This window comes from Streptomyces sp. NPDC111606, assembly GCF_055656945.1.
This window is the reverse complement of the sequence record NZ_JBVKBY010000001.1, coordinates 280,845-338,308: the sequence shown is the minus strand read 5'-3', so window position 1 is coordinate 338,308 and position 57,464 is coordinate 280,845. Positions and strand designations below refer to the sequence as shown.

General features: G+C 70.5%; 50 protein-coding genes and 1 tRNA gene (1 of these 51 only partly in view). 28 read left to right on the top strand and 23 right to left on the bottom strand.

The window, feature by feature from the left end:
* The first annotated feature begins 197 nt into the window (after window positions 1-197).
* Window positions 198-923 (top strand): vWA domain-containing protein, encoded by a 726-nt coding sequence (locus tag ACZ7M7_RS01575; protein ID WP_363034674.1) that lies wholly within the window; start codon window positions 198-200, stop codon window positions 921-923.
* Between the two features lie 84 nt (window positions 924-1,007).
* The gene (qcrB, locus tag ACZ7M7_RS01570) at window positions 1,008-2,654 is read left to right on the top strand and encodes a cytochrome bc1 complex cytochrome b subunit (RefSeq protein ID WP_472111737.1); all 1,647 of its coding nucleotides are present in this window, start codon (window positions 1,008-1,010) and stop codon (window positions 2,652-2,654) included.
* Here the strand turns inward: qcrB and ACZ7M7_RS01565 are convergent.
* Window positions 2,632-3,597, bottom strand: coding sequence for an acyl-CoA dehydrogenase family protein (locus tag ACZ7M7_RS01565; protein WP_472111734.1), 966 nt, complete (start codon window positions 3,595-3,597; stop codon window positions 2,632-2,634). The genes qcrB and ACZ7M7_RS01565 overlap by 23 nt on opposite strands.
* 338 nt (window positions 3,598-3,935) lie before the next feature.
* Window positions 3,936-5,075: an acyl-CoA dehydrogenase family protein gene (locus ACZ7M7_RS01560; protein WP_472111731.1), complete on the bottom strand. Its 1,140-nt coding sequence runs from the start codon at window positions 5,073-5,075 to the stop codon at window positions 3,936-3,938.
* Window positions 5,076-5,143: 68 nt separating this feature from the next.
* Between ACZ7M7_RS01560 and ACZ7M7_RS01555 the strand changes: the two genes are divergently transcribed.
* From ACZ7M7_RS01555 to ACZ7M7_RS01545, 3 genes are read left to right on the top strand one after another with little or no spacing between them, the layout of a single operon-like run.
* A complete protein-coding gene (locus ACZ7M7_RS01555; protein ID WP_383623789.1) occupies window positions 5,144-5,926 on the top strand; it encodes an SDR family oxidoreductase in 783 nt (260 codons plus the stop codon).
* A 15-nt stretch (window positions 5,927-5,941) separates the two neighbouring features.
* Entirely contained in the window at window positions 5,942-6,577 is a 636-nt protein-coding gene (locus ACZ7M7_RS01550) for a TetR/AcrR family transcriptional regulator (protein ID WP_383596781.1), read from the top strand.
* Between the two features lie 26 nt (window positions 6,578-6,603).
* On the top strand, window positions 6,604-7,761 hold the full coding sequence (locus ACZ7M7_RS01545; RefSeq protein WP_427841529.1) for an acetyl-CoA C-acetyltransferase: 1,158 nt from the start codon (window positions 6,604-6,606) through the stop codon (window positions 7,759-7,761).
* Between the two features lie 2 nt (window positions 7,762-7,763).
* On the opposite strand, the gene ACZ7M7_RS01540 is transcribed toward ACZ7M7_RS01545, so the two are convergent.
* The 5 genes from ACZ7M7_RS01540 to ACZ7M7_RS01520 are packed head-to-tail and all read right to left on the bottom strand — an operon-like array spanning window position 7,764 to window position 11,807.
* Window positions 7,764-8,405 (bottom strand): SIMPL domain-containing protein, encoded by a 642-nt coding sequence (locus tag ACZ7M7_RS01540; RefSeq protein WP_383596786.1) that lies wholly within the window; start codon window positions 8,403-8,405, stop codon window positions 7,764-7,766.
* Complete coding sequence (locus ACZ7M7_RS01535; RefSeq protein ID WP_383623784.1) at window positions 8,402-9,466, bottom strand: NAD(P)H-dependent flavin oxidoreductase; 1,065 nt, start codon at window positions 9,464-9,466, stop codon at window positions 8,402-8,404. Before ACZ7M7_RS01535 ends, ACZ7M7_RS01540 begins: the two co-directional genes overlap by 4 nt.
* Window positions 9,466-10,215 carry a CoA-transferase subunit beta gene (locus ACZ7M7_RS01530; protein WP_472111726.1) on the bottom strand — a complete coding sequence of 250 codons (750 nt, stop codon included), beginning with the start codon at window positions 10,213-10,215 and terminating at the stop codon, window positions 9,466-9,468. The genes ACZ7M7_RS01535 and ACZ7M7_RS01530 overlap by 1 nt, the downstream gene beginning before the upstream one ends.
* A complete protein-coding gene (locus ACZ7M7_RS01525; protein WP_472111723.1) occupies window positions 10,212-11,048 on the bottom strand; it encodes a CoA transferase subunit A in 837 nt (278 codons plus the stop codon). The genes ACZ7M7_RS01530 and ACZ7M7_RS01525 overlap by 4 nt, the downstream gene beginning before the upstream one ends.
* On the bottom strand, window positions 11,049-11,807 hold the full coding sequence (locus ACZ7M7_RS01520; protein WP_472111720.1) for an enoyl-CoA hydratase family protein: 759 nt from the start codon (window positions 11,805-11,807) through the stop codon (window positions 11,049-11,051).
* Between the two features lie 54 nt (window positions 11,808-11,861).
* On the opposite strand from ACZ7M7_RS01520, the gene ACZ7M7_RS01515 reads away from it, so the two are divergent.
* Both ACZ7M7_RS01515 and ACZ7M7_RS01510 read left to right on the top strand, forming a co-directional pair.
* The gene (locus ACZ7M7_RS01515) at window positions 11,862-12,602 is read left to right on the top strand and encodes an SDR family oxidoreductase (RefSeq protein ID WP_472111717.1); all 741 of its coding nucleotides are present in this window, start codon (window positions 11,862-11,864) and stop codon (window positions 12,600-12,602) included.
* Window position 12,603: 1 nt separating this feature from the next.
* Entirely contained in the window at window positions 12,604-13,509 is a 906-nt protein-coding gene (locus tag ACZ7M7_RS01510; protein ID WP_472111715.1) for an SDR family oxidoreductase, read from the top strand.
* Window positions 13,510-13,540: 31 nt separating this feature from the next.
* Here the strand turns inward: ACZ7M7_RS01510 and ACZ7M7_RS01505 are convergent, their stop codons facing one another.
* A complete protein-coding gene (locus tag ACZ7M7_RS01505; protein ID WP_472111712.1) occupies window positions 13,541-14,437 on the bottom strand; it encodes a hypothetical protein in 897 nt (298 codons plus the stop codon).
* 160 nt (window positions 14,438-14,597) lie between these two features.
* Here ACZ7M7_RS01505 and ACZ7M7_RS01500 point away from each other — a divergent pair, with 160 nt between their 5' ends.
* Window positions 14,598-15,395: a S1 family peptidase gene (locus ACZ7M7_RS01500; protein WP_383596805.1), complete on the top strand. Its 798-nt coding sequence runs from the start codon at window positions 14,598-14,600 to the stop codon at window positions 15,393-15,395.
* 22 nt (window positions 15,396-15,417) lie between these two features.
* On the opposite strand, the gene ACZ7M7_RS01495 is transcribed toward ACZ7M7_RS01500, so the two are convergent.
* A complete protein-coding gene (locus ACZ7M7_RS01495) occupies window positions 15,418-17,187 on the bottom strand; it encodes a glycoside hydrolase family 35 protein (RefSeq protein ID WP_472111709.1) in 1,770 nt (589 codons plus the stop codon).
* 88 nt (window positions 17,188-17,275) lie between these two features.
* Between ACZ7M7_RS01495 and ACZ7M7_RS01490 the strand changes: the two genes are divergently transcribed.
* The 7 genes from ACZ7M7_RS01490 (at window position 17,276) to ACZ7M7_RS01460 (ending at window position 25,240) form a co-directional block, all read left to right on the top strand.
* Entirely contained in the window at window positions 17,276-18,163 is an 888-nt protein-coding gene (locus tag ACZ7M7_RS01490) for a helix-turn-helix domain-containing protein (protein ID WP_472111707.1), read from the top strand.
* A gap of 24 nt (window positions 18,164-18,187) precedes the next feature.
* A complete protein-coding gene (locus ACZ7M7_RS01485; RefSeq protein ID WP_383623764.1) occupies window positions 18,188-18,541 on the top strand; it encodes a chorismate mutase in 354 nt (117 codons plus the stop codon).
* 373 nt (window positions 18,542-18,914) lie between these two features.
* Entirely contained in the window at window positions 18,915-19,448 is a 534-nt protein-coding gene (locus ACZ7M7_RS01480; protein ID WP_472111704.1) for a response regulator, read from the top strand.
* 56 nt (window positions 19,449-19,504) lie between these two features.
* On the top strand, window positions 19,505-22,009 hold the full coding sequence (gene pepN / locus ACZ7M7_RS01475) for an aminopeptidase N (protein ID WP_472111701.1): 2,505 nt from the start codon (window positions 19,505-19,507) through the stop codon (window positions 22,007-22,009).
* Between the two features lie 47 nt (window positions 22,010-22,056).
* Entirely contained in the window at window positions 22,057-22,257 is a 201-nt protein-coding gene (locus ACZ7M7_RS01470; protein WP_472111698.1) for a hypothetical protein, read from the top strand.
* 158 nt (window positions 22,258-22,415) lie between these two features.
* Window positions 22,416-23,789 carry a pyridoxal phosphate-dependent decarboxylase family protein gene (locus ACZ7M7_RS01465; protein WP_472111695.1) on the top strand — a complete coding sequence of 458 codons (1,374 nt, stop codon included), beginning with the start codon at window positions 22,416-22,418 and terminating at the stop codon, window positions 23,787-23,789.
* A complete protein-coding gene (locus tag ACZ7M7_RS01460; protein WP_383596828.1) occupies window positions 23,786-25,240 on the top strand; it encodes a lysine N(6)-hydroxylase/L-ornithine N(5)-oxygenase family protein in 1,455 nt (484 codons plus the stop codon). Before ACZ7M7_RS01465 ends, ACZ7M7_RS01460 begins: the two co-directional genes overlap by 4 nt.
* Before the next feature lie 26 nt (window positions 25,241-25,266).
* Here ACZ7M7_RS01460 and ACZ7M7_RS01455 read toward each other — a convergent pair whose 3' ends face one another.
* On the bottom strand, window positions 25,267-27,072 hold the full coding sequence (locus ACZ7M7_RS01455) for a bifunctional metallophosphatase/5'-nucleotidase (protein WP_472111692.1): 1,806 nt from the start codon (window positions 27,070-27,072) through the stop codon (window positions 25,267-25,269).
* Window positions 27,073-27,222: 150 nt separating this feature from the next.
* Between ACZ7M7_RS01455 and ACZ7M7_RS01450 the strand changes: the two genes are divergently transcribed.
* On the top strand, window positions 27,223-27,939 hold the full coding sequence (locus ACZ7M7_RS01450) for an SIMPL domain-containing protein (RefSeq protein WP_383596833.1): 717 nt from the start codon (window positions 27,223-27,225) through the stop codon (window positions 27,937-27,939).
* Between the two features lie 143 nt (window positions 27,940-28,082).
* Entirely contained in the window at window positions 28,083-29,519 is a 1,437-nt protein-coding gene (gene pyk / locus ACZ7M7_RS01445; RefSeq protein WP_472111689.1) for a pyruvate kinase, read from the top strand.
* Between the two features lie 98 nt (window positions 29,520-29,617).
* Here pyk and ACZ7M7_RS01440 read toward each other — a convergent pair.
* Window positions 29,618-29,692, bottom strand: a tRNA-Leu gene (locus ACZ7M7_RS01440).
* A gap of 102 nt (window positions 29,693-29,794) precedes the next feature.
* Between ACZ7M7_RS01440 and ACZ7M7_RS01435 the strand changes: the two genes are divergently transcribed.
* On the top strand, window positions 29,795-30,451 hold the full coding sequence (locus ACZ7M7_RS01435; protein ID WP_269644518.1) for an ANTAR domain-containing response regulator: 657 nt from the start codon (window positions 29,795-29,797) through the stop codon (window positions 30,449-30,451).
* 76 nt (window positions 30,452-30,527) lie between these two features.
* Here ACZ7M7_RS01435 and ACZ7M7_RS01430 read toward each other — a convergent pair whose 3' ends face one another.
* From ACZ7M7_RS01430 to ACZ7M7_RS01400, 7 genes are all read right to left on the bottom strand, one after another.
* On the bottom strand, window positions 30,528-31,244 hold the full coding sequence (locus ACZ7M7_RS01430) for an ABC transporter ATP-binding protein (protein WP_453823265.1): 717 nt from the start codon (window positions 31,242-31,244) through the stop codon (window positions 30,528-30,530).
* Window positions 31,241-32,113 (bottom strand): ABC transporter ATP-binding protein, encoded by an 873-nt coding sequence (locus ACZ7M7_RS01425; RefSeq protein ID WP_383596843.1) that lies wholly within the window; start codon window positions 32,111-32,113, stop codon window positions 31,241-31,243. The genes ACZ7M7_RS01430 and ACZ7M7_RS01425 overlap by 4 nt, the downstream gene beginning before the upstream one ends.
* A 5-nt stretch (window positions 32,114-32,118) precedes the next feature.
* Entirely contained in the window at window positions 32,119-33,930 is a 1,812-nt protein-coding gene (locus ACZ7M7_RS01420; protein ID WP_383597668.1) for a branched-chain amino acid ABC transporter permease, read from the bottom strand.
* Window positions 33,931-33,953: 23 nt separating this feature from the next.
* Window positions 33,954-34,883 (bottom strand): branched-chain amino acid ABC transporter permease, encoded by a 930-nt coding sequence (locus ACZ7M7_RS01415; RefSeq protein ID WP_383596845.1) that lies wholly within the window; start codon window positions 34,881-34,883, stop codon window positions 33,954-33,956.
* 114 nt (window positions 34,884-34,997) lie between these two features.
* On the bottom strand, window positions 34,998-36,227 hold the full coding sequence (locus ACZ7M7_RS01410) for a branched-chain amino acid ABC transporter substrate-binding protein (RefSeq protein ID WP_383623744.1): 1,230 nt from the start codon (window positions 36,225-36,227) through the stop codon (window positions 34,998-35,000).
* A gap of 723 nt (window positions 36,228-36,950) precedes the next feature.
* Window positions 36,951-37,439: a PaaI family thioesterase gene (locus ACZ7M7_RS01405; RefSeq protein WP_383596851.1), complete on the bottom strand. Its 489-nt coding sequence runs from the start codon at window positions 37,437-37,439 to the stop codon at window positions 36,951-36,953.
* Window positions 37,440-37,485: 46 nt separating this feature from the next.
* The gene (locus ACZ7M7_RS01400; RefSeq protein ID WP_472111682.1) at window positions 37,486-39,765 is read right to left on the bottom strand and encodes an FdhF/YdeP family oxidoreductase; all 2,280 of its coding nucleotides are present in this window, start codon (window positions 39,763-39,765) and stop codon (window positions 37,486-37,488) included.
* Window positions 39,766-39,946: 181 nt separating this feature from the next.
* Here ACZ7M7_RS01400 and polA point away from each other — a divergent pair, with 181 nt between their 5' ends.
* Window positions 39,947-42,673 carry a DNA polymerase I gene (gene polA, locus ACZ7M7_RS01395; RefSeq protein WP_383596857.1) on the top strand — a complete coding sequence of 909 codons (2,727 nt, stop codon included), beginning with the start codon at window positions 39,947-39,949 and terminating at the stop codon, window positions 42,671-42,673.
* A gap of 552 nt (window positions 42,674-43,225) precedes the next feature.
* Here the strand turns inward: polA and ACZ7M7_RS01390 are convergent.
* A complete protein-coding gene (locus ACZ7M7_RS01390; RefSeq protein WP_472111679.1) occupies window positions 43,226-44,092 on the bottom strand; it encodes a DUF4184 family protein in 867 nt (288 codons plus the stop codon).
* Window positions 44,093-44,430: 338 nt separating this feature from the next.
* Here ACZ7M7_RS01390 and ACZ7M7_RS01385 point away from each other — a divergent pair, with 338 nt between their 5' ends.
* The 3 genes from ACZ7M7_RS01385 (at window position 44,431) to pgfA (ending at window position 47,498) form a co-directional block, all read left to right on the top strand.
* Window positions 44,431-46,173: a lytic transglycosylase domain-containing protein gene (locus ACZ7M7_RS01385; protein WP_472111676.1), complete on the top strand. Its 1,743-nt coding sequence runs from the start codon at window positions 44,431-44,433 to the stop codon at window positions 46,171-46,173.
* Between the two features lie 172 nt (window positions 46,174-46,345).
* On the top strand, window positions 46,346-46,480 hold the full coding sequence (locus ACZ7M7_RS01380) for an SPW_0924 family protein (protein WP_328428444.1): 135 nt from the start codon (window positions 46,346-46,348) through the stop codon (window positions 46,478-46,480).
* A gap of 25 nt (window positions 46,481-46,505) precedes the next feature.
* Entirely contained in the window at window positions 46,506-47,498 is a 993-nt protein-coding gene (gene pgfA, locus ACZ7M7_RS01375; RefSeq protein ID WP_472111674.1) for a cell envelope lipid trafficking protein PgfA, read from the top strand.
* On the opposite strand, the gene hrpB is transcribed toward pgfA, so the two are convergent.
* Both hrpB and ACZ7M7_RS01365 read right to left on the bottom strand, forming a co-directional pair.
* A complete protein-coding gene (gene hrpB, locus ACZ7M7_RS01370; RefSeq protein ID WP_472111672.1) occupies window positions 47,488-49,965 on the bottom strand; it encodes an ATP-dependent helicase HrpB in 2,478 nt (825 codons plus the stop codon). The genes pgfA and hrpB overlap by 11 nt on opposite strands.
* Before the next feature lie 4 nt (window positions 49,966-49,969).
* On the bottom strand, window positions 49,970-50,812 hold the full coding sequence (locus ACZ7M7_RS01365; RefSeq protein ID WP_383597671.1) for a class I SAM-dependent methyltransferase: 843 nt from the start codon (window positions 50,810-50,812) through the stop codon (window positions 49,970-49,972).
* A 379-nt stretch (window positions 50,813-51,191) separates the two neighbouring features.
* Here ACZ7M7_RS01365 and rpsA point away from each other — a divergent pair, with 379 nt between their 5' ends.
* The 4 genes from rpsA to ACZ7M7_RS01345 all read left to right on the top strand — a co-directional run bounded on the left by rpsA (window position 51,192) and on the right by ACZ7M7_RS01345 (window position 55,037).
* Window positions 51,192-52,691 carry a 30S ribosomal protein S1 gene (gene rpsA, locus ACZ7M7_RS01360; protein WP_383596875.1) on the top strand — a complete coding sequence of 500 codons (1,500 nt, stop codon included), beginning with the start codon at window positions 51,192-51,194 and terminating at the stop codon, window positions 52,689-52,691.
* A 261-nt stretch (window positions 52,692-52,952) separates the two neighbouring features.
* Window positions 52,953-53,891: a PAC2 family protein gene (locus ACZ7M7_RS01355; RefSeq protein WP_472111670.1), complete on the top strand. Its 939-nt coding sequence runs from the start codon at window positions 52,953-52,955 to the stop codon at window positions 53,889-53,891.
* A 79-nt stretch (window positions 53,892-53,970) separates the two neighbouring features.
* Window positions 53,971-54,606, top strand: a complete 636-nt coding sequence (gene coaE, locus ACZ7M7_RS01350; RefSeq protein ID WP_472111668.1) for a dephospho-CoA kinase — start codon at window positions 53,971-53,973, stop codon at window positions 54,604-54,606.
* A 50-nt stretch (window positions 54,607-54,656) separates the two neighbouring features.
* Entirely contained in the window at window positions 54,657-55,037 is a 381-nt protein-coding gene (locus ACZ7M7_RS01345) for a tetratricopeptide repeat protein (RefSeq protein ID WP_383596882.1), read from the top strand.
* A 7-nt stretch (window positions 55,038-55,044) separates the two neighbouring features.
* Here ACZ7M7_RS01345 and ACZ7M7_RS01340 read toward each other — a convergent pair whose 3' ends face one another.
* On the bottom strand, window positions 55,045-55,320 hold the full coding sequence (locus ACZ7M7_RS01340; protein ID WP_383596885.1) for a DUF6343 family protein: 276 nt from the start codon (window positions 55,318-55,320) through the stop codon (window positions 55,045-55,047).
* 46 nt (window positions 55,321-55,366) lie between these two features.
* Here ACZ7M7_RS01340 and ACZ7M7_RS01335 point away from each other — a divergent pair, with 46 nt between their 5' ends.
* Together ACZ7M7_RS01335 and ACZ7M7_RS01330 are read left to right on the top strand one after the other, a co-directional pair.
* A complete protein-coding gene (locus ACZ7M7_RS01335) occupies window positions 55,367-56,278 on the top strand; it encodes an acyltransferase domain-containing protein (protein ID WP_472111666.1) in 912 nt (303 codons plus the stop codon).
* Between the two features lie 110 nt (window positions 56,279-56,388).
* Window positions 56,389-56,862 (top strand): DoxX family protein, encoded by a 474-nt coding sequence (locus ACZ7M7_RS01330; protein ID WP_427841555.1) that lies wholly within the window; start codon window positions 56,389-56,391, stop codon window positions 56,860-56,862.
* A gap of 84 nt (window positions 56,863-56,946) precedes the next feature.
* On the opposite strand, the gene ACZ7M7_RS01325 is transcribed toward ACZ7M7_RS01330, so the two are convergent.
* On the bottom strand, window positions 56,947-57,464 hold the 3' portion of the coding sequence (locus ACZ7M7_RS01325; protein WP_383596893.1) for an RNA-binding S4 domain-containing protein. It continues 13 nt past the right edge of the window; only the last 518 of its 531 coding nucleotides appear in the window; its start codon lies beyond the right edge, outside the window; it ends in the stop codon at window positions 56,947-56,949.

Below are 57,464 nucleotides of genomic sequence, written 5' to 3'. Positions count from 1 at the left end.
ACTTGGTGGCGTCGGGCCTGACGGCCTCGGACTCTGCGGACTCGGGCTCCACAGCCGGCTCCTCGGAGGATTGGACGGACGATGAGCCGGTGGGGACGGCGGCGATCAAAATAGCGAACACCTGTGGACGGAGGGACAGGTGGGGCCGGTGGTGCCGTAATCTCGGCAGCCGTACGGACGCACTTGGGGGAGAACGTATGGCGGCGATCAGTCTCAGCAAGGTCGAGGAGACCGCGCCCGCGCTGGTCAGCCTGTACAAGAGCGCCGGTGTGTCGCTGCGCAAGCACGGGCTGGACGGGGTGCGGGCCGCGGTCTATCTGGTGGTCGACTACTCCGGTTCGATGAAGCCGTACTACAAGGACGGCAGCGTGCAGGCGCTCGCCGACCGGGTGCTCGGGCTGTCGGCGCACTTCGACGACGACGGAACCGTGCCGGTGGTCTTCTTCTCGACCGACGTCGACGCCGAGACCGAGATCGCGCTCGCCGACCACCAGGGGCGGATCGAGCGGATCGTGGCCGGGCTCGGGCACATGGGCAAGACCAGCTACCACCTGGCGATGGACGCCGTCATCGATCACTACCTGGACAGCGGGTCGCGGGAACCGGCCCTGGTCGTGTTCCAGACCGACGGCGGGCCCATCAACAAGCTCGCCGCGGAACGGTACCTGTGCAAGGCGGCCCCGCTTCCCCTGTTCTGGCAGTTCATCGGCTTCGGGGACCCGGCGAGCCGGCAGTTCGACTTCCTGCGCAAGCTCGACGAGCTGGCGGTGCCGGGCAAAAGAGTGATCGACAACGCCGGGTTCTTCCACGCCGGTTCGGATCCGCGGCAGGTGTCCGACGCCGAGCTGTACGACCGCCTGGTCGCGGAGTTCCCGAAGTGGCTCGTGGCGGCCCGGGCGCAGGGGATCGTACGGCCCGCCTGACCCGTCGGCGGCCTGTTCGCACCGTTGGCGCGGCCCGTGAGGCCATGTCACCCTGTGGGTGATCCGACGGGGAGGCGACGACCTATGCACGGCGCACGATCGGGGAACGAGTCAACGGCGGCGCGGCGTCCCGCACCGCCCGGCAAGGGCGAGAAGGTCGCCGACTGGGCGGACGGGCGGCTCGGGCTGTACGCGCTGGCCAAGGCCAACATGCGCAAGGTCTTCCCGGACCACTGGTCCTTCATGCTGGGCGAGGTCTGCCTCTACAGCTTCCTCATCCTGATCCTCACGGGCGTCTACCTCACCCTGTTCTTCGACCCGAGCACCACCGAGGTCGTCTACAACGGCTCCTACGAGCCCCTCAACGGGGTCCTGATGACCCGGGCGTACGAGTCCACGCTCGACATCAGCTTCGACGTGCGCGGCGGGCTGCTGATCCGGCAGATCCACCACTGGGCGGCGCTGGTCTTCGTCACCGGCATGCTGGTGCACATGATGCGGGTGTTCTTCACGGGCGCCTTCCGCAAGCCGCGCGAGCTGAACTGGGTGTTCGGCTGGACCCTGCTGATGCTCGGCATCATCACCGGCCTGACCGGCTACTCCCTCCCCGACGACCTGCTGTCCGGCACCGGCCTGCGGTTCGCGCACGGCGCGATCCTGTCGATCCCGATCGTGGGCACCTACGTGGCGTTCTTCCTCTTCGGCGGGGAGTTCCCCGGCGAGGACTTCATCGCGCGCCTCTATCCGGTCCACATCCTGCTGCTGCCCGGCATCATGCTCGGCCTGGTGGTCGCCCATCTGATCCTGGTCTTCTACCACAAGCACACGCAGTACCCCGGCCCCGGCCGCGGCCAGAAGTCGGTCGTCGGCATGCCCTTCCTGCCCGTGTACATGGCCAAGGCGGGAGGCTTCTTCTTCCTCGTCTTCGGCGTACTGACGATCATGGGCGGCATCGCCAGCATCAACCCGGTGTGGGCCTTCGGGCCCTACCGCCCCGACCTGGTGACCACGGGCGCCCAACCCGACTGGTATCTCGGCTTCTCCGAGGGCCTGATCCGGGTGATGCCGGGATGGGAGCTCAACGCCTGGGGCCACACCCTGGAACTGGGCGTCTTCATCCCCTTCTCGCTCTTCCCGCTGATCCTGATCGCGCTCGGCCTGTATCCCTTCATCGAGGCGTGGATCACCGGCGACAAACGCGAGCACCACATCCTCGACCGGCCGCGCAACATGCCCGTGCGCACCGGCCTCGGCGCGGCCTGGCTGAGCCTGTACGCGGTGCTGCTGATCGGCGGTGGGAACGACATCGTGGCCACCCATCTGCATCTGTCGATCAACGCCATCACGTGGTTCGTGCGGATCTCCTTCTTCGTCGTGCCGGTCCTCACCTTCTACGTGACCAAGCGGATCTGTCTCGGGCTGCAGCGCCGGGACCGGGCCAACGTGCTGCACGGCAGGGAGACGGGCACCATCAAGCGGCTCCCGCACGGTGCGTACGTCGAGGTCCACGAGCCCCTGTCGCAGGGGCAGCTGTTCACCCTCACCCAGCACGAGCAGGAGCCGCCGTACGAGATCGGCCCGCTCGTCGACGCGAACGGCGTCCGGCGCCGGGTCAGCCCGGTCCAGCGGGTACGGGCCCGGCTGGCGCGGGCGATGTTCGGGCCGACGACGCGGATCACCAAGCCGACGGCGGAGGAGTACCGCGAGGTCACCAGCGGCGATCACCACTGAGCACCTCGGCCCTGCACAGGTCCGGGCTGCCCCAGGCGGTGCGCAGCGCGCGGGCCTTGGTCAGCCACAGCGACAGGTCGTACTCCGCCGTGTAGCCGATCGCGCCGTGCAACTGCAGCGCGGTACGGGCGGCGGCGTACGCGGCCTCGCAGGCGGTGACCTTCGCGGCGGCGATGTCGGCGGGCGCCATGGTGAGCGCGGCCCCGAAAAGCAGCGGCCGGGCGAACTCCAGGCCGATCTTCGCGTCGGCCAACCGGTGCTTCACCGCCTGGAACGAGCCTATGGGGGCACCGAACTGGGTGCGCTGCTTGACGTAGCCGACGGTTCTGTCGAGTAACGCGAGACCGACGCCGAGGGCTTGGGCGGCGGTGGCGAGACGGGCGTGGGCGAGCGCCTGTGCGGTGGGCGGATCCGGACTGAGGAGTTCGCCGCCGGGTTCGAGGGGGGTGAGGCGGCGGGCCGGGTCCAGGGAGGGGCGTACGGGGCCATGGCCGGGGGAGAGGTACAGGCCGTCGGGGGTGAGAGCGAGGCGTGTCGTGGCCATGTCGCCGTCGAGGGCATACGGCGCCGGCCACGCCAGCGTCGCCATGGCCTCGCCCGCGGCCAGCGCCGGCAGGAGCCGCTTGGCGGGGCCGGGGTCGGGCAGCCCGGCGAGCAGCGCCGCCGCCGTGACCGTCTCCACCAGCGGCCCGGGGACGGCATGCCGACCCAACTCCACGAAGGCGAGGGCGAGTTCGACGGGCCGCGGCCCCAGCCCGTCGTATGCCTCGGGAACCGCCAGCGCGAACACTCCCGCCTCCGCGATCCGGGCCCACAGCGCCCGGCCGCCGGCCTGCTCGCCACGACTCCAGTCCCGCACGACCGACGGCGTGTCGGCGGCCGCGAGCATCGAGTCCAGCGAGCGGGCGAAGGCTCGCTGCTCGGGGTCGAGGAGAAACCTCATCAGCGGGGTCCCTTCGGGGATGGCGGTGGCGGTGACGATGCCGGTGCCCCTGCCGGCGTCACACGGCCCTCCCGATGCCGGTGGCGTTCGCATCGGCGTCGGCGGAGCTCTGTCGCATCAGCGCCGTCCCTTCGTCGGGATGGCGTTCCTGCTGGGGAAATGCGGCGCCCCCGGGCGTCTGCGGCGTGCGGTACCACCGTGCCGGCAGCGGTGTCCTTGGTGTCGGCAGGTCTCCCGCATCAGCGTCGTCCTGTTGTCGCGGTGGTGTCCCGCTCGGCGGGATTGCTGCGCACCCCGGCTGCCCGCGGCGCCCCCGTGGCATCGGCGGAGCCCCCGCATCAGCGCCGCCCCTTGGGCAAGCCCAGCAACCGCTCGGCGATGATGTCGCGCTGGATCTCGTTCGTGCCGGCGTAGATGGGGCCGGCCAGGGAGAAGACGTAGCGCTCGGACCAGTCGGTGTCGGTGAGTTCGCCGTCGGGGCCCAGGAGGTCGAGGGCCGTTTCGTGCAGGGCGATGTCGTACTCCGACCAGAAGACCTTGTTCAGGCTGGACTCCGGGCCGATGGACTCGCCGTCGAGGAAGCGGGAGGCCGCGGCGAGGGTGAAGAGCTGGTAGGCGCGGGCGCCGATCAGGGCGTCGGCCACGTCCTTCCTCGCGCTCTCGGGGCTGCCCCGGGTCTGCCAGAGGGCGTGGAGGCGGTCGGCGCTCGCCAGGAAACGGCCGGGGGAGCGCAGCATCAGCCCGCGTTCGTTGCCCGCCGTCGACATCGCGATGCGCCAGCCCTGGCCCGGCTCGCCGATCACGTCCTCGTCCGGCACGAACACCTCGTCCAGGAACAGTTCCGCGAAGGCGGGCTTGCTGTCGAGGCGGGCGATGGGGCGGACCGTGACCCCGGGGGCGCGCAGGTCGAACATCAGGTAGGTCAGGCCCTGGTGGGGCTTCGGCGCGTCCGGATCGGTGCGGAACAGGCCGAACGCACGGTCGGCGAAGGCCGCGCGCGAGGACCACGTCTTCTGGCCGGTCAGCAGCCAGCCGCCCGCCGCGCGCGTGGCCCTCGACTTCAGGGACGCCAGGTCCGAACCCGCCTCCGGCTCCGACCAGGCCTGCGCCCAGATCACCTCACCGGTGGCCATGGGAGGCAGGACGCGGGCGCGTTGCTCCTCGGTGCCGTGGTCGAAGAGGGTCGGGGCGAGGAGGCTGACGCCGTTCTGGTTGACGCGGCCCGGCGCGCCCGCCGCGTAGTACTCCTCCTCGAACAGCAGCCACCGCCCGAGTGAGGCGTCCCGGCCGCCGTACGCCGCCGGCCAGTTCACCACCGACCAGCGGTCCGCGGCGAGTTCGGCCTCCCACGCCCGGTGTGCCGCGAAGCCCTCCTCGGTCTCCAAAGAGGGGAGCGGATCGGGCGGCACCTGCGCGCGCAGCCAGGCGCGGGCCTCGGCACGGAACGCCTCGTCCGCGCTCGAGTGGGTCAGATCCACCGTCGCCCTCCCTCCCCGGAGCCTTGCAGCTCTTCCCTAACAAGTGTTTGGTAGGTTAGCGTGCTGCCATGACAAACGTCGAGGCGCCGACGTACGTTCCCGGGCACAAACTGCTCCGCGGGCGCACGGCCGTCGTCACCGCGGCTGCCGGCGCCGGCATCGGCGGGGCGACCGCGCGCCGCTTCCTCGAAGAGGGCGCCCGCGTGCTGATCAGCGACGCGCACGCACGGCGCCTGAAGGAATACGAGGCGGAGCTGGCACGCGAGTTCGAGGGTGCGGTGACGTCGGCGATGTGCGATGTCACCGACGAGACGCAGGTGCAGGCGCTGTTCGACACCGCCGTGGCCGAGCACGGCCGCCTCGACGTGGTCGTCAACAACGCGGGCCTCGGCGGGACTTCGCCGCTCGTCGACATGACCGACGAGCAGTGGTCGAAAGTCCTCGACGTGACCCTGAACGGCACCTTCAGATGCACCCGGGCCGCCCTCCGCCGGATGCGGGACACCGGCGGCGTGATCGTCAACAACGCCTCCGTCGTCGGCTGGCGCGCCCAGGCCGGACAGGCGCACTACGCGGCCGCGAAGGCGGGCGTGATGGCCCTGACCCGGTGCGCCGCGATCGAGGCGGCCGAATGCGGGGTGCGGGTCAACGCGGTGGCGCCGAGCCTCGCCATGCACCCGCACCTGGCGAAGGTGACCACGCCCGAGCTGCTGGAGGAACTGACCGCGCGCGAGGCCTTCGGCCGGTACGCCGAGCCCTGGGAGGTGGCCAACGTGATCGTCTTCCTGGCCTCGGAGTACTCCTCGTACATGACGGGCGAGATCGTCTCCGTCAGCAGCCAGCACGCGTAGGACGACAATGGACCCGTGCCGACCAAGAAGAAGCCCCAGGTGACCGCCACCGGAAAGCCCGCGGCCGCCGCCGCTCAGGCGCGCCGCCGCGAACTCCTCGACACCGCCGCCGAGGTCTTCGCCGAGCAGGGCTACAACGCCACCACCGTACGCAAGATCGCCGACCACGCGGGCATGCTCGCGGGCAGCCTCTACTACCACTTCGACTCCAAGGAGTCGATGCTCGAAGAGATCCTGCGCTCCTTCCTCGACGAGCTGTGGAGCGGCTACGACGCCGTCCTGGAGGCCGAGCCGGCCCCGCGCGAGACGCTGGAGGCGCTGGTCACCGAGTCCTTCCGGGAGATCGACCGGCACCGCGCCGCCGTCGCGATCTACCAGAAGGAGAACAGACAACTGGTGGCGCAGGAGCGGTTCGCGTTCCTCGCCGATTCGCAGCGCAAGTTCGAGAAGGCGTGGCTGTCCACGCTGGAGCGCGGGGTCGCGGACGGGGTGTTCCGGTCCGACCTCGACGTCCGGCTCACCTACCGGTTCGTGCGGGACACGGTGTGGGTCGCCGCGTCCTGGTACCGGCCCGGCGGACAGCACACCCCGGAGGAGATCGCCCGGCAGTACCTGTCGATGGTGCTGGACGGGATCGCCGTACGCACATAACCCACTGTTCCCATTGGGGAGTTGCCATGGCCGAGGCCTACATAGTCGAAGCGGTCCGTACGCCCGTGGGGCGGCGCAAAGGAGGGCTCAGCGCGGTCCACCCGGCCGACCTGGGCGCGCATGTGCTGAAGGAACTGGTGGCGCGCGCGGGCATGGACCCGGTGGCCGTCGAGGACGTCGTCTTCGGCTGCCTGGACGCCGTCGGGCCACAGGCCGGGGACATCGCGCGGACCTGCTGGCTGGCCGCGGGGCTGCCCGAGGAGGTGCCGGGGGTGACCGTGGACCGGCAGTGCGGGTCCTCGCAGCAGGCCGTGCACTTCGCGGCGCAGGGCGTGCTGTCCGGTACCCAGGACCTGGTGGTCGCGGGCGGCGTGCAGAACATGTCGATGATCCCCATCGCCTTCGCCACCCGGCAGGCCGCCGAGCCGCTCGGTCTCACGGCGGGTCCCTTCGCGGGCAGCGAGGGCTGGCGGGCGCGGTACGGGGAGAAGCCGGTCAACCAGTTCGCCGGCGCCGAGATGATCGCCGCCAAGTGGGGGATCAGCAGGCAGGACCAAGAGGAGTTCGCGCTGCGCTCGCACCGGCGGGCGCTGCGGGCGATCGACGAGGGGCGCTTCGAGCGGGAGGTCGTGCCCTACCGGGACGTCGCCGTCGACGAGGGGCCGCGCCGGGACACCTCCCTGGAGAAGATGGCCGGGCTGAAGCCGGTGATCGACGGCGGCACGGTCACGGCAGCCTGTTCCTCGCAGGTCTCCGACGGCGCGGCGGCGATGCTGCTTGCCTCGGAGCGGGCGGTGCGCGAGCACGGGCTCACGCCCCGGGCCCGGGTGCACCATCTCTCGGTGCGCGGCGAGGACCCGATCCGCATGCTCACCGCACCCATCCCCGCCACCGCCCACGCCCTGAAGAAGACCGGCCTGTCGATCGACGACATCGACCTCGTGGAGATCAACGAGGCCTTCGCGCCGGTCGTCCTGGCCTGGCTGAAGGAGACCGGCGCCGACCCCGACAAGGTCAACGTCAACGGCGGCGCGATCGCCCTCGGCCACCCCCTGGGCGCGACCGGCGTGAAGCTGATGACGACCCTGCTGCACGAACTGGAGCGCACGGGCGGCCGGTTCGGGCTTCAGACGATGTGCGAGGGCGGCGGCCAGGCCAACGTGACGATCATCGAACGGCTGTGACGTCAGCGGCCGAGTGAGAAGCCCAGCACCACGCCCGCGGACACCTCCACCATCCCCGGAGCGAGGTCGCCGGCGGAGCTGCCGCCACCGCCGCCGTGCCCGCGGTACTGGCGGAACTCGTACGACTCGGAGTCCACGTCCTGGATGTGCACCACCGTGCCGAGGGGCACGCCGGCGGCCTCCGTGTAGACCTCGGCCTTGCGCCGGGCGGCCGCCACCGCCCGGCGGCGCGCCTCGTCCCGCAGCGCGGGCTTGTCGTGCACGTCGAACTCGACGCCGTCGATGCTGCGGGCGCCGGCATCCACCGCGTCCACGATGAGCTGCTGCAGGTCGTCCAGCGCCTCGGTCCCGACGACGTACTGAGCCTGGCAGAGGTAGCCGAGGAACTTCCGCGTGCCGTTGGCATGGCCGTACTCCGAACTGAGCCTGAGCCGGGAGCCGGAGACCGAGGAATCCGGTATCCCGTGCCGGCGCACCACCTCGCGCAGCCTTGTCACAGCCGTGCCGGCCTCGTGGAACGCCCGGTCGGGGGCGGGCTCCAGCACCTCCACCCCCAGCTTCACCCGCACCAGCTGCGGCTCCGCCCGCACACTGCCCGCACCAAAAACACTGAGCCCCCAGGGCTCCTTGATCGTCTCCGTCATGCGGGCATTGAAGCACCGCCCACGGACAGTCCGCTCATGGTTTGCGCGGCCTGGGCCATGATCCGCTCCACCAGTTCCGCACACGACGGCAGGTCGTCGATGACTCCGGCGACCTGCCCGGACGCCATCACTCCCAGATCCGTACGGCCGTCCACCATGGCCGACTTGAGCAGCATGGGGGTGTTGGCGGCGAGCAGGACCTGGCTCCATGTGAGGTCCTTGCCGTGCCGCAGGGAGAGGCCGTCGCGGACCAGTTGCCGCCAGGTCAGTCCGGACAGCCGCCGGAAGCCCGCCGCCCGCCGCAGGGCATGGACCAGCGCCCTCGTCCGTCCGGCGTTCTCCAACTCGGCCACCAGCTCCGTACGCAGCATCCGGTGGGGCAGGCCGTCGACCGCCCGTGTGACCGTGACGTCCCGGACCGTCGCCGCCAGATACCGCGCCTTCACCGCGTCCGGCACCGTCGAGTCCGAGGTCAGCAGGAACCGGGTGCCCATGGCGATGCCCGCCGCTCCATAGGCCAGCGCGGCGACCAGGCCCCGGCCGTCGTGGAAACCGCCCGCCGCCACCACCGGTATGTCCACGGCGTCGACCACCTGCGGCAGCAGCACCGTCGTCGCCACCTCGCCGGTGTGTCCGCCGCCCTCCCCGCCCTGCACGATCACCGCGTCCGCGCCCCACGCCGCGACCTTCTCGGCATGCCGCCGGGCACCGATCGAGGGCACGACGACCACGCCCGCGTCCTTGAGCCCGGCGATCAGCTCACGCGACGGCGCGAGGGCGAACGAGGCGACGCGCACTCCCTCCTCGATCATGACGCCGACCCGGTCGCCGGCGTCCGCGGCGTCCGCCCGCAGGTTCACGCCGAACGGCGCGTCCGTACGGGACTTGACCTCGCGTATCGCCTCACGCAGCCGGTCGACGGTCATCGTCGCGGAGGCCAGGATGCCCAGCGCGCCCGCGTTCGCCGTCGCCGAGACCAGCCGGGGGCCCGCCACCCAGCCCATCCCCGTCTGCACGATGGGGTGGCGGACGCCGACGAGCCGGGTCAGCGGTGTCTCCATCACTCACCGACCTCCCTGGCGCGGGTGTTCTCCGGGTCGATCACCTCGCGGATGAGCCGCAGCTCCTCGGCGGTGGGCTCGCGGGTCGTCGGTCCGTCGTCGGGGACGGCCAGGTCGAAACCGGTGGCCTCCCTGACCTGCGCGGGCGTGACTCCCGGATGCAGCGAGGCCGGCCGCATCGAGTGGTCCGGCGTGGCGAAGTCGAAGACGCCGAGGTCGGAGACGACCCGGGGGATGCGGTGGTACCGGGCGTCGCCCGCGTGGTCGTAGCCGACTCCGCAGACCATGTCGACCTTCTCGACGAAGACCCGCCGTGAGTGCCTGGGGATCCAGTAACTGGTCGGATTGTTGAGGGTGTTGACGGGTGCGCCCCGCATCCCCAGCAACTGCCGTTTCGGGTGCTCCCAGTCGCCGATGCACGAGATGTTCTGGTTGCCGAAGCGGTCGATCTGGCTCGCACCCATCATCACGTGCCGCCGGCCACCGCTGACCAGCGCCAGGTGCTGCCGGTACGGCAGCCAGCCCTCGGTCGTGCCGTCCGGGCGGACGAGCATCGCCTCGCCGTCGGTCAGCAGCAGGTCCGGTGCGAACGTGAGCCGGGCCAGCCGGGCCCCCACGGACGGGATGAGACCCATCGGGCTCGCCAGGATCTCACCGGCGTCGCGCCAGGCCTCGGCGCAGGCGATCACGCAGTACTCGGCGCGGGTGGCCCGGCCCACGGCCTGACTGGTGACCCCGGGTTGACTCATGACCCCTCCTTGGCCGCAGCCTGGTACGCCTGCTCGTCCCCGCCCAGGAAGCGTGCCGCGAACTCCGGCCAGGGGGTGGTCGCGTACGTCTTCTGGAAGGCCTCGTCCCGGCCGTAGTCGGGGGCGCAGGACGTGAAGTGCGCGCCGTTCGGGGCCTCGACCACGCCCGTCACCGTGTGCCGCTTGATCAGCAGCGACTGCGGTGCCGCCTCCTTCGTCAGCTCGGCCGTGTCGACGACCCGTTCGCAGGAGACGTACGCCTCGTCCGCCGCCGCGCAGAACAGGTCGTCGAAGTACGGGTCGGGGCCCAGATACTGACCGTTGCCCTGCCGGTCGGCGCGGTTCACATGGACCAGGGCCGCGTCCAGGCGCAGCGCGGGCATGGCGACGAACGTCTCCCCGTCGTCGTACGGCGAGGTCACCGTCCGCAGGCCGGGGTTGACCCGCATCACGTCCGAACCGATCCCGGCCCGCACCGGCAGGAACGGCAGCCGGTTCGCCGCCGCGTGCAGTCCCCACATGAACATGGCCTCGTCGATCTCCGTCAGCTCGAGGGCGCCGCGCTCGCGGGCCGCCCGGTAGTGCGGTTCGAGGGGGATCGAGTCGAGGGTGACGAACGCCGCGACCAGCTTCCGCACCCGCCCGGCCGCGGCCAGCATGCCCGCGTCAGGACCGCCGTACGAGACGACGGTGAGGTCGGTGATGTCGGACCGGAGCAGGGCCCTGACCAGGGCCATCGGCTTGCGGCGCGAGCCCCAGCCGCCGATGCCGAGGGTCATGCCGCTGCACAGCCTCGAGGCGACCTCGTCGGCGGTCATCGTCTTGTCACTCACCTACGCACCCTTCTCTCCGAAGGTGTCACGGACCCGGTCGGCCACCCCGCTGAGGTTGGCCTCGAAGGTGAATCCCTGCTCGAAGCGGTAGCTGCGGTGCACGTCGACGGGGTCGATGCCGTTCATGGCGGCCTTGGCCAGGCGCAGCAGCTGCCCGTCCTTCGCGGCGATCTCGCCGGCCAACTCCAGGGCGGCGGTGTGCAGTTCCGCGCGCGGTACGACCCGCCACACCGAGCCGTGCGCGTGCAGCTCGGCTGCGGTCGCCGTGCGCGAGGTGTAGTACAGCGCCCGCATGAGGTGCTGGGGGACCAGCCGGGCCAGATGCGTGGCCGCGCCCAGTGCTCCCCGGTCCAGCTCGGGCAGCCCGAAGAAGGCGTCCTCGCTCGCCACGATCGCGTCCGCGTTGCCCACCAGGCCGATGCCGCCGCCGAGGCAGAAGCCGTGCACCGCCGCCACGACGGGCACCTCGCAGTCGTACACGGCGCCGAAGGCCTGCGCGCAGGCGTGGTTGGCGCCGATGAGGGCACGGTGCCCGTCTGCCTGTATCTCCTTGATGTCCACGCCCGCGTTGAACCCGCGCCCCTCGGCCGTGAGCACGACACACCGGATCTCCGGATCACGGCCGGCCGCCCGCACGGCGTCGGCCAGGGCGAACCAGCCGTCCACCGGCAGGGCGTTCACCGGTGGGAAGTCGACCGTGACGACGGCGATTCCATTCTTGTCCGCCCCCTTTTCCGGAGACGAGGTGGAGACACTCATGGCCGCATCAGCTACCTTTCCACCAAACGTTTGTTAGGTGAAGGGTAGCCGGGAATGGGGCTGGACGGGAAGGTCGTGGTCGTCACCGGCGGTACGCGCGGTGTCGGCGCCGGGATTGCGAAGGCGTTCGTGGCGGCCGGCGCGGACGTCGTCGTCTGCGCGCGGAGACCACCCGAAGTCCCGCTGGCGGGAGCCGGGTTCAGGCCGCTGGACCTGCGCGACCCGGAAGCCGTACGGACCTTCTTCGCGGCCCTGCCCCGCCTCGACGTCCTGGTCAACAACGCGGGTGGCACGCCGTACCGGCGGTTGACGGACGCGGATGCCGCCCGGCACGCGCGCGTGATCGAGCTGAATCTCGTCGCGCCGCTGACGGCGTCCCTGGCGGCGTACGAGCATCTGAAGCGCGCGCGGGGCTCGGTGGTGATGATCGGCAGCGTCAGCGGCGGACGTCCGTCGCCCGGGTCGGCGGCCTACGGGGCCGCCAAGGCCGGGCTGGAGAGCCTGGCCCGCTCGATGGCGGTGGAGTGGGCGCCGGAGGTGCGGGTCAACACGCTGGTCGTCGGCATGGTCCGCACGGAGCAGTCCCACCTCCATTACGGCGGCGAGGACGGCATCGACGGCGTCTCCCGCACCGTCCCGCTCGGCCGCCTCGCCGAACCGTCCGACGTCGGCGCGGCCGCGGCCTTCCTCGCCTCCGACGCCGCCGCCTACATCAGCGGGGCGAGCCTGCTGGTGCACGGCGGGGGCGAGCGGCCGGTGTTCCTGGATGCCGCGACGGTCAACAAGGAGGCATGACATGAGCCGGATGTGTGAAGGGCGGGTCGTCGTCGTGACGGGTGGGGGGCGTGGGCTCGGGCGCGCGCATGCGCTCGCGTTCGCAGCCGAGGGAGCGAGGGTCGTCGTCAACGACCTCGGTGTCGGCCTCAACGGCACCCCGGCCGCCGACAGCCCCGCCCGGCATGTGGTCGACGAGATCCGCGCGGCCGGAGGCGAGGCCGTTGCGCACGGGGGTGACGTGGCGACCGCTGCCGGAGCGTCCTCGCTGGTGGCGGCCGCGCTGGAGACGTACGGGCGGCTCGACACGCTCGTCAACAACGCCGGGTTCCTGCGTGACCGGATGCTGGTCAACCTTGACGAGGACGACTGGGACGCCGTCGTACGGGTCCACCTCAAGGGCCACTTCCTGCCTCTGAAGCACGCGGCCGCGCACTGGCGGGCGGAGGCGAAGGCGGGCCGTGCCCCTGTCGCCCGGGTCGTCAACACGAGCAGTGGGGCGGGGTTGCTGGGCTCGCTCGGGCAGGGCAACTACAGCGCCGCGAAGGCCGGAATCGTCGGGCTGACCCTGGTCGCGGCCGCCGAGTTCGCCCGCTACGGCGTCCAGGTCAACGCCATCGCCCCGGCGGCGCGGACGAGGATGACGGAGCGTGCCTTCGCCGAGACGATGACGGCCCCCGAGGACGGCTTCGACGCCATGGCGCCGGAGAACGTCTCCCCGCTGGTGGTCTGGCTGGGTTCGGCCGCGAGTGACGGCGTGACGGGGCGGGTCCTCGAGGTGGAGGGCGGGCGGATCACGGTGATGGAGGGGTGGCGGGCGGGGCCGACGGCGGACAAGGGGGCGCGGTGGACTCCGCAGGAGGCGGGGGAGGCGGCGGTGAAACTGTTGGGGGAGGCGGGGGTGCCGGGGGCGGTGTACGGGGCGTGAGGTTGCATCGCCCTCCGGACGGGGCGAAGCGCTACGTGTCGCACTCCAATACCCTCCGGCACAACCCGCACCGCGCCCGAACCCTCCCCCGCACCGGCACCCGAATCCGCTGCTGACACGTGGGACAGGGGAACGACACCCGCAGCGGCCCCCGCCCGTCCGGCGTGAACGCGTACGGCGCGCCCGCCCCCGGCCCGGCCCCGTGATGGTCCTGGGCGTGACGCCGATCGCGGGCGTAGCGGCGGCGCCCCGCCCACCCGGCCGCCGTCAGCGGAGGCTGCTGCTCGTCACGGCGGGCCTCGGCCATGCCCTTCACGTACGCCGTGTATGCCTGCGGACTCGTGAACCACACCGACGGATCCTCGGCGAAGACCAGCGCCCGCTTGGCGAGCACGTACCCGAACTCCTCCGGCGTCAGATACCCCAGCTTCTGCGAGGACGCCGAGTCCTCCCGGTACGCGTCGAGAAGCAGCCAGCCCGCGCCCAGATAGGTCGTCGCCGTGTCCGTGAGGATTTCGTTGTCGCGCGTGCCGGGGAAGGTCAGCCCGAGGCGATGCAGGTACACGTGCATCACCTCATGGGCCAGGGCCGCGCCGATGTCCCGGCGATGGGTGCGGAAGCGGTCGTTCAGCTCGATGAAGTACTCGGGCCCGGCGGTGAGTTCGACGCTTGCCGCGTGGGTCATCTCCCGGAAGCTGACGATCAGTCGGGCGTCCGGCAGGCGGTAGTGCCGCACCAGTTCGCGGGCCACCCGCTGCGCACCCAGATACAGATCGTCCGTGTCGCAGAATGCCACGTCGGCCGGCAGCACACTGGTCCCGAACGTCTGGACGGTGTCGTGGGAAAGCCGCCTGTAGAGCGCGGTGATCGAGGCCCGCACCGTCTCCAGGTGCGGGAAGCCGTGCTGGACCGGTCCGCCGTTCGCCACGCCCGTACCCCCAAGACGCCGTGAACCCGATTCCACTCTACGGGGATGTGAGGGGATTTTCCCTGGTGGGGTTCCACGTCCGGAGCGTGAGATCCGTCCTTGCCAGGTATGCCACCCGATCTTCATACTGCGGGCCGCTCAACACGCCATGAAAGGACGTATGTTGACCCACAGCTCGCCGAAGAGAACCGGCATAACCCTGGCGAAGCGGGCCGCGGCGGTGGCCGCCGTCGCGCTCGCGGTCGCCTCCCTCCAGCCCCTCAGCGCGCAGGCCGCGTCCACCCGCATCGTCGGTGGAACGCCCGCCGCCCAGAATGAGTTCCCGTTCATGGTCCATCTCTCAATGGGTTGCGGCGGGGCGCTCTACAAGAAGGACGTCGTCCTGACCGCGGCCCACTGCGTGCCCGGCTCCGGCAACAACACCAGCATCACCGTCACCGCGGGTGTCAACGACCTCAACTCCGCCTCCGCGATCAAGGTCAAGTCGACCAAGGTCAAGGTGGCCCCGGGCTACGACGGCAACGGCAAGGACTGGGCGCTGATCAAGCTCGCCCGGCCCATCGACAAGCCGACGCTGAAGATCGCCACCACGGACCGCTACAACCGCGGCATGTTCACGATCGCCGGCTGGGGCGACACCAAGGAGGGAGCCAACACGGGCACGACCAAGCTCCGTAAGGCGACCGTTCCCTTCGTCGCCGACCGCGTGTGCAAGCGCCACTACGGAAACCGGCTGGTGTCGAAGGAGGAACTGTGCGCCGGCTATCAGCGCGGCGCCGTCGACACCTGCCAGGGCGACTCCGGCGGTCCCATGTTCCGCAAGGACGACGCGGGCAAGTGGATCCAGGTCGGCATTGTGAGCTGGGGCGACGGTTGCGCCCGCCCCGGTGTGCCCGGCATCTACACCGAGGTCAGCCACTTCGCGAAGGACATCGCCCGCGCGGCGGGCGCGCTGTAGGCAGCCGAGGCACCTGCGTGTGTCAGACGGCCCGGAGGACCGGGGCCTGCGCCTCGCCGGACCGGGCCGTCCCCTCGAGCTCCAGCAGCCACACGTCGTTGCCGCCCTCCCGCAGGACGGGCCCAGGGACGTACAGCGAGCACTGGGGGCCGGTGGACCAGTAACGGCCGAGGTTGAAGCCGTTGATCCACACGAACCCGCGGGTCCGGCCCGGCAGCTCCAGACGGGCGTCACCGGCGCCCCGCACCATGACGGTGCCCCGGTACAGCCCCGGGGCACCGTCCCCGGGCAGTTCCCGTGACGGCACCGCCCGGACCCTCCCGATCTCGTCCAGCGCCTCCATCCGCAGCCCACGCGCGCGTACGTCGTGCAGATACTGCCGCTCGTGCAGGACGCCCCCGGTGATTCCCTTGGGCTCGCCCAGCCGCGGCCCGTAGTTGACCCGCCCCAGGGACTCCACCCACAGCTCCACGCGCGCGTGCCCCGCGACAGGCTCCTCGAGGCAGGCGTCGTCCTCCGTGAGCACCCCGGCCCGCTCCCCGTCGACGTACACCACGGCGAGGTCCCGCAGCCCGCGCACCGTCAGCGGATACGGCTGCCGCGGCCCCGGCACCGTCACCTCGTAGCGCACCAGGCCCCGCTCGACGCCCAGTTCCTCGAAGGAGGGCGGGACAGGACCGGACGTCTCCGTGCCGCCCAGCGTCTCCAGCACGTCGCCCAGCGGCGCCCAGTCGGTCAGGACCGCCTCGGCCGGCGCACCCAACGGCGCGGGCGCGGGCGGGACTTCGGGCAGGGGGCCGTCGGCGTGCTCGGCGAGGATCTTCCGGAAGGCCCAGAACTTCTCCGTGGGGCGGCCGTACTCGTCGATGGGGGCGTCGTAGTCGTACGACGTCACATCGGGCTCCAGCGGACCGTCGTGCAGCGCGCCGCCACCCCGGTTGGCACCCGCCCAGCCGGCGAAGCTCGTGCCGCCGTGCGCCATGTACAGGTTCACCGACGCCCCGCACTCCAGGATCTCCCGCAGGGCAGCCGCCGCGTCCCCGGGGTCCCGTACGACGTGCTCGCCGCCCCAGTGGTCGAACCAGCCGCACCAGAACTCCATGCACATCAGCGGACCCTCGGGGCGGTGCCGGCGCAGCGTCTCGAACGCCGTGCGCGCGTGGGAGCCGAAGTTCACCGTCGCCAGGACCCCCGGGACCGAGCCGCCGGAGAGCATGTGGTCCTCGGGGCCGTCCGAGGTGAAGAGCGCAGCCGTGACGCCCTCGGTGCGCAGCAGGTCGGCCAGCCACCGCAAGTAGACCGCGTCGGAACCGTAACTGCCGTACTCGTTCTCGACCTGCACCATGATCACCGGGCCACCGCGATCGAGCTGCCGGGGCACGATCTCGGGCAGGAGGTGCCGGAACCAGTTCGCGACGTGTCCCAAGTAGCGCTCGTCACGGGTACGCGCGCGTGCGCCCGCCTCGGCCGTCAGCCAGTACGGCAGCCCGCCGTTCTCCCACTCGGCGCAGATGTACGGCCCCGGCCGGACGATCGCCCACAGCCCCGCCTCCCGGACCGCGTCCAGGAACCGGCCGAGCGCCTGCACGTCCCGATGCCGGCCCGGCTGCGGCTCGTGCAGGTTCCACGGCACGTACGTCTCCACGCAGTTGAGGCCCATCGCCCGCAGCATCGACAGCCGGTGCCCCCACTGTGCCTCGTGCACCCGGAAATAGTGCAGCGCGCCGGACAGCAGCCGCACCGGCCGCCCGTCCAGCAGGAAGTCTTCGTCCCCCACCGTGAACTCGCTCATGCGCCCACCCTCGCCTCTGGCGCAGGTCAGGGTCCATGGACAAAGATCAGCGCTGCTTGGACCGAAGGAGCGGACGGGAGGCACGCGGATGTATCACACCTGGATGCGTTTCTTCACGCCCGGCCCCGCCCACCACCGCCTCGGCCTCGCCTGCCTCGGCGTGGGTCTCCAGTACGGCGCCCTGCCGACCGTCGGACCGAGGGTCCTGGACCATCATGTCGCCGTCGTGATCAGTACCGGCAGCGGCTGGTACGCCGCCCCCGACGGCCGCCGTACGACCGTCACCGCGCCCGCGCTGCTGTGGCTGACCCCCGGCGTGCCGCACCACTACGCGCCCGACCCCGGCACCGGCTGGGACGAGGGCTTCGTCGACTTCACCGGGCTCGCCGCACCGACGTACACCGAACTCGGCTACATCGAACCCGGCCGGCCCGTCGTGCCGCTGTCCGACGCCGCCGGCCCACGTGCCGTCATCGGGCGCATCGCCCGCGCCGCCCGCCGCGACAACCCCCTGCTGGAGGTGGAGACCGGCGCCGCCGTCCACGAGCTCCTCGTCGCCCTGCGCCGCGCCCGCGCCGACCTCGCCCCCGACGGCGAACAGGTCCTCAAGGCCCTCGCCCGCGACGCGTGCCTGCCGCTGACGGTCGCCGACCACGCCGCCCGGCACGGCATGACCCTCGCCGAACTGCGCACCGCCGTGCGGCGCGGCGCCGGGTGCAGCCCCAAGGACTATCTGCTCGGCATCCGCCTGGGCCGCGCCAAGGAACTGCTCGCCGCCACCGAACTGCCCGTCGCCGCCGTCGCCCGCCGCGTCGGCTACGACGACCCCGCCTACTTCTCCCGCCTGTTCACCCGCCGCGTCGGCATGGCCCCGGTCCGCTTCCGCGCCCAGCAGGGCCGTACCGTCCCCGGCGGCTGGAGCAACCAGGTCCCCGACCCCGACGATCCACCCGTGATCGAACGAACGACCAACTGAGCGGGCCCCGTAGGCTGGGCGCCCATGACCAGCAACACGTCTTCCAGCGACGTCGACCCGGCCGTCGGTGAAGAGCTCGCCCGGCTGCGCGACAGCATCGACAACATCGACGCGGCCGTCGTCCACATGCTCGCCGAGCGCTTCAAGTGCACCCAGCAGGTCGGCCACCTCAAGGCCAAGCACCAGCTCCCGCCCGCCGACCCGGCCCGCGAGTCCCGCCAGATCGCCCGCCTGCGCACGCTCGCCGAGAACGCCAAGCTGGACCCGGCCTTCGCGGAGAAGTTCCTCAACTTCATCATCGCCGAGGTCATCAGGCACCACGAGAGCATCGCCGAGGACACCGTCAACGGCGCCGCGTCCGCGCCGAACCGCTCCTAGGTCGTGTCCGCAAAGTCCCGTCGTCCGCCCGGAGGGCGGGCCCCGCGGCGTCCGGTGCGTGCTCTCGGCGTGCCGGGCGGAGCCCTTTGTACTGGATGTACTCGGGGCTTCGCCCGGTGCGGCGGTGGGGCCCCTCCCGCTCGAGCGAAGCCGAGAGTGGGGGAGCGTGCCAGGCGTCGCGGGGCAGGCGGGACTTTGCGGACACGGCCTGGGCCCGGCCGGGACGACGGGATGCAGACAGACCCTCCCCGAGGGAGTGACACGGCGGCCCGGGAGGGGCATGCTGCGCTGTGCACCGCATGTCAGCTGACGCGCACTCCCCGTCAGCGCCCCGGACATACCCTGGATGTCCACGCGGGAGGGACGTCGGGCCATGCCGTCGGATGCCAAGATCCTCATTGTCGACGATCACGAGGACACGCTGTACGCGCTGGAGAGTGCCCTGGCCCCGCTGGGGTACCTGCTGGCCCGGGCCACCAGCGGTGACGAGGCGCTCAAGCAGGTGCTCCGCGGAAAGGTCGGCCTCCTCCTCCTGGACGTGCGCATGCCCGGCGTCAGCGGCCTGGACGTCGTGCGCTACATGCGGCGGGTGGAGCAGACCCAGCACATACCGGTCGTCCTCCTCACCGGCTTCGGTGCGGACCAGGAGCTGACCTCCACCGCCTTCCGGCTCGGCGTCGCCGACCTCGTGCTGAAGCCCATCGACCCCTGGGCGCTGCGCACCAAGGTCCGCTACCTGTACGACGCCCACGAGCGCCACCGCGCACTGGTGGCGGAGGTCCAGGAGTTACGCGCCCTGGTCAAGGGTCATGCCGAGGTCGAGGAACCCGGCCCGCGCCCGGCTCTGCCCCATCCGGACGCCCGCCTTCCGCCGCAGCGCGACACCCCGGCGGGGAACCGGACATAGCGTACGTAGTGATCCACCCCTGTGCCTTGTCAGCGGCATCAGGCAGCATGTCCTGCATGTCCGTACTGACGCGCGACGAAGCGCAGACCCGTGCCCAGCTTCTCGATGTCCACCGCTACACGATCGAACTCGATCTGACCACCGGGGACACGACCTTCGACTCGCGGACCGTCATCCGGTTCACCACGCGCGCCGACGCGGACACCTTCGTCGAGATCAAGCCTGCCGAGCTGCGCTCCGTCACGCTGGACGGACATCCCCTCGACCCGGAGACCCTGGACGACAACCGGCTGCCCCTGAAGAACCTCACCGCCGGTGAGCACGAACTGCGCGTCGACGCGGCCATGCGCTACTCCCGCACCGGCGAGGGCATGCACCGCTTCACCGACCCCACCGACGGCGAGAGCTACGTCTACACCCAGTTGGCGATGGACGACTGCAAGCTGGTCTTCCCTGCCTTCGACCAGCCCGACCTGAAGGCCGTCTTCGACCTCTCCATCACCGCTCCCGAAGGCTGGACCGTCCTCGCCAACGGCGTCACCGAGCACCTCGGCGCCGGCCGCTGGCAGGCCGCGACCACCCCGCCGATCTCCACCTACCTGGTCGCCGTCGCCGCCGGCCCCTGGCACTCGGTGCGCACCGAGCACCGCGGCCTGCCCTTCGGCCTGCACTGCCGCCGCTCCCTCGCCCCCTACCTGGACGTGGACACCGACGAGCTCTTCCAGGTCACCCGGCAGTGCTTCGACCGCTTCCACGAGAAGTTCGACGAGCCCTACCCCTTCGACTCCTACGACCAGGCGTTCGTCCCCGAGTTCAACGCCGGCGCCATGGAGAACCCCGGACTGGTCACCTTCCGCGACGAGTTCGTGTACCGCTCCGCCGTCACCGACACCGAGCGGCTGGTCCGCGCCATGGTCATCGCCCACGAGATGGCCCACATGTGGTTCGGCGACCTCGTCACCCTGCGCTGGTGGGACGACATCTGGCTGAACGAGTCCTTCGCCGAGTACATGGGCTACCAGATCTGCGCCGAAGCCACCCGCTTCACCGACACCTGGGTCGACTTCGGCATCGCCCGCAAGGCCTGGGGCTACGACGCCGACCAGCGCCCCTCCACCCACCCCGTGGCCCCCGAGGCCGTCGACGACACGGCCGCCGCCATGCTCAACTTCGACGGCATCTCCTACGCCAAGGGCGCCTCCGCGCTGCGTCAGCTCGTGGCCTGGCTCGGCGAGAAGGACTTCCTCACCGGGATCAACACCCACTTCGCCCGCCACAAGTTCGGCAACGCCACCCTCGCCGACTTCATCGACTCCCTGGCCTCCGCCACCGAGCGCGACGTCCACGCCTGGGCCGACTCCTGGCTGCGCACCACCGGCGTCGACACCCTCACCCCGGCCGTCACCCCCGGCGACAACGGCACCTACACCCTCACCGTCGATCACGCCGGCAGCCGCACGCACCGCCTCAGCGTCGGTCTGTACGACCAGGACCACGGCGACAACAGCGGCAACCTCACCCTGCGCGAACGCCTCGACCTCGACGTCCCGCAGAGCGCCCCGCAGCCCATCGGCAAGCGCCCGGCCCTGCTGCTGCTCAACGACGGCGACCTGACCTACGCCAAGGTCCGCTTCGACGCCGGGTCCTTCGAGACCGTCCGGGGCAGCCTCGCCGGCCTGCCCGACCCGCTCACCCGCGCGGTCGTGTGGAACGCCCTGCGTGACGCCGTCCGGGACGGCGAACTGGCCGCCGGCGCCTACCTGGAGGCCGCCCGCGCCCACCTGCCGCGCGAGACCGACCTCACCGTCGTCCAGGGCGTCCTCGCCTTCGCCGCCACCCAGGTCGCCGACCGCTACCTCACCCCTCAGGAGCGACCCGCCGCCCTGGCCACCCTCTCCGCCCTGTGCCGCGACCTCATCCGCCGCACCGAGGACGGCGACAACCCCGGCCTGCGCCTGATCGCCGTACGCCACTTCATCGACGTCGCCGCCCACCCCGACACCATCGCCGCCTGGCTCGCCGACGGCACCGTGCCGGGCGGACCCGAACTCGACCCCGAGCTGCGCTGGCGCGTCCTGGGCCGCCTCGCCGTCCTCGGCGCGGTCGACGAGGCCGCCATCGCCGCCGAACTGGGCCGCGACCCGAGCGCCACCGGCCAGGAGGGCGCCGCCCGCTGCCGCGCCGCGCTGCCGGACGAGGAGGCCAAGGCGAAGGCGTGGGACGCCATGTTCGCCGTCGACGGCGCCACCGCCTTGTCCAACTACCTCTTCACCGCCACCGCCCAGGGCTTCTGGCAGCCCGAACAGACCGACCTGCTGCGGCAGTACGTGCCGCGCTACTACAAGGACGCGGTCGCCGTCGCCGCCCGCCGTGGCCCCGCCATCGCGGACGCCGCCGGCCGCTACGCCTTCCCGGCGTACGCCGTCGACGCCGAGTCCCTGCGGCTGGGCGAGGAGTGCCTGCGTGACGGCGACCCGGTCCCGGCGCTGCGACGCCGGCTCGCCGACCACCTCGACGACCTGGCGCGGGCGTTGCGGGTGCGGGAGGGCCGGGAGGGCTAGGCCCTCGGCGTAGGGCGGCGCTGGTCCCCACGGCCCTGGAGCAACCCGTGATCGTGGTGACCGGCGCCACCGGCAACATCGGCCGTGCTCTCCTCGACGACGGCCACGAGGGCGCCGGCCACCGGTTCACGGGACCCGGGGCGATATCCAACGCCGGTCAGGTCGCGGCGATCGGACGGGCCGTAGGCCGCGACCTCCAGTTCGTCGAGGTGCCGCCGGACCCCAGGCGGGCCCCGAGCTGCCACTGAGGCGCCCCTTACTGCGCCGACTCGACGCGCCGCCTCCGACACGCGTTCCCCGTACGGAAATACCCCCTTTCGGGTTCCGATCATTGGGCTTTTCGGGCGTCATCGCGTATCCGCGTACAAGCTGGAAGTCCCTCATGTCCAGCGCCCGGGAGGCCACGATGAGCACGCTGCCGTCGCTCGCTTCAGGCCCGGAAGGTCCCCATGCCCTGCGGCCGTTGCTCGACACCGTGCTCGACGCGCTGGGCGAGGGCGCCCGCGCACGCCGGGGGCCACTGCCCTCGGGCGGCCCGGACGCGGTGGCCGGACGCATGCGGACCGCGGTAGGGGACGTCCTGCCGGACGAGGGCGACCCCAACGCCCTCCACACCCTCGTCCGGGCCCTCGCCGAATCCGCCGCCGACCCGGCGCACCCGCTGTGCACCGCCCACCTCCACTGCCCACCCCTCGCGCTCGCCACCGCCGCCGACCTGGCCGCGTCCACCCTCAACCCCTCCCTGGACTCCTGGGACCAGGCGCCGGGCGCATCGGAGCTGGAGGCGCTGGTGACGGAGGCGCTCGCGGGGGAGGTATTCGGCGCCGAGGCAGCGGCCACCGCCCTGATCACCACCGGCGGCACCGAATCCAACCAACTCGCCCTCCTGATCGACCGAGAGGCGCACGGCGCCGGAGTCAGGCTGGTGCACGGGGCGAACGCACATCACTCGCTGCCCCGTGCCGCTTGGCTGCTCGGACTGCCGGACCCCGTCGTCGTGCCCGCGCCCGCCGGTGTCCTCGACCCCGCCGCACTCGACGAGGCCCTCACCCAGCTGCCCGGCCCCCACCTGGTCGCGGCCACCGCGGGTACCACCGACGCCGGGCTCATCGACCCGCTCCCCGAGATCGCCGCCCTGTGCGCCGCCCACGGCGCCCGGCTGCATGTCGACGCCGCCTACGGCGGAGGCCTGCTGTTCAGCGACCGGTACCGCGAGCGGCTCGCCGGCCTCGACGCCGCCGACACCGTCACCCTCGATCTGCACAAGCTCGGCTGGCAGCCCGTCGCCGCGGGGCTCCTCGCCGTCCGTGACCCGGGCGGCCTCGCCGTGCTCCACCACCGCGCCGACTACCTCAACGCCGACGACGACATCGAGGCCGGTCTGCCGGACCTGCTCGGCCGGTCCCTGCGTACCAGCCGCCGACCCGACGTCCTCAAGATCGCCGTCACACTCAAGGCCCTCGGCCGCAACGGCCTCGGCCGGCTCGTCGAGCAAGTCTGCGCCAGAGCCCTGGAGTTCGCCCACCTCGTCCACGGTCACCCCGGGTTCGAGGTCTACGACCAGCCCACCATCAGCACGGTCCTGTTCCGGCCCGCACACGCCACCGACGACGCCGTCGCCGCCGTACGCCGAACGCTCCTCACCGACGGCCGCGCCGTCCTCGGCCGGGCCCGCACAGACGGTCGCCTGTGGCTGAAAGCGACCCTCCTCAATCCCCACACGCGCCCGGACGACCTGGCCGCCCTCCTGAAACTGGTGGAAGGAAACACCCCCGGATGACCCCGCAGACCAACCCCCCGGCCGACCGGCACCCCAACCCGCCGAGCCGGGACCCCGAGACCCCCCGTGACCTCGTCGGCATCGGTATCGGCCCCTTCAACCTCTCCCTCGCGGCCCTGGCCCACCCGCTCGCCGAACTCGACGCCGTCTTCTACGAACAGCGCACCGCGTTCGCCTGGCACCCGGGCCTCCTCATCGAAGGGTCCCGTATCCAGGTCCCGTTCCTCGCGGACCTGGTGACCCTCGCCGACCCCGCGAGCCCGTGGTCGTTCCTCAGCTATCTCAGGACCCGCGACCGGCTCTTCCCGTTCTACTTCGCCGAGCGCTTCCACATCCAGCGCGCCGAGTACGACGCCTACTGCCGCTGGGTCTGCGAGAACCTCCCCGGACTGCGCTTCGGCCATCAGGTCGACGCGGTCCGCTTCAACTCCGAACGCGATGTCTTCGAGGTCGACTTCACCCAGCTCGCCCCCGACGGAGAGGCCGAGGCGCTGGGCCGTACGTATGCGAAGAACATCGTCCTCGGCATCGGCACCGAACCGGATGTCCCCGACCCGCTCAGGCCCCTCGTCGAGGCGCCCGCCGTTCCGGTCATCCACGCCGCCGACTACCTCGAACACCGCGAGCGGCTCCTCGCCGCCGAGCACATCACCGTCATCGGCTCCGGGCAGTCCGGCGCCGAGATCTTCCTCGACCTGCTCCGGCGCCGCCCCACCGGGCGCGAGCGGATGCACTGGCTCGGCCGTACCGAGGCCTTCGCGCCCATGGAGTACTCCAAGCTCGGCCTGGAGCACTTCACCCCCGACTACACCCGCTATTTCCAGGCCCTCGGCGAACCGGTCCGCGACAAGCTCGTCGCCTCGCAGTGGCAGCTCCACAAGGGCATCGACGCCGACACCCTCGCCGCCATCCACGACGAGCTCTACCGCCGCACCCTGCACGGCGGCTGGCCCGACGCGGTCCTCACGCCGGGTGTGCAGGTCCGCACCGCGGGGCGGATCGCGACGACCAAGGTGGAGCTCCACCTGGAGCACGTCCACCAGAACACCCGCTCACGCCTGACCACCGACGCGGTCGTCCTCGCCACCGGCTACCGCGAGCGCCCCCTCACCCGCATCCTCGCCGGCCTCGACCCCTACATGCGTCTCGACAGCCGGGAACGCCCGCGCATCGACGACCAGTACCGCCTGGTCATGGACCCGTCCGTCACCGGCTCCGGCTGCAACGTCTACGTCCAGAACGCCGAGCGCCACACCCACGGCGTCGGCACCCCCGACCTCGGCCTCGCGGCCTGGCGCAGCGCCAGCATCCTCAACTCCGTCACCGGCAAGGAGACCTACCCGCTGCCGACCCGTACGTCGTTCACCACCTTCGGCCTCGAACAGCAGGAGCCCCGGATCCCGCGCGCGCGTCGGCCGAAGGCGCTGACACCGCTCCTGGACGGGATCTGAGGCTCCCCACCGCTTCGAGGCCGCGGCTAGAACACCGGCGTGCCGTTCCGCGTGAGCTTCCAGTCCACCGACGCGAAGTCCTTCGGGTCCAGCACGCCCTTCGCGGTCACCCACTCCGCGATCCGGGTGCGGATCTCCGTCGACTCCGACCACAGCTCCTGAGCCGACGCCACATGCGGGAACGCGCCGCCGCCGTTGGCCCGGTAGTTGTTCACCGCGAACACGAACTTCTGGGCGTCGTCCAGCGCGGCACCGTTGTAGGCCAGGTTCTTGATCCGCGAACCCGCCGCCTGCGCGACGTCGATGTCGTACGACAGCCCCGACACGTAGTCGTAGTTGTAGTCGGGGCGGTTGCCCGCGTTCGTGAGCTTGTCGACGTCGACGGCCGCGTCGGCGGCGGTCTGCACGAAGTACTCCGCCGAGTACTCCAGGTACGCCTTGATCTGCGCACCCGTCATCAGCTTCGCGACCAGCGTGTTGTCGTACACGTACAGGCTCGACAGGTCCCGGATGGTCACGTCGCCTGCCGGGATCTCCGAGGTGCGCGAGAACGGGGAGGCCTGCGCGATGACGGGCAGCGAGGCGTGCTCCGTGCCCGCCAGGGCCGCCTTGACGACGTCCTCCTGGACCTTGGTGATCAGGTCGATGATCGGGGCGTCCTTGTAGCGGGCGTCGACCGTCGTCAGCTTCTCGGTCGCCGAGCCGACGACCTGGTTGACGTACTCCACCACGATGTCGTGGTCGTCCTTCAGCAGCTTGGTGATCTTCGGGTCGTCGGCGACCGTCTTCGAGTCGCGCACCGTCGCCTTCACCGACTCGACCTTCCAGCAGCCCTTGTCGAGGACCAGCTCGAAGTCGAACAGCGACAGCCGCTGGGCGTAGCACAGCGGCTCGGACAGCACGACGGTCCTGCCGGTCTTCTCGTTCGTGACCAGCAGCTCCGCGATCTCCGTGTGCGCGTGCCCGACGAGGATCGCGTCGATGCCCGGCACCTGCTGGGCGACCAGCGCCGCCGAGTTCTCGATGTACGGCAACTGGTCACCGTACGACGACGTCCCCGACGAACCGGAGTGCGCCGACACGACCACCACGTCCGCACCCATCGAGCGCAGCTTCGGCACCCACTTCGCGGCCTGCTCCTCCAGACCCGGGAACACCATCTTGCCCTCGACGTACGCCTTGTCCCAGATCGCGATGCCGGGGTTGGTCAGACCGAGGACCGCGACCTTGACCGGCGGGGCGCCCGGCACCCGGAACTTCTTGATGAAGTACGGAGGGAAGGCGGGCTTCAGCGTCTTCGCGTCCAGCGCGTTCGCACCCAGCAGCGGGAAGTGGCACTGGTCCTCGAACTTGCGCAGCGTCTCGATGCCGTAGTTGAACTCGTGGTTGCCGAGGGCCACCGCGTCGTACCCGATGGCGTTCATCGCCGCCGCCATCGGGTGGATCGGACCGCCCTTGGCGGTGATCGGGTCGACCTTGGCGTAGTAGTACGTCAGCGGGGTGCCCTGGATAGTGTCGCCCGCGTCGATGAGCAGCGTGTTGCGGCGGCCCTTCTCCTCGCGGACCTGGTTCACCAGCGTCGAGACCCGGGACAGGCCCTTCGCGTTGCCCTTGGCGTCGGAGTACTCCGCGTCCTTGAAGTAGTCCCAGTTGAAGATGTTGCCGTGCAGGTCGGTCGTGCCCATCACCGTCAGCGCGTACCGCTTCTTCGGCCGGGACCCCGTCGCCGGCTGTGCGGCCTGCGCCGCCGGGGCACTCACCGCACCGGCCACCGCCACCCCCGCTCCGGTCACGGCGGACTTCGTCAGGAACTTACGGCGGTTCAACGGCATGAGTGCTTCTCCCGGGCGAATGGTCAACAACGCGCGTAGATTCTGACCTGCCCATGGCGAGTTGCAACAGACCCCGCACGTTTCGATCTGGTGACCGAAGCGGTGAACCGTCGGGCTCCCAGCCGGCCAAGCGATGACAGAGTGGGACGTATGACCGCCCCCTCAGGAGAACTTCAGCCCGCCGTCCCCTACGGCACCCCCGAAGCCCCCCGTATCGCCGTCCGCGGTGAGGCCCACCTCGAGGTCGACCCCGAGATCGCCCGCATCGGCGTCACCGTGGCCTCCCGCGGCAAGGACCGCCGCGCAGCCCTGGACGACCTCACCCGCCGCAACGCAGGCGTCCTCGACCTCATCAAGACCTACGGCGACGCGGTGGAGCGCCTGGAGACCGGCGCCTTCTCCATCAGCCCCGAACTGAAGGACAAGGGCCGCGGCGAACGCATCCACGCCTACCACGGCCGCGTCCACATCACGGCCGAACTCACGGACTTCACGGCGCTCGGCGAACTCACCACACGCCTCGCCGACTTGGAGCTCACCCGCGTGGACGGCCCCTGGTGGGCCCTGCGCCCCGACTCGCCGGCCCACCGGGAAGCGCGGCAGCAGGCGGTACGGGAGGCCGTGCAGCGCGCGCGGGAGTACGCGGAGGCGCTGGGGACCTCCCTGGCGGCGCTGGTGGAACTCGCCGACATCGGAGCGGAGAACGCCCCGCCGGCCTACCCGCAGACCCGCGGTGGCCGTATGCGCTCCATGGCCTACGCCGCCGAAGAGGAGTCCGCCGCCGCCCCCCTCGACCTCGAACCCCAGCGTCAGCACGTCCACGCCGAGGTCAATGCGCGATTCACGATGGCGCCGCCGCACCTGTGAATAGCCCTTTAGGGGTGCTTCGAACGCTCATCGGAGCACCCCGGTGCACAATTCAACACTTGTCAATAGCCCTTCACGCAAAGGTTGTTGAGTAGTCATGCGGCACCAATTCACTACCCGCCGGTAAGTCATAGAGTCGAAACATGCGCCGAGCGAAAATCGTCTGCACCCTGGGCCCCGCCACCGACTCGTACGACCAGATAAAGGCACTGGTCGACGCCGGAATGGACGTCGCCCGATTCAACCTCAGCCACGGCAGCCACGCCGATCACGAGGAGCGCTACCAGCGCGTGCGGAAGGCCTCCGACGAGACCGGCCGCAGCGTCGGCGTTCTCGCCGACCTTCAAGGCCCGAAGATCCGCCTCGGCCGCTTCACCGAAGGACCCGTACTCCTTGAACGCGGGGACACCTTCACCATCACCGTCGAGGAGGGCGCCGAGGGCGACCGCCAGCAGTGCGGCACCACCTACTCCGGGCTCGCCGCCGACGTCACCCCCGGCGAACGCATCCTCGTCGACGACGGCAAGGTGTGCCTGGAGGTAACTGCCGTCGACGGCCCGCGCGTGAACACCACCGTCGTCGAAGGCGGCATGGTCTCCGACCACAAGGGCCTGAACCTCCCGGGTGTCGCCGTGTCCGTCCCCGCCCTCTCCGAGAAGGACGAGGCGGACCTGCGCTGGGCCCTGCGCACCGGCTTCGACGTCATCGCGCTCTCCTTCGTCCGCTCCGGACGGGACATCGAGGACGTCCACCGCATCATGGACGAGGAGGGCCGCCGCCTCCCGGTGATCGCCAAGGTGGAGAAGCCGCAGGCGGTCGAGGCGATCGACGACATCGTGGCCGCCTTCGACGGCATCATGGTCGCCCGCGGTGACCTGGGCGTGGAGATGCCGCTGGAGCAGGTCCCGATCGTCCAGAAGCGCGCGGTCAAGCTGGCCAAGCGCAACGCCAAGCCGGTCATCGTCGCCACCCAGATGCTCGACTCGATGATCGACAACTCCCGCCCGACCCGCGCCGAGGCCAGCGACGTGGCCAACGCCGTCATCGACGGCACGGACGCGGTGATGCTGTCCGGCGAGACCAGTGTCGGCAAGTACCCGATCGAGACGGTCCGGACGATGGCGAAGATCGTCGAGGCGGCCGAGGAGGACATCCTCGCCAAGGGCCTGCCGCCCCTGACCGAACGCAACAAGCCCCGCACCCAGGGCGGCGCGGTGGCCCGTGCCGCCGCCGAGATCGGCGACTTCCTGGGCGCGAAGTTCCTGGTTGCCTTCACCCAGTCCGGCGACACGGCCCGCCGCCTGTCCCGCTACCGCTCGCCGATCCCGCTGCTGGCCTTCACGCCCGAGCCGGCCACGCGTTCCCAGCTGAATCTGACGTGGGGTGTGGAGACCTTCCTCGGTCCGCACGTGGACTCCACGGACGCGATGGTCGACCAGGTCGACGAACTCCTCCTGAAATACGGCCGCTGCGAGAAGGGCGACACCGTCGTCATCACGGCCGGATCGCCGCCCGGAGTTTCCGGTTCGACGAACATGGTGCGCGTCCACCGCATCGGCGAGGACGACGCTCCGAAGTAATGAAAGAAGCGGTAAAAAACCGAGGGCCCCTCGTCGAGAGGGGCCCTTTGCATTGGTCTTGGAATTCCCAGAGGGTGACCTTGGAATCGCAGGAAAAGTGCCCCGGGTCGGACTCGAACCGACACTGTACGGGTTTTGAATCCGTTGCCTGCTGCCAATTGGGCTACCGGGGCTCGAAGAATCCAAGGTTGTCCCCGACCCTCCGCGCGTCCACCATACCGTAGCTAGGTAGGCTCTTGGGAGCAGCACCCCTGCCCCTGAACGAGGAGCCCCCCGTGACCGCCCCCGAGTCGCCCCAGCCCGTAGACGCGCCCGACGACGACAAGTCGCACGTGCCTCCGCTGACGACCCGTGTCGTCATTGCCGAGGACGAGGCGCTGATCCGGCTCGATCTCAAAGAGATGCTCGAAGAAGAGGGGTACACCGTCGTCGGTGAGGCCGGAGACGGTGAGCAGGCCGTCGAACTGGCCCGTGAGCACAGGCCCGACCTCGTCATCCTCGATGTGAAGATGCCGAAGCTGGACGGCATTTCGGCGGCCGAGAAGATCGCCGAGGAGAGCATCGCTCCGGTGCTGATGCTGACCGCGTTCTCGCAGCGCGACCTCGTCGAGCGGGCCCGGGACGCCGGTGCCATGGCGTACCTGGTCAAGCCGTTCAGCAAGAGCGACGTCGTACCGGCGATCGAGATGGCCGTATCGCGGTTCACCGAGCTGAAGGAGCTGGAGAAGGAGGTCGCCGACCTCACCCTGCGCCTGGAGACACGCAAGCTGGTGGACCGGGCGAAGTCCGTCCTCCAGACCGAGTACGGGCTGACCGAGCCCGCCGCGTTCCGGTGGATCCAGAAGACCTCCATGGACCGCCGGATGTCGATGCAGCAGGTCGCCGAGGCCGTCATCCAGGACGCCGACGAGAAGAAGGCCGCCAAGGGCTGACGTACCGAAGCAGCAAAGAGTGAGGCCCGTGCCCCTGACCGGGGGGCACGGGCCTCAACTCATGTGAGCCTGGCGATCAGTCCTCGCCCAGGTACGCCTTGCGCACCGACTCGTCGTGCAGCAGGTCCTGTCCGCTGCCGGAGAGGACGATCTTGCCGACCTCCATGACGTGGCCGTGGTCGGCCAGGGAGAGCGCGGCCTGGGCGTTCTGCTCGATGAGCAGGATGGTGGTGCCCTGGGACTTGAGCTCCTGGATGGTCGCCATGATCTTCTGCATCATGATGGGGGAGAGGCCCATGGAAGGCTCGTCCAGCATGAGCAGCTTCGGCCGGGACATCAGCGCCCGTCCCATGGCGAGCATCTGCTGCTCACCGCCGGAGAGGGTGCCCGCTGCCTGCTTGCGGCGCTCTCCGAGGATGGGGAACAGGTCGTAGGCGCGCTTGATGTCCTTCTCGATGGCCTCCTTGTCGGTGCGCAGGAACGCGCCGAGACGGAGGTTGTCCTCGATCGTCATGCGGGGGAAGATGTGCCGCCCCTCGGGGGAGTGGGCGAGCCCCAGCGCGACGACCTTGTGGGCGGGGATCTTCTTCAGCGACTTGCCGTCGAACTTGATCTCGCCGGACAGCGGCTGGAGCAGACCCGACAGCGTGCGCAGGGTCGTGGTCTTGCCGGCGCCGTTGGTGCCGATGAGGGTGACGACCTCGCCCGCTTCCACCTTGAACGAGATGCCCTTGACGGCCTCGATCTTGCCGTAGGCGACCCTGAGGTCCTCGACCTCGAGCAGTGCGGTCACTTGTCGTCCCCTTCCGTGGTGCTCTGCGCGTCAGCCTCCGCAGCCTCGACTTCGGCGGCCTCCGCCGCGCCCGGCGCACCCTCGAAGGGCGTGCCGAGGTAGGCGGCGATGACGCGCTCGTCGGCCTGGACGACCTCCGCGGGGCCCTCGACGATCTTCTCGCCCTGGACCAGCACGGCGACCCGGTCACACAGGTTCATGATGAACCGGATGTCGTGCTCGATGACGAGGACGGCGATGCCCTGGTCCCGGATGGCGAAGATCAGCTCTTCGGCCGCCCGGGTCTCCTGCGGGTTCATACCGGCGGTGGGCTCGTCGAGGAGGAGCAGACCGGGCTCGCTCGCCAGCGCCCGGGCGATCTCCAGCTTGCGCTGCTCGCCGTAGGGCAGGTTGCGGGCGAGGTGGTCGGCCTTGGCGGCGAGACCGGTGAACTCCAGGAGTTCCATGGCCCGGTCCCGGGACGCGTCCTCGGCCTTCTTGAAGCCGGGCAGCCGCAACAGGGCCGACCAGAGGCCTTCCTTGGTGCGGGTGTGCCGTCCGACCAGCACGTTCTCCAGAACGGTCATGTTGGCGAAGAGCCGGATGTTCTGGAACGTACGGGCGATGCCGGCCTGGGTGACCAGGTGCGGCTTGGGCGGCAGGACGGTGCCCTTGTAGGCGACCTTGCCCTCGGTCGGGATGTACAGGCCGGTGAGGCAGTTGAAGAAGGTCGTCTTACCGGCGCCGTTGGGGCCGATGAGGCCGACGATCTCGCCACTGTTGACGGTGAGGTTCACGTCGCGCACGGCGGTCAGACCGCCGAAGCGCATCGTGACACCGGTGGCGTCGAGCACCGTCGTGCTGGTGGGTGCGGTCGTGGTGGTGGTCATGGCGGTCACGCCCCTGCCTTCGCGACGCCGGTCGCGCCTTCGGGCAATGGCTTGTCCTCCGGTACGTCGAGCTGTCCGGTCTCGTGGAATTCGAGCTGCTTCCTGCGGTCGGCGACCAGGCCCTCGGGGCGGAAGCGCATCAGCAGCATCAGCGCGATGCCGAAGAGCAGCAGCTGGTACTCCGCCATGAACTGCAGCTTGGCCGGGATCAGGTAGAGCAGCGCGGCGCCGATCAGCGGGCCGCTGATGGTGCCCATGCCGCCGAGGATGACGGCGGCGAGCAGGAAGGCGGAGTTCGGCGGCACAGGACCGGCGAACTCGTACTGCTCGGGGGTGACGCTGTAGGACACGTGTGCCTGGACGGTGCCCGCGAGGCCGGCGAGGGAGGCGCCGAGTGCGAAGGCGAGGAGCTTGAGGCGGAAGCCGTTGATGCCCATCGCGGTGGCGGCGGTCTCGTCCTCGCGGATGGCGACCCAGGCGCGGCCGATGCGGGACTCCGCCGAGCGGCGGAACACCATCACGACGATCGCCGTGAACAGCAGCATCAGCAGGTAGTAGTTGGCCGAGCGGGTCAACTCGTGTCCGAGGACGTCGTGTGGCACTCCTAGGTTGAACCCGAAGATCTCCAGGTCGGGGATCTGCGGGATGCCGTTGGAGCCGTTGGTGACGTCCGGGCCGCTGTTGCCGTTCAGGTTGTTCATGGTGATGCGGAAGATCTCACCGAAGCCGAGCGTCACGATGGCGAGGTAGTCGCCGCGCAGTCGCAGGGTCGGGGCACCGATCACGACGCCGAAGATCAGCGAGGCGGCGGCGCCGGTGAGAACGGCGGCCCAGAAGGGGAACTTCACACCGATCGTCGACGCCGGGGAGCCGGAGACCAGGGCGGCGGCGTAGGCGCCGACGCCGAGGAAGGCGACGTAACCGAGGTCGAGCAGGCCGGCGAGGCCGACGACGACGTTGAGGCCCAGGGCGACCGTGGCGAAGATCAGGATGTTCGCGCCGATGAGGGCGAACTGGTCGTTGGACTGGGTGAAGGGGAAGCAGATCGCCGCCACGAACGCCGCCGTGAGGGTGACGTTGCGGTGCTTGGCGGTCAGAGCCGACAGCCGCTTCAGGAGACCGGCGCGGGTGACGGCGGTGAAGCCGAACGCCGCGACGATCAGGAAGCCGACGAACAGCTCGGAGTACTCGGTGCCGATGCCGTACGCGAACACGTACAGGCCGAGGCCGAAGCCCACCGCGATGATCAGGATCTCCACCCAGGAGGGCAGTTCCTTGGCCCGGCCCGGTTCGGGGGCGGTGAGCGAGTGACGGATCCGGCCCCACAGGTTCGGGGTCGGTTCGCCCGCGCCGTAGGGCTGGTCGACCGGGAGGCCGAGGGCGCCGATCACGGCGACGAGCGCGCCGATGCCGGAGACCCAGGCGCCGGGCTCCAGGTTGACGAGGCCGCCGAGTTCCTGGGTGATCGCGCCGATGGCGTAACCCGTGGTGCCGAACACGCCGAGGGCGGCGAGCAGGACGGGGCTGTTCTTGCCGCCGGGGGTGAGCCAGCCCAGGCCCTTGATGCCGTAGCCGGAGAGGGCGAACAGCAGGGTGAGCAGGGAGCCGAAGAGGGTGAGGACCTGAAGGCCGCCCGGGTAGCCGGTGACGGTCAGGTTGCCCGGGAAGTCATCGGTCCAGGTCCAGGCGAGGAACGTGCCTATGAGGGCGAAGGCGGAGCCGGCGACGGTCAGTCCACGTGCCGCGGCCTGCGGCAGCGGGATGATCGGAGTGGCCTCCGCGGTGGACACCTTGACGGTGTCGGTGGTCTTGTCCATGGGGATATCGGTGGTCATGGGTATCACGCCCGATCCGCGACGCGTTCGCCGAGCAGGCCCTGTGGCCTGAACAGCAGGACGAGGATGAGCAGCGCGAACGCCCATACGTCCTTCCAAGCGCCGCCGCCGAAGAGGTCCATGCCGGGGATGTCACCGATGTAGCCGGTGGCCAGGGACTCGGCGACGCCGAGCACAATGCCGCCGAGCATGGCGCCGTAGATGTTGCCGATGCCGCCGAGCACGGCAGCGGTGAAGGCCTTGAGACCCATCAGGAAGCCCATTTGGAAGCCGACCTGACCGTTCTTCAGGCCGTAGGCGACCGCGGCGACGGCCGCGAACCCGGCACCGATGGCGAACGCCATGACGATGATGCGGTCGGTGTTGATGCCCATCAGCTTCGCTGTGTCGGGGTCCTGGGCGGTGGCCTGCATGCCGCGGCCGGAGCGCGTCTTGGTGACGAAGAGGCCGAGGGCCAGCATGCACAGCGGGGCGGCGATCAGGACGAAGAGGTCACCTCGCTGGATGTTGGCACCCAGGATGTCGATGGGGTCGCCGTGGAACTGCGGGAAGGGCTGATCCTTCTTCGCGTCCGGGTACCACATCCACACGGCCTGCTGGAGGACGATGGACAGGCCGATGGCGGTGATGAGGGGTGCCAGGCGTGGCGCGGTGCGCAGTGGCCGGTAGGCGAAGCGTTCCGCCGCCGTGCCGACGGCGACCGATACGAGGACGCCGCCGATGATCATGAGGGGGACTGCTGCCCCGAGGCCGAAGCCCTCGGGGAGTACCAACCAGACGGTGAGGGCCCCGAAGCCCCCGACCATGAAGATCTCGCCGTGGGCGAAGTTGATGAGCTGGACGATGCCGTAGACCATCGTGTAGCCGATCGCGATGAGTCCGTACATCGCGCCGAGGATGAGTCCATTGGCCAGCTGTTGCGGCAGTTCGTTCACCGCAGGGCCTCCGTGGAGTGGTTCGGATATGGCGCCGCGCGGGAGCGCTGATGGGCGATCCCGCGCGGCCTGGATCAATGTGTGTTTGTGGAGTGTTCTTTACTCGTCCTCTGCTCAGCCCAGCTTGGGCTCGCCGCTGAACTCGGGCGCCCACGCGTTGCTCTTGACCTTGTACGCGGTCATCGTGTGGTTCGTGGTGTCACCGAACTCGTCGAAGGAGATGGTGCCGGTGACGCCGTCGAACTTGACCTTCGCCATGGCGTCCAGGACAGCCTTGCGGCCGTCGGACGGGACCTTGCCGTCGTTGCCCTCGACCGCCAGCTTGACGGCCTCGATGATCGCCCAGGTGGCGTCGTAGGTGAGGCCGCCGTAGGCCTCGTAGTCGTCCTCGTAGCCCGCCGCCTCGTAGTCCTTGATGAACGTCTTGGCGGAGTCGAGCTGCTCGACCGGCTTGCCCACGGAGGTGGCGAGGTCGCCCTCGGCCTTCTTGTTGAGCTTCGGGAACTCACCGGAGTAGATGCCGTCGCCGCCCATGAGCGGGATGTTCTGGCCGCTGTCCTTGAGCTGCTGGCTCAGCGGACCGGCGGCCGGGTACTCGCCGCCGTAGTACAGGGCTTCGGCGCCGGTCTTCTTGATCTTGGCGACCACGGCGTTGAAGTCACGGTCTTCGGGGTTGATGTGGTCGGTGCCGACGATCTGGCCACCGGACTTGGTGAAGTTCGCCTTGAAGGAGGCGGCCAGGCCCGCGCCGTAGGTCTTCTGGTCGTCGATCAGGTAGACCTTCTTGATCTTCGCCTGGTTGTACAGGTAGTCGGCGGCGAAGGCGCCCTGGATCTCGTCCGTGGTGGCCGTACGGAAGAACGTCTTGAACTGGCGGACCGAGTCACCGGTCTTCCAGCCGTCGCCCTGGGTCAGCTCCGTACCCGTGTTGGCGGGGGAGACCTGGGTCAGGCCGGCGTCGTTGAGCGGCTTCTGCATCTGCTGCGAGACGCTGGAGTTCAGCGGGCCGACGACACCCAGGACGTCCTTGTTGCTGATGAACTTCTGGGCGTTCTGCTGGCCGACGGACGGCTGCGCCTGGTCGTCGAGGGCTTCGATCTTGAACTCGACGCCCTTGACGTACTCCTTCTTGTTGGCCGTCTTGGCGGCGAGGTCGGCGGAGTTCTTGATGCCGAGGCCGAGCGCAGACAGATCGCCGGTCGTCGGAGCGTCGACACCGATCACCACAGTGGTCTTGTCGCCGTTGCTGCTGCCGCCGTCGTCGTCACGCGACCCACAAGCCGTGAGTGTCAGCGATCCCGCCGCGAGCGCGGCCGTTATGGCAATGATCGAACGTTGACGCACGAATCAGGTCCTTTCCCTGGCACGGCGGCCCCCCATGGAACTCGCCGAGTCGAGCGCTGGGTCGAAGTGAGTTCGAATCCGATGGCGCCGTGACTGGCCGTGACTCTAAGCGCGGGTGGGGAACCTGGAGGAGGCTCTGACCAAGGCTGTGACGCTCTTGTTATGACACGGGGTAACGCAGAGCGGTGCTCCGTGGGGGGAAGAGTGGATTTCCGGCCGATTCGCCCTGTCCACATAGTGAGAACTTGCAGCGTTCGCGCGTAGCGTCTTCACGAGTGTTCACACGTTTTGGTAATTACCCGGATCGTTGCCGAAGGCTACCCAAGGGTCTCTGCGGACGTGGGGGAAGGGTGCTCACTGCGGGAGAAGTGAGGACCTGTATTGCAGTCGTATTACGCAGAGTTACAGTCGGGAAAGTCGGTCGGAGTTCTTCGGCTGTTTTCGTGCATGGGGCACGAAAATGAAATTGGGCATTGCCCGGCTCGCTGCTTTCGGCCATCAACCCGGCGGCCGAGAGCGGGAGTCCGGGCGCCGCCCCGCTCCTGGGGGCCCCTCCCGACGTCATGCCTCGACGTTAGGCCGCCGGGCGTCCGGGTTCAACGGCGGGGTGGTGCCAGGGCGTTGCGTACGCCGCGAATCGCGCCGGGGAGTGCCGGCCGCCGGGCGGGGCGGCAAAAGGCGTTGCCCTCAAGGGAGTTGCCGCGAGAGGGCCCCTGGGTCGGCTCAGCCCATCGCCCGGAGCTGTTCGCCGTCGCTCGGGTTCACGTCCCGCAGCAGGCACGTCAGCCGGGCGCTGCACACACGCCGCCCGGCCTCGTCGCTGATCACGATCTCGTACGTCGCCGTCGAGCGGCCCCGGTGCAGGGGCGTGGCCACGCCGGTGACGAGGCCGGCGCGGGCGCCGCGGTGATGGGTGCAGTTGAGGTCGACGCCGACCGCGATCTTGGAGCTGCCGCCGTGCAGCATCGAGCCCACCGACCCGAGCGTCTCGGCGAGCACCGCGGACGCGCCGCCGTGCAGCAGCCCGTACGGCTGGGTGTTCCCCTCCACCGGCATGGTCCCCACGACCCGCTCGGCGGACGCTTCCACGATCTGGACGCCCATGCGCGTCCCGAGGTGCCCGGCGGAGAACAGGGCCGGCAGGTCGACGCCGAGCGCGGCGTACTCGTCGATGACCTCTTGCGGGAACTTCACATGCTGCTGCTCGCCCATGGGGCCCGGCTCCGTTCGTCGTGGTGTGCGTCGACTGAGCAAACGCTCAGTCGGTCGCCGATTGTTCCAGACGTACGATCACGGACTTGCTGGCCGGGGTGTTGCTGGTGTCCGCGGTGGCGTCCAGCGGGACGAGGACATTGGTCTCCGGGTAGTACGCGGCCGCGCAGCCCCGCGCCGTCGGATAGTGGACGACACGGAAACCGGGCGCCCGCCGCTCGACGCCGTCCTTCCACTCGCTCACCAGGTCGACGTACGAGCCGTCGGCGATGTTCAGCCGCTGCGCGTCCTCGGGGTTGATCATCACGACCCGGCGTCCGTTCGTGATCCCCCGGTAACGGTCGTCGAGGCCGTAGATCGTGGTGTTGTACTGGTCGTGCGACCGCAGGGTCTGCAGCAGCAGCCGTCCCTCGGGCACCGTCGGGTACTCGATCGGAGCCGCCGTGAAGTTGGCCTTGCCCGTCGCCGTCGGGAAGCGGCGCTCGTCGCGCGGGGCGTGGGGGAGCGTGAAGCCGCCGGGGTGGGCCACGCGCGCGTTGAAGTCCTCGAAGCCGGGGATCACGCGGGCGATGCGGTCCCGGATCGTCGCGTAGTCCTTCTCGAACTCCTCCCACGGGGTGGCGCTGCTCTCGCCCAGCACGCGGCGTGCCAGGCGGCACACGATCGCCGGCTCCGACAGCAGATGCGCGCTCGCGGGCTCCAGGCGGCCCCGGGAGGCGTGCACCATGCCCATGGAGTCCTCGACCGTCACGAACTGCTCGCCGCTGCCCTGGAGATCGCGCTCGGTCCGGCCCAGGGTGGGCAGGATCAGCGCTCGCGCGCCCGTGACGGCGTGCGAACGGTTGAGCTTCGTCGACACGTGCACGGTGAGCCGGGCGCGCCGCATGGCGGCCTCGGTGACGTCGGTGTCCGGGGTCGCGGACACGAAGTTGCCGCCCATGGCGAAGAAGACCTTCGCCTCGCCGTCGCGCAGGGCGCGGATGGCCCGCACGACGTCGTAACCGTGCTCGCGCGGGGGCGCGAACCCGAACTCCTTCTCCAGGGCGTCCAGGAAGGCCGGGGCGGGCCGCTCGAAGATGCCCATCGTGCGGTCGCCCTGCACGTTCGAGTGACCGCGCACCGGGCACACGCCCGCGCCCGGGCGGCCGATGTTGCCGCGCAGCAGAAGGAAGTTGACGACCTCGCGGATGGTGGGCACGGAGTGCTTGTGCTGGGTGAGGCCCATGGCCCAGCAGACGATGGTGCGCTGCGAGGCGAGGACCATGGCCATGGCCTCCTCGATCTCCGCGCGCGTGAGGCCGGTCGCCGTCAGGGTCTCGTCCCAGTCGGCGGCACGGGCGGCCGAGGCGAAGTCCTCGTAGCCGTGGGTGTGTTCACGGACGAACTCCTCGTCGACGGCGCCCTGCGTCTCGAGGATCAGCTTGTTGAGGAGGCGGAACAGGGCCTGGTCGCCGCCGATGCGGATCTGCAGGAACAGATCGGTGAGGGCGGCGCCCTTGAGCATGCCCTGCGGGGTCTGCGGGTTCTTGAAGCGCTCCAGGCCGGCCTCGGGCAGCGGGTTGACGCTGATGATCTTCGCGCCGCCGGCCTTGGCCTTCTCCAGGGCGGAGAGCATGCGCGGGTGGTTCGTCCCCGGGTTCTGCCCGGCGACGATGATCAGGTCGGCCTTGTAGAGGTCCTCCAGCAGGACGCTGCCCTTGCCGATGCCGATGGTCTCGTTCAGCGCCGACCCGGACGACTCGTGGCACATGTTCGAGCAGTCGGGCAGGTTGTTGGTGCCGAGCTCGCGCGCGAAGAGCTGATAGAGGAACGCGGCCTCGTTGCTGGTGCGTCCCGAGGTGTAGAAGACGGCCTCGTCGGGGGAGCCGAGGGCGGTGATCTCCTCGCCGATGATGTCGAAGGCGCGCTCCCAGGTCACCGGCTCGTAGTGCGTGCCCCCTTCGGGGAGGTACACGGGGTGCGTGAGCCGCCCCTGCTGCCCCAGCCAGTAACCGCTCCTGGTCGCGAGATCGGCGACGGAGTGCGCGGCGAAGAACTCCGGGGTGACCCGGCGCAGGGTGGCCTCCTCGGCCACGGCCTTCGCGCCGTTCTCACAGAACTCCGCCTTGTGCCGGTGGTCCGGCTCCGGCCACGCGCAGCCCGGGCAGTCGAAGCCGTTCTTCTGGTTGACGCTCAGCAGCGTCAACATGGTGCGCTTCACGCCCATCTGCTGCTGCGCGATCCGCAAGGTGTGCCCGATGGCCGGCAGCCCCGCCGCCGCATGCTTCGGCTCGGCGACCTGGGGCGCGTCCTGAACCGGATCGGCCTTGGGCGGCTTGGTGGCCATCGCCCGCTCTCCTTTGTGTACACGTGTGAGGTTGGTCTCCGATCCTCGCACGCGGGACCGACAACGGGGGTGGGGGGCCCGGCACCCGTATCGCCCTCCCCGCCCCCACCGCGAACCTCTCCCCGCAGCCGCACCCCCCGATGGGGACCGACTGTCAGTGGGGCGTGGCAGGATCGGGGACGTGGCAGAGACAGCATCGAAGCAGACCGAGACCAACCCCGGCGGCAGCCGGCCCCGCCTGATGCTCATGGACGGGCACTCGCTGGCCTACCGTGCGTTCTTCGCGCTGCCCGCGGAGAACTTCACGACCGCGACGGGCCAGCCGACGAACGCGATCTACGGCTTCGCGTCGATGCTGGCCAACACGCTGCGCGACGAGGCGCCCACACACTTCGCGGTGGCCTTCGACGTGTCCCGCAAGACCTGGCGCTCCGCGGAGTTCACGGAGTACAAGGCGAACCGCTCCAAGACCCCGGACGAGTTCAAGGGCCAGGTCGAGCTGATCGGCGAGCTGCTCGACGCGATGCACGTCTCGCGGTTCGCCGTCGACGGCTTCGAGGCCGACGACGTGATCGCCACGCTCGCCACCCAGGCCGAGGCCGCAGGCTTCGAGGTGCTGATCGTCACCGGCGACCGGGACTCCTTCCAGCTGGTCAGCGAGCACACGACGGTGCTGTATCCGACCAAGGGCGTCTCCGAGCTGACCCGCTTCACCCCGGAGAAGGTCTTCGAGAAGTACGCACTGACGCCCGCCCAGTACCCCGACTTCGCGGCCCTGCGCGGCGACCCGTCCGACAACCTGCCGGGCATCCCGGGCGTCGGCGAGAAGACGGCGGCGAAGTGGATCAACCAGTTCGGTTCGTTCGCCGAGCTGGTCGAGCGCGTCGAGGAGGTCAAGGGCAAGGCCGGGCAGAACCTGCGCGACCACCTGGAGTCGGTCAAGCTCAACCGCCGCCTGACCGAGCTGGAGCGCAACGTCGAGCTGCCCAAGACCGTCGCCGATGTCGCCCGCGTGCCGTACGACCGCAAGGCCGTCGCGATGATCCTGGACACCCTGGAGATCCGTAACCCCTCGCTGCGCGAGCGGCTCTTCGGTGTCGACCCCGGATCCGAGGAGGCCGAGGCCACCCCGATCTCGACCGAGGGCGTGGAGCTGGACGGCGCCGTGCTCGGTACGGGCGAGCTGGCCCCCTGGCTCGCGGAGCACGGCGGTGAGCCCCTCGGCGTGGCCACTGTCGGCGCCTGGGCGCTCGGCACCGGCTCGGTCGCCGAGGTCGCCCTCGCCGCGGCCGACGGCGCGGCCGGCTGGTTCGACCCGTCGCAGCTGGACGAGGCCGACGAGAAGGCCTTCACCGCCTGGCTGGCCGACGCCGACCGGCCGAAGGTCTTCCACAACGCCAAGGGCGCGATGCGGGTCTTCGCCGAGCACGGCTGGAGCATCGCCGGCGTGCGCATGGACACCGCGCTCGCCGCGTACCTCGTCAAGCCGGGCCGCCGCTCCTTCGACCTGGACGCGCTGTCCCTGGAGTACCTCCACCGCGAGCTGGCCCCCGCCGCCGCGGCCGACGGCCAGCTGGCCTTCGGCGCGGACGACGGCGCCGAGGCCGAGGCGCTGATGATCCAGGCCCGTGCGGTCCTGGACCTGGGCGAGGCCTTCGAGGGCCGTCTGGAGGAGGTCGGCGCCGCTGACCTGCTCCGCGACATGGAGCTGCCGACCTCCGCCCTGCTGGCCCGCATGGAGCGGCACGGCATCGCGGCCGACCGGGCACACCTCGAGGCCATGGAGCAGATGTTCGCGGGCGCCGTGCAGCAGGCCGTGAAGGAGGCGCACGCCGCGGCCGGGCACGAGTTCAACCTCGGCTCGCCCAAGCAGCTCCAGGAGGTCCTCTTCGGCGAACTCGCCCTGCCCAAGACGAAGAAGACGAAGACGGGCTACACGACCGACGCCGACGCCCTGGCCTGGCTCGCCGGCCAGACCGACAACGAACTGCCGGTCATCATGCTCCGCCACCGCGAGCAGGCGAAGCTCCGCGTCACCGTCGAGGGCCTGATCAAGACGATCGCGGCGGACGGCCGTATCCACACGACGTTCAACCAGACGGTCGCAGCCACCGGCCGTCTCTCCTCGACCGACCCGAACCTGCAGAACATCCCGGTCCGCACGGACGAGGGCAGGGCGATCCGCCGGGGCTTCGTGGTCGGCGAGGGCTTCGAGTCCCTGATGACCGCGGACTACAGCCAGATCGAGCTGCGCGTGATGGCCCACCTCTCCGAGGACGAGGGCCTCATCGAGGCGTTCACCTCGGGCGAGGACCTGCACACCACGGCCGCCTCCCAGGTGTTCGCCGTGGAGCCCGCCGCGGTGGACGCGGAGATGCGCCGCAAGATCAAGGCGATGTCGTACGGCCTGGCCTACGGGCTGTCGGCCTTCGGCCTCTCCCAGCAGCTGAACATCGACGCCGGCGAGGCCCGCGCCCTGATGGACGCCTACTTCGAGCGCTTCGGCGGCGTCCGTGACTATCTGCGCCGCGCCGTCGACGAGGCCCGGGCGACGGGCTACACGGCGACGCTCTTCGGCCGCCGCCGCTACCTCCCCGACCTCAACAGCGACAACCGCCAGCGCCGCGAGGCGGCCGAGCGCATGGCCCTCAACGCGCCCATCCAGGGCACGGCGGCGGACATCGTCAAGATCGCCATGCTCAATGTCGACCGGGCCCTGCGCGAGGAGAACCTCACCTCCCGCATGCTCCTCCAGGTCCACGACGAAATCGTCCTGGAGATCGCCCCGGGTGAGCGCCGGACCGCCGAGGAACTGGTCCGCCGAGAAATGTCCAACGCCGTCCACCTCAACGTCCCTCTGGGCGTCTCGGTGGGCGCGGGGCCCGACTGGGAGTCGGCCGCGCACTAGCCTCCGCTGAAGGCTCACCCCTCCATGCCGGGCAGATGGGAACCCTGCCCGGCACCGGGGTTGCCCGCCCTGCGACGGGGCACACGGCAGCGCCCCCGAGGGGCGCGGCGCTGTATCGATATGCGGCTCCGCCGCGGGGGCGCGACCAGCCACGACCAACCCGCAGCCCCGAGAACACCGCAACCCGGGAATCACCGGGGGCCCCGGCCCAACCCCCGGAGGGACCCGTCACTCGCGTGGCCCCCGCAAAAGCGCTCTTCCCACCCCCCGCCCGTAAGGATGCGGGCATGGGTATACGCACGCTCAACCGCCGGACGTCTCCGGCACCGGCGAACGCGAACACCGAAGACGCCCCCACAGCGCGCCCCACGGTCCCCCTCTTCGCCCCCGGCGCAAGCACTGCCCGCATCCCCGCCGACCTGATGGGCGCTCTGCGGCACAGGGCGACAAACCTCCGCGGCTACCTGGCGCTCGCCCGCACCGCACTCCCACGCAGCCGCCCCGGCCGTTCGGGCCGTACCGTCACCGTGTTCGTCGCGACGGCCGAAACCGTCACCGAGCCCCCGGACGGCTCGGCTCCCGACCGGCCCCATACGCATCCGCACCCGAACTGCCAGGGCCCCGGACCGGACGCCACACCCTGACGCCCACGGCGTACAGCACCAGCCCCAGAACGAGCCCCGCGCCCGCTCCGAAGCACAGCGTGGGAATCAGCTCCCAGTACTTCGCGGTGGAACCCCAGTAGGCCCACCAGCGCGACACCCGCTGCACGGCCGCCACTGCGGCACATCCGCCGATCACCACAGCGGCCCACCACCGGTCCCGTACCGAAAGCACCGGCACACCGACCGGCGCGACAGCACCGGTCCGCCGTAGCCCCACGATCACGAATGCGGCGATGACGACCGCGGCGACCGCCGAACCGCCGTACTGCAGATACCAGTACAGCGGCGATCCCGCGATCTCCTCGCCCAGGACGGGAAAGAGCCGCATCCCCCAGCGGTCGAGGTGCGTGAACGCGTCCCACACGACATGCGTCAGTGAGCCGAGGACGGCCGAGACGTACCAGCGCAGCGCCGACGACGGCCGTACGCGTGCGTGTGGTGCCCCGCAGCGCAACAGGGTGGCCACCCGCGCCTGTCGCCGCGGCGGCAGCAGTGCCACCAGCGGCTCGCGCATCAGGAGCCACAGGCCCACCAGCGCCAAGGCGATCGCCGCATCGACGGTGAACACGCCCGCGAACGAGTGCGTGACATCGCCGAACTTCATCGCCTCCGGCAGGACACTCGCCACGTAATAGGTCATGTCCGGAGAGAACGACCCTGCCACCATGGCGGCCGGAACGAGGGCGAGGCGGCCGGTTCCGTCGGTGCGTATGCCGGGCAGTACGGCCGCCGCGTGGCTGAGCGTGAACGGCAACGGGGCTCCTCGTGCGGGGTGTTGGCGGGGCCGGTCGGGCCCCGGGCGTCGGCGAAGCCAGTATGCGGGACGTCCGGCGGACAGACCGCATGTGGCCAACCGGTAAAAATCGGGCACCAACGGGTGCCCCCGCAAAGGAAGTTGTCGTAGTGTCGCCTGGGTCACCGGGCCGGGAGCATGCGGTCGAACAGATGAACAGCGACTAAAACCGTGCCGCGAGGGCAACTGTCGCGGCGAGTCGATCGTCACAACAGGGGCGGGCTCGGCACGGCGAGCCCGGCCGGCAGACCGGCAGGCAGAGTCGGGCGCCCCGGGCGTCCACGGGAGGGGTCCATTACATGGCGGCGCAATTCGGCAGGCTCCGCAAGGGGGCGGTGAACACCACGGTGGCCGCGGTCGTGGTCGCGGCACTGGCCGCGTCCCAGGCTCCAGGGGTGACGACCGACGACGCCGGCAGAAGGGTCACCACCGGCACCCAGCCCTCCCCGGACACACCTGCCGAGGACAGCGCGACCGGCAACTCGCCGTACTACACGGACCTGCCGCCGCTCAACAGCCCCAACCCCTCGCCGTCCGCGGACACCCCCGTCGACCCGGGCGTCACCGAGGCGGGCATCCCCGCGACCGTCCTCGACGCGTACAAGAAGGCCCAGACCGCGCTCCAGCAGGCCAAGCCCGGCTGCAACCTCCCCTGGGAACTCCTCGCCGCGATCGGCAAGGTCGAGTCGGGCCAGGCCCGCGGCGGCCGCGTCGACGCCGAGGGCACCACGATCTCCCCGATCCTCGGCCCGCAGCTCAACGGCAACGGCTTCGCGAACATCGGCGACACCGACAACGGCGCCTACGACGGGGACAGCTCGTACGACCGTGCCGTCGGCCCCATGCAGTTCATCCCCTCCACCTGGGAGTGGGCCGGCCGCGACGGCAACGGCGACGGCAAGAAGGACCCCAACAACATCTACGACGCCGCGCTCGCCGCCGGCCACTACCTGTGCCGCTTCGACTGGGACCTGTCCACGCAGGGCGATCTCGACCGCGCGATCCTCAGCTACAACAACTCGCGGGACTACCTCAACCTCGTCATGACGTGGCTGGAGTACTACCGCAAGGGCACCCACGAGATCCCGGACGGCACCGGCACCCTCCCGTCGGACCGCAGCGACGACACGGCGGGCGCGAGCCCCACGCCGACGCAGCCCACGACGCCCGGCACACCGGCGACACCGACGGCGCCGAGCACCCCCAAGCCGGGCGGGGGCAACGGCTCGACCAGCCCCAAGCCGACGCCGCCGGGCACCACCCCGCCGAGCACGACGCCTCCCACGCCCACCGACACCGTGCACCACCTGGAGGACGCGGGCACCGCCAAGCTCACCGCGATGGCCGGCGACACCTTCACCGAGAAGATCGGCACCCGCGCCGAGACCAAGGCCGGCAAGGCCGTCGCCAAGGTCCGGGTCCGCTTCACGATCATCGGCCCCACCGACGCCACCTTCAGCACCGGCGAGAAGTACGCGACGGCCCTCACCGACGGCGTCGGCAAGGCGACCGCGCCCGCGCTCAAGGCGGGCGAGGACACCGGCGACTTCGTGGTCCGCGCCACCGTCGTCGGCCGTACGGTCACCGGCCTCGACTACGCGGCCACCGTCACCGAGCGCGCCGCCGACACCCTGACCCGCACCAGCGAGACCGCGCTGACCTGCACGCCCGGCGGCGAGTTCGCCGACCAGGTCGAGGTGAAGGCGACCTACAAGGACGCCGTGGCCGACAAGGTCGCGGCCACCGCCACGCTCATCAAGTCGGCGGACGACCCGGCCGAGAACGACAAGGGCCCCTACTTCAAGGACGCCGACGGCAAGGCCGTACGCACCCTGACCGGCCTGACGACGGACGCGAAGGGCCTGCTCAAGCTGCCGAAGCTGTACGCCGACGACACCACCGGCACGTTCCTGCTCCGCATCAACACCACGGGCGGCGCGACCCTGACCGTCGAGCTGAAGGTGGCGGCGGCCGAGACGTCGCCCAGCCCGACGCCGTCGGAATCGGCGTCCGGATCGGCATCGCCGAGCCCGAGCGCGTAGGCGCCGCAGAGTCCACCGAAGGGCGCCCCCTCCGCTACGGCGGACGGGGCGCCCTTTGTTCATGCGCGCAACCTGTTCTCATCTCGCCCGCCCGTTGCTACGGTGCCGAAACTGACGCTGTATCAGATGTCGCAGTCCCGGAGTGCCACAGTCCGGGATTCGGGAGGCCCGTATGCGCGCCCTGATCGCCGCCGCGACCGGTCTCGTCGCCGCGCTCGCCCTGGTCCTCGCGATGACCGCCATGGGCTCACCGGCAGGTGAGACATCCCCCAAGCCGCTGCTGACGACGGTGCCCACACACCCGTAACCGCCCGTCCGGGAGGGAGGCCGAGATGCGCCGCAAGGCCGGCCTGGTCCTGCTCGCCCTCGCCGTGTTCTTCGCGGCGCTGTCCCCGCTGCTGCGCTGGTACGCCTTCCCGCGCCTGGCCAAGATCCCGGCCAACCAGTACCAGGACATGGTCCTGGAGGCGAAGGACGCGACCCTCCTCGACTACGGCACGATGAAGGCCCGCAAGGTCTCCAAGGTCACCATCGTGCAGACGCTCAAGGGCAACGTCGAAGCCTCGGAGAAGATCGAGAGGACGGCCGGCAAGGACGTCGTGGTCTGGGACGGCCTGTCCTACGTCGTCGGCCCCGACGGCAAGATGGTCTCCAAGATCCCCGAGCGCTACATCTTCGACGCCCACACCCAGGAACCCGTCCACGCCACCGGCGAGATGGTCGACGGCGACCCGGTCAAGCGGCAGGGCATCGAGTTCAAGTGGCCCTTCCTGACGGAGAAACGGGACTACGAGTACTTCGACGCGCAGGCCCGCATCACCGCCCCCATCCACTACAAGGGCACCCAGAACTTCCGCGGCGTCGAGGTCTACTACTTCGAACAGACCATCCCGTGGACCAAGGTCAGGTTCCCCAGGACCATGCCGGTCGAGGGCATCACCCCGGAGTCGGTCGCCAAGACCGGCACGACCCGCTGGTACACCACCGTCCGCAAGTTCTGGGTCGAACCGCTCACCGGAGCTCCCGTCTACGGCGAGGAGATCCACAAGGAGGAACTGCGCGGCGGCACCCTGCTCGGGGACCGCGACAAGGTGACGGCGTTCGCCGGCCACGTGAAGATGCGCGAGGACTACATCGCCTCCACGGTGGACCTGGTCAAGTCCAACCGCACGCTGGTCCTGCTGCTGACGTCGTATCTCCCATGGGGCTTCCTGGCCCTGGGCCTGCTGCTCCTGGCGCTGTCCCTCTATCTGGAGGGACGCAGCCGCCGCCCCGGCGACCCGGAACCGACGAAGGACACCGAACCGGAACCGGTCAGCGCCTGAGCCTGGCGTTCGTGTGCCGGGTCGGCTCGGCGGAGGCGGGGTCCTCGGGCCACGGATGCTTCGGATAGCGCCCGCGCAGCTCCGCCCGTACGCCCTTGTAGCCGTCCCTCCAGAAGGAGGCGAGGTCGGCGGTGACGGCGGCGGGCCGGCCGGCGGGGGAGAGCAGGTGGACGAGGAGCGGCACGCCGGCGACCGACGGCGACTCGTGCAGTCCGAACATCTCCTGCAACTTCACGGCGAGGACGGGCTGTTCGGGGTTGCCGTAGTCGATCCGGATTCTGGACCCACTGGGTACGGCCATCCGCTCGGGCGCCAGCTCGTCGAGCCGCCCGGCCTCCCCGGAAGCCCAAGGCAGCAGCCTGGTGAGCGCCTGCCCGGCCTCGATCCGCGCCAGATCGGCCCGCCGCCGCGCCCGGCTCAGCTCGGGCTCCAGCCATTCGTCCACGCGCGCGTGCAGCGCGTCGTCGGAGACGTCGGGCCAGGGCGCACCGAGGTGGAGGTGAAGGAAGGCCAGCCGCTGCCGCAGTACGCCGGCGTCGGGCGACCACCGCAACAGGGCGAGCCCGTCCTGACGCAGCCCTTCCAGAAGCGCATCGCGTACGAGTACGGGGTCGGCGTCCCGCAAGGGCCGCACCGCGAGCTCGATCGCCCCGAGCCGCTCGACCCGCCGGGCGACGACGTCCCCGTCGGCCCAGTGGACCTCCTGGCTCTCGGAGTACAGCGAGGCCGCCGCGGACCGGGCCATGTCCTCGTCCGCCACGGCGGCGAGCTGCACGCGCGCGTGCCCCTTGCCGACGGGACGGTCCGCGACGGCCACGGCGATCCACGGGGCACCGCGCAGCGGGCTGCCCGCACCGAGTTCGGCGCGGGTGCCGGAGGCCATGAGGTAGGAGCCGCCGTCGGCTCTGGCGACACGCTCGGGGAAGGCGAGGGCGGCGACGAGGCCCGCGGTGCGGTCGTCCGCGCTCCGCCCAGCCGAGTTCTCGCTGTTCGCCCGCAAACGCCGCACCTCGGCCCGCCAGCGCCCCGCATAGGCGTCACCGCCACGCCGAGCCGCCCGCACGGCGGCAGCCAGGTCGTCCCCGTACTCCCTCGGGGCCTCCTCGCTGAGCAGCGCGACCGCCTCGGCACCCGCACCGGAGGCGTCCAGCAGCGCCCGGCCCAGTCGGGGATGCAGCCCCAGCCGGGACAGCGCGGTGCCCCGAGCCGTGGCCCGCCCGTCGCGGTCCACCGCCCCGATGGCCGTCAGTACGTTCCTCGCCGCAGCCATCGCCCCACTGGGCGGCGGATCCAGCAGTGCCAGCCCGGTCGCGTCCGGATCGCCCCAGCACGCCGCCTGCAACGCGAACGCCGTCAGGTCGGCCACCTTGATCTCCGGCGACGGGAACCGCGGCAGCCGCACGTCCTCCGCCTCCGCCCAGCACCGGTACACCGCACCCGGCGCCTCACGCCCGGCCCGCCCCGCCCGCTGCCGGCCGGCCGCCTGCGAGGCCCGTACCGTCGTCAGCGCGCTCAGCCCGCGCGCGTGATCGACCCGCGGCTCCCTCGCCAGCCCGGAGTCGACGACCGCACGAACCCCGGGAACCGTCAGTGACGACTCCGCGACGGACGTCGCCAGCACCACCCGCCGCCGCTCCCCGCCGGTCAGCACCGCGTCCTGCACGGCCGCCGACGCCCGCCCGTGCACCTGCAGCACCTCGACGTCCCCGAGATCCCCCAGCTGTCCGGCCACCCGCGCGATCTCGCCGACACCCGGCAGGAAACACAGCACGTCCCCCGCCCGCTCGGCCAGCGCCCGCCGGACCGTCGACGCCACGTGCGTCAGCAGCGCCGGGTCGACCCGCATGCCGTGCGGGGGCCGTACGGGACGCGTCGGCGGTGCCCACACCACCTCCACGGGGTGCGAGACGCCCTCCGCCTCCACCACCGGCGCATCGCCCAGCAGCCGCGCCCACCCCTGCGCGTCCGTCGTCGCGGACGCGGCCACCAGCCGCAGCTCCGGCCGCAGCGCCTGACGTACGTCCCACAGGAACGCCGCCACCGTGTCCGCGTCCAGATGCCGCTCGTGGCACTCGTCGAGCACGACGACGTCCACGCCCGCCAGCTCCTGGTCGCGCTGCAAACGCTGCAACAGCACACCGGTCGTGACGACCTCCACGCGTGCGTGGCGCCCGACGACCCGTTCGCCGCGCACGGTGTAACCGACGCTCTCGCCGACCTTCTCGCCGAGCAGCCACGCCATCCGCCGTGCGGCGGCCCGGGCGGCGATCCGCCGTGGCTCGGCCACGACGACCCGCCGCGCCGGTCCCTCGCCGAGCAGCCCGGCCAGCACCAGCGGCACCAGTGTGGTCTTGCCGGTGCCGGGCGGCGCGACGAGCACCGCGGTGCCGTGCGTGTCCAGGGCGTCGTTCAGACCGGGCAGGGCGCCGCGTACCGGCAGCGCGTCCAGGGCGTCGTAACGGATCACGCTCTCAGTCTCTCCCCCAGCCTCCGGCCGGGGGTGCCCCCATCTCGCTTCGCTCGCACACGAAGATCGCCGTCCCCGGGATCAGGTTCCCGCGCAGCGGCGACCAGCCGCCCCACTCGGAGGTGTTCCAGGCCGGCCACTCCGGCTCCACCAGGTCCACCAGCCGGAAGCCCGCGGCCACGACGTCGCGGACCCGGTCGCCGATCGTCCTGTGGTGCTCGACGTAGACCGCGCGGCCCTCGTCGTCCTGCTCGACATAAGGAGTGCGGTCGAAGTAGGAAGCCGAGACGGACAGCCCCTCCGGGCCCGGCTCGTCGGGGAACGCCCAGCGGATGGGGTGGGTCACCGAGAAGACGAGACGCCCTCCCGGCCGCAGCACCCGGCGCACCTCCTTCAGCACCAGCACCGGGTCGGCGACGAACGGCAGCGCGCCGTACGCCGAGCACACCAGGTCGAACGAGGCGTCGGCGAAGGGGAGGGCGCCCGCGTCCGCGCACACCAGGGGGAACGCGGCGCCGATGCGCAGCGCGTGCTGGAGCTGGCGGTGCGAGATGTCCAGGGCGACCGGGCGGGCCCCCTGCGCGGTCAGCCAGCGCGAGCACTGGGCCGCGCCGGCGCCGATCTCCAGGACGTCCTTGCCCTTGAGGTCCTCCGGCGGACCGAGCAGCTCGGCCTCCACCTCGTCCAGGCCCTCGGGGCCCCAGACGAATCGGTCGTCGCCGAGGAACGTGCCGTGCTCGGTCTGGTACTCGTCGGCGTTCCGGTCCCACCAGCCACGGTTGGCGTGCGAGCTCTCCGCTACGCCGGACTCACGGCGCGTGGCCTCCGGTTCGTACTCTTGGATGATCGGCTCCCTCGTCGTACTCTTCCGTCACCCGAACGGCACGGGCCCTCGCGGTCGTGTCACGTGAGGGGTGCTCCAAGGCCTGCGTGGCCTCAGGAGACAGGTTTTGTGCCGGGTATGCGGCGATCCGCCCCGGGTGGGCGGCTTCGCGCATTGACCCTGTCCGGCTGCCCCCGTATGCTACAAGTTGCGCTGTGGGCCTGCGCACCTCAGACGTAGCAGGCTGCGCTCGCATCTGAATGTATGTCCCCTCGGTTTTCGAGGCGCCATCACCTTTCCCTGGTGAGGCGCTTCCTTGGCTGTCCGGCTTGTTCAGAGCGATACGGGCTCCCGGCGTAGCAGTACCTACGACTTCAATGTCCGTACCGGAGCCCTTTCCCACATGACGAGCAGCACCGAGACCACCGCCACCACCCCGCAGGTTGCGGTCAACGACATCGGTAACGAGGAAGCATTCCTCGCCGCGATCGACGAGACGATCAAGTACTTCAACGACGGCGACATCGTCGACGGCGTCATCGTGAAGGTCGACCGGGACGAGGTCCTGCTCGACATCGGTTACAAGACCGAAGGTGTCATCCCGAGCCGAGAGCTCTCGATCAAGCACGACGTCGACCCCAACGAGGTCGTCGCCGTCGGTGACGAGATCGAAGCCCTTGTTCTCCAGAAGGAGGACAAGGAAGGCCGCCTGATCCTCTCGAAGAAGCGCGCCCAGTACGAGCGCGCCTGGGGCACCATCGAGAAGATCAAGGAAGAGGACGGCATCGTCACCGGTACCGTCATCGAGGTCGTCAAGGGTGGTCTCATCCTCGACATCGGCCTCCGTGGCTTCCTCCCGGCCTCCCTGGTCGAGATGCGCCGCGTTCGCGACCTCCAGCCCTACGTGGGCAAGGAGCTCGAGGCCAAGATCATCGAGCTGGACAAGAACCGCAACAACGTGGTCCTGTCCCGCCGTGCCTGGCTGGAGCAGACCCAGTCCGAGGTCCGCCAGACGTTCCTCACGACCCTCCAGAAGGGTCAGGTCCGTTCCGGCGTCGTCTCCTCGATCGTCAACTTCGGTGCCTTCGTGGACCTGGGTGGCGTCGACGGTCTGGTCCACGTCTCCGAGCTCTCCTGGAAGCACATCGACCACCCGTCCGAGGTTGTCGAGGTCGGCCAGGAAGTCACCGTCGAGGTCCTCGACGTCGACATGGACCGCGAGCGTGTCTCCCTGTCGCTGAAGGCGACGCAGGAGGACCCGTGGCAGCAGTTCGCCCGGACCCACCAGATCGGTCAGGTCGTCCCGGGTAAGGTCACCAAGCTGGTTCCGTTCGGTGCGTTCGTCCGCGTGGACGAGGGCATCGAGGGTCTGGTCCACATCTCCGAGCTGGCCGAGCGCCACGTGGAGATCCCGGAGCAGGTCGTCCAGGTCAACGACGAGATCTTCGTCAAGGTCATCGACATCGACCTCGAGCGCCGCCGCATCAGCCTCTCGCTGAAGCAGGCCAACGAGTCCTTCGGTGCCGACCCGGCCTCGGTCGAGTTCGACCCGACCCTGTACGGCATGGCCGCGTCCTACGACGACCAGGGCAACTACATCTACCCCGAGGGCTTCGACCCCGAGACCAACGACTGGCTCGAGGGCTACGAGACCCAGCGCGAGGCTTGGGAGGGCCAGTACGCCGAGGCGCAGCAGCGCTTCGAGCAGCACCAGGCCCAGGTCATCAAGTCCCGCGAGGCGGACGCTGCGGCTGCCGCCGAGGGTGGCGACACGCAGGGTGCGGCTCCGGCCGCGTCCGGTGGCGGTTCGTACTCCTCCGAGGGCCCGGACAACTCCGGCGCGCTTGCCTCGGACGAGGCGCTTGCCGCGCTGCGCGAGAAGCTGGCGGGCGGCCAGAGCTGAACGCTGGCCGCTGAGGCTTAGCCGTTGACTGAGGGGCCGTACCTTTCGAGGTGCGGCCCCTCAGTGCTGCCCGGAAGGCTTGTCCTTCGGCTGCGGGCGGGTGGGGGCTGGTCGCGCCCACGCGGCGGAGCCGCATATCGATTCAGCCCCGCGCCCCTGAAGGGCGTTGCCCAGCCCGGCAAGATCAATGAGCTCCTCCCTCGGGAATGCCCACGCCTGTACGGGTGTTGTGGCGTATGAACACGAGGAGGAGCGGTCACAGTGCTTGATCCGCAGGGTTTGTACGCATGGGAGCCGAAGGGCCTCGCCGTTGTCGACATGGCGCTTGCCCAGGAGTCGGCCGGCCTTGTCATGCTCTACCACTTCGACGGATACATCGACGCGGGTGAGACCGGCGACCAGATCGTCGACGGGCTCCTGGACTCGCTGCCCCACCAGGTCGTGGCCCGCTTCGACCACGACCGGCTGGTGGACTACCGCGCCCGTCGCCCGCTGCTGACGTTCAAGCGCGACCGCTGGGCCGAGTACGAGGACCCCACCCTCGAGGTGCGGCTCGTCCAGGACGCCACTGGCGCGCCGTTCCTGCTGTTGTCCGGGCCCGAGCCGGACGTGGAGTGGGAGCGCTTCGCCGCGGCCGTCAAGGAGATCGTGGAGCGACTCGGGGTGCGCCTCTCGGTGAACTTCCACGGCATCCCGATGGGCGTCCCGCACACCCGCCCGGTAGGCGTCACCCCGCACGGCAACCGCGTCGACCTCGTCCCCGGCCACCGCAGCCCCTTCGACGAGGCACAGGTGCCGGGCAGCGCCGAGTCCCTGGTCGAGTACCGCCTGATGGAGGCCGGGCACGACGTCCTGGGCGTCGCCGCACACGTCCCGCATTACATCGCCCGCTCCCCGTACCCGGACGCGGCGCTCACCGTCCTGGAGGCGGTCACCGCGGCGACCGGGCTGGTCCTGCCCGCCATTGCGCACTCCCTGCGCACGGACGCCCACCGCACGCAGAACGAGATCGACCGGCAGATCCGCGAGGGCGACGAGGAGCTCACCAACCTCGTGGAGGGCCTGGAGCACCAGTACGACGCGGTCGCGGGCGCGGAGAGCCGGGGCAACATGCTCGCCGAGCCGGTGGACATCCCGTCGGCGGACGAGATCGGGCGGGAGTTCGAGCGGTTCCTGGCGGAGCGGGAAGGCGACAACTGAGGGCCGCGACCGACGTCGGTCGAGGGGGAAGAGCGGCCTGCCCGGCGCTTTGTCAGAGGCAGGCCCTAAGCTTCGGGTCATGCTGAAGGTGGGCCTGACCGGGGGCATCGGAGCCGGTAAGAGCGAGGTGTCGCGGCTGCTCGTGGAGCACGGGGCCGTGCTGATCGACGCGGACCGGATCGCGCGCGAGGTCGTCGCGCCCGGCACCCCCGGCCTCGCCGCCGTCGTCGACGCCTTCGGCGAGGACGTGCTCACCGAGGACGGCAGCCTGGACCGGCCCAGGCTGGGCTCGATCGTCTTCGCCGACCCCGACCGGCTCGCCGTACTGAACTCGATCGTGCACCCCCTCGTCGGCGCCCGCTCCCGCGAGCTCGAAGAGGCCGCCGCCGAGGACGCCGTCGTCGTCCACGACGTCCCGCTCCTCACGGAGAACGGCCTGGCGCCGCTGTACGACGTCGTGGTCGTCGTCGACGCCGGCCCCGCGACCCAGCTCGACCGGCTCGTCCGGCTGCGCGGCATGACCGAGGAGGACGCACGCGCGCGCATGGCCGCGCAGGCGACGCGGGACAAGCGCCTGGAGATCGCGGACATCGTCATCGACAACGACGTACCACTGGAAGAACTTCAGCGACGCGTGAAGGACGTGTGGGACGAGCTCGTGCGCAGAGCCCACGGGGCTCAGGCGAGCCCTCCGCCCCCCTCGCCGCAGGAATAGCCGCGGCGCGATCGCGCGTTGAACCCTTCCAGTGAGGGAAGGACTTTGCCGTGCCCGAGACCAGCGGATCGCCCGGACGTACTCCGGAGACGCATGTCATCGACTTCCGCGCCGCCGAGCATCTGCTCGCCGCGCGGGATCCGCGGGGCGCGGTGAAGCTGCTCGACGGAGTCATCGCCGCGCACCCGGAGAACACCGCAGCCCGGCTGCTGCGCGCGCGTGCCTTCTTCGCCGCCGCACAACTGCGGCCCGCCGAGCTGGAGTTCACCATCGTCCTGGAGCGCGAGCCGGACAACGCGTTCGCGCACTTCGCGCTCGCCCGGACCTACGAACGCCGGGGCCGGCCCGACGAGGCCAAGCGCCACTTCCGGCTGGCGGCCGCGCTCGACCCGAACCCGCAGTACCTCAGGGCGGCACGGTTCGAAGCGTGAGCGGCGCCTAGGGGTGGGGATTGTCGGGCGGCCGGTACGGCGGTATGTCACGTCCCGGCTGGTAGTGCGGGCCCTGGCGGATGTGTCTGAGGACCATGGCCATATCGATCGTGATCACCAGCCACAGCGCCCCGAAGGCCGCCGCCCAGCCGGGGCGTCCCGCGAGCGCGAACGCGGCGGTACCGAAGATCGCCCACACCACGCCCCACACGCACAGCCAGAAGCGGGCCCGCAGTGCACTGCGCGCTGTCCTGGGCTCACTGCCCGTACGCATCGGGATCATCACTCCTTCCTGAAACGTACTCCTCGTACTCCACGAAGGGGGCCTTGTGCTGCCGGACACCGATGAACTGGCCGAAAGCCTGCTCGACCTCGGAGTGCCCCACGAGGACATCAACGACCTCGTACGGATGGGCCGACGGGTGACGGACGACCCGGAGCTGCGGCAGTTCCTGGAGCGGTCCGTCGACGAGCTCGTCCGGGGGATCGGAGAGGTCGGCGGCCCGGTCGACCTGCCCGACCTCGACTGGGCCTCGGGCCCCCTGCGGCGCTGCATCCCCGTGTACGTGTTCGTCGCGGCGCTGCCGTCCACACGTGCCTACCACCGGGAGCGCGGCATCCCCGCCGATGTCTCCCGGCGCACCCTCGCGGACCTCGGGCGGAACATGGCCGTGCACCGCAGGCGTCATGGCCGGACGGGTGTGCAGGCACCGTGGTGGCTCGTCCACCACTTCCGAGGCGAGCTGTACCAGCTGGGGCGGCTGCAGTTCGAGCGGGCACGGCTCGGGCAGCGTGCGGGGACGCGGCTCGCGGCGGCCGGGCTCGACGTGGGCCCCGATTCGAGCTGTCTCAACGTGCACATCCCCGACTTCCTCGGGCCGCTGTCACCGGCCGCGGTCGACCGGTCCCTGGCACTGGCCCGGGAGTTCTTCGCCGTGCACTTTCCGCAGGAGCGGTACGAGGTGGCGACCTGTCACTCCTGGCTGCTGGACCCGCAGCTCAGGAAGTACCTGGCCGGGGACTCCAACATCGTGCGCTTCCAGGAGCGTTTCCGCATCGCCCACGAGGACCGGGAGCAGGCCGACAGCGAGCCGGTCCAGTTCGTCTTCGGCGACCCGGAGCTGTCGGTCGAGAGCCTGCCGAGGCGCACGGCCGTGGAGCGGGCCGTCGGGGACCACCTGCGGGCGGGCGGTCACTGGTACGTGGGGCACGGGTGGCTGCCGTTCGACGGGCGCGGGTGAAATTCTTCGTACGGCGATGACGAATTGCCGTCCTGCGGCGATGAGTTCCGCAGTCGGCCCCGGTCTACCTCTCCGACAGCATCACGGAACGCTTCACCCAGGAGACCCCCATGTCCGAGACCGCCGCCTCCGTCACCACCGCCGCCTCCGCCACGGCCCGCACGTCCGGCACCGTCATCGCCGAGTCCGCGACCCCGCGCGGCCGCCGCGCCCGCATCGCCCTGCGCGGCCTGCAGATCCTGCTCGCCCTGTTCTACGGGATCGCGAGCGCGCTGCCCAAGCTGATCGCGCACCCGTCGGCCGCCGAGGGCTTCGACGAGCTCGGCTGGGGCAGCGCGGGGATGTACACCATCGGCGCGCTCGAACTGGCCGGGGCGATAGCGCTGTTGATCCCGGTGCTGCAGTCGGTGGCGGCGATGGCGCTGAGCGCGCTGATGGTCGGCGCATTCGTCGTCACGATCACCGCCTTCGGCGGCGAGAACGCGGCGACACCGCTCATCCTCATCGTGCCTCTCGCCCTGATCGCCTGGGCACGGCGGAGTTCGAACGCGGATCTGCTGCGGCTGGTACGACGACGCGCCTGACGGGTGTGCTGGGCACCTGCGCGCAACGACTTCGGTGGCGTCCGGCCCGGGCCTTCTAGGCCTGCCGGACGCCACCGTCGGCTGTCACCGTCCGCGCGGTCCTTCCGCGCCGCCGCCCATGAGTCCGCGGAGTCGTTCCAGCTCGCGGCGGTCCCGCTTGGTCGGGCGGCCCGTGCCGCGGTCGCGGATGCCCGCCGGGGCGACGGCCTCGCGCGGCGGGGGAGGGGGCGAGTTGTCGACGTAGCACTGGAGCGCCACCGGTGCGCCGACCCGCTTGCGGATCAGATGCTTGACGATGACGATCCGCTCCCGGTTCTCCTGGCGCAGGCGCACCTCGTCGCCGATGCGCAGGGAGTGGGAGGGCTTCACGTTCTGGCCGTTCACGCGCACATGCCCGCCCTTGCAGGCGGTGGCGCCCATGGAGCGGGTCTTGACCAGGCGTACGGCCCAGATCCAGCTGTCGATCCGTACGGACTCGCCGCTCTGCGCACCGGCGGCCTCGGCCGCGGCCACAGCGGCGGCGATGTGCGGGTCGACGGCCTGCTGCGCGTCGGCCGTGTCCGGCTGCCCTTCGGCCGTGCTGCCGGCCCTCTCCTCGTCAT

Coding starts and splice junctions, on each gene's coding strand:
- ACZ7M7_RS01575 (WP_363034674.1), top strand. CDS start 198: ATGGCGGCGATCAGTCTCAGCAAGGTCGAGGAGACCGCGCCCGCGCTG.
- qcrB (WP_472111737.1), top strand. CDS start 1,008: ATGCACGGCGCACGATCGGGGAACGAGTCAACGGCGGCGCGGCGTCCC.
- ACZ7M7_RS01565 (WP_472111734.1), bottom strand. CDS start 3,597: ATGAGGTTTCTCCTCGACCCCGAGCAGCGAGCCTTCGCCCGCTCGCTG.
- ACZ7M7_RS01555 (WP_383623789.1), top strand. CDS start 5,144: ATGACAAACGTCGAGGCGCCGACGTACGTTCCCGGGCACAAACTGCTC.
- ACZ7M7_RS01545 (WP_427841529.1), top strand. CDS start 6,604: ATGGCCGAGGCCTACATAGTCGAAGCGGTCCGTACGCCCGTGGGGCGG.
- ACZ7M7_RS01540 (WP_383596786.1), bottom strand. CDS start 8,405: ATGACGGAGACGATCAAGGAGCCCTGGGGGCTCAGTGTTTTTGGTGCG.
- ACZ7M7_RS01535 (WP_383623784.1), bottom strand. CDS start 9,466: ATGGAGACACCGCTGACCCGGCTCGTCGGCGTCCGCCACCCCATCGTG.
- ACZ7M7_RS01530 (WP_472111726.1), bottom strand. CDS start 10,215: ATGAGTCAACCCGGGGTCACCAGTCAGGCCGTGGGCCGGGCCACCCGC.
- ACZ7M7_RS01520 (WP_472111720.1), bottom strand. CDS start 11,807: ATGAGTGTCTCCACCTCGTCTCCGGAAAAGGGGGCGGACAAGAATGGA.
- ACZ7M7_RS01515 (WP_472111717.1), top strand. CDS start 11,862: ATGGGGCTGGACGGGAAGGTCGTGGTCGTCACCGGCGGTACGCGCGGT.
- ACZ7M7_RS01510 (WP_472111715.1), top strand. CDS start 12,604: ATGAGCCGGATGTGTGAAGGGCGGGTCGTCGTCGTGACGGGTGGGGGG.
- ACZ7M7_RS01500 (WP_383596805.1), top strand. CDS start 14,598: ATGTTGACCCACAGCTCGCCGAAGAGAACCGGCATAACCCTGGCGAAG.
- ACZ7M7_RS01495 (WP_472111709.1), bottom strand. CDS start 17,187: ATGAGCGAGTTCACGGTGGGGGACGAAGACTTCCTGCTGGACGGGCGG.
- ACZ7M7_RS01490 (WP_472111707.1), top strand. CDS start 17,276: ATGTATCACACCTGGATGCGTTTCTTCACGCCCGGCCCCGCCCACCAC.
- ACZ7M7_RS01485 (WP_383623764.1), top strand. CDS start 18,188: ATGACCAGCAACACGTCTTCCAGCGACGTCGACCCGGCCGTCGGTGAA.
- ACZ7M7_RS01480 (WP_472111704.1), top strand. CDS start 18,915: ATGCCGTCGGATGCCAAGATCCTCATTGTCGACGATCACGAGGACACG.
- pepN (WP_472111701.1), top strand. CDS start 19,505: ATGTCCGTACTGACGCGCGACGAAGCGCAGACCCGTGCCCAGCTTCTC.
- ACZ7M7_RS01465 (WP_472111695.1), top strand. CDS start 22,416: ATGAGCACGCTGCCGTCGCTCGCTTCAGGCCCGGAAGGTCCCCATGCC.
- ACZ7M7_RS01460 (WP_383596828.1), top strand. CDS start 23,786: ATGACCCCGCAGACCAACCCCCCGGCCGACCGGCACCCCAACCCGCCG.
- ACZ7M7_RS01455 (WP_472111692.1), bottom strand. CDS start 27,072: ATGCCGTTGAACCGCCGTAAGTTCCTGACGAAGTCCGCCGTGACCGGA.
- ACZ7M7_RS01450 (WP_383596833.1), top strand. CDS start 27,223: ATGACCGCCCCCTCAGGAGAACTTCAGCCCGCCGTCCCCTACGGCACC.
- pyk (WP_472111689.1), top strand. CDS start 28,083: ATGCGCCGAGCGAAAATCGTCTGCACCCTGGGCCCCGCCACCGACTCG.
- ACZ7M7_RS01425 (WP_383596843.1), bottom strand. CDS start 32,113: ATGACCACCACCACGACCGCACCCACCAGCACGACGGTGCTCGACGCC.
- ACZ7M7_RS01420 (WP_383597668.1), bottom strand. CDS start 33,930: ATGGACAAGACCACCGACACCGTCAAGGTGTCCACCGCGGAGGCCACT.
- ACZ7M7_RS01405 (WP_383596851.1), bottom strand. CDS start 37,439: ATGGGCGAGCAGCAGCATGTGAAGTTCCCGCAAGAGGTCATCGACGAG.
- ACZ7M7_RS01400 (WP_472111682.1), bottom strand. CDS start 39,765: ATGGCCACCAAGCCGCCCAAGGCCGATCCGGTTCAGGACGCGCCCCAG.
- ACZ7M7_RS01385 (WP_472111676.1), top strand. CDS start 44,431: ATGGCGGCGCAATTCGGCAGGCTCCGCAAGGGGGCGGTGAACACCACG.
- ACZ7M7_RS01380 (WP_328428444.1), top strand. CDS start 46,346: ATGCGCGCCCTGATCGCCGCCGCGACCGGTCTCGTCGCCGCGCTCGCC.
- pgfA (WP_472111674.1), top strand. CDS start 46,506: ATGCGCCGCAAGGCCGGCCTGGTCCTGCTCGCCCTCGCCGTGTTCTTC.
- rpsA (WP_383596875.1), top strand. CDS start 51,192: ATGACGAGCAGCACCGAGACCACCGCCACCACCCCGCAGGTTGCGGTC.
- coaE (WP_472111668.1), top strand. CDS start 53,971: ATGCTGAAGGTGGGCCTGACCGGGGGCATCGGAGCCGGTAAGAGCGAG.
- ACZ7M7_RS01340 (WP_383596885.1), bottom strand. CDS start 55,320: ATGATCCCGATGCGTACGGGCAGTGAGCCCAGGACAGCGCGCAGTGCA.
- ACZ7M7_RS01330 (WP_427841555.1), top strand. CDS start 56,389: ATGTCCGAGACCGCCGCCTCCGTCACCACCGCCGCCTCCGCCACGGCC.